Origin of the sequence: Virgibacillus proomii (assembly GCF_900162615.1) — a bacterium.
GTDB lineage: Bacteria > Bacillota > Bacilli > Bacillales > Amphibacillaceae > Virgibacillus > Virgibacillus proomii.
In genome coordinates, this window is record NZ_FUFN01000010.1 from 1845487 (window position 1) to 1890512 (window position 45026).

General features: G+C 37.5%; 37 protein-coding genes and 1 pseudogene (1 of these 38 running past the window's edge). All 38 read left to right on the forward strand.

Annotated features, from left to right (window positions below; genetic code table 11):
- On the forward strand, nucleotides 1–1164 hold the 3' portion of the coding sequence (gene rseP, locus BN1066_RS16025; RefSeq protein WP_077320451.1) for an RIP metalloprotease RseP. It extends 102 nt beyond the left edge of the window; 1164 of the gene's 1266 nt are visible here — the last part of the coding sequence; its start codon lies off the left edge, out of view; it ends in the stop codon at nucleotides 1162–1164.
- 379 nt (nucleotides 1165–1543) lie between these two features.
- Nucleotides 1544–5830 (forward strand): PolC-type DNA polymerase III, encoded by a 4287-nt coding sequence (locus BN1066_RS16030; protein ID WP_077320452.1) that lies wholly within the window; start codon nucleotides 1544–1546, stop codon nucleotides 5828–5830.
- Between the two features lie 777 nt (nucleotides 5831–6607).
- Complete coding sequence (gene rimP, locus BN1066_RS16035; protein WP_077320453.1) at nucleotides 6608–7078, forward strand: ribosome maturation factor RimP; 471 nt, start codon at nucleotides 6608–6610, stop codon at nucleotides 7076–7078.
- A gap of 16 nt (nucleotides 7079–7094) precedes the next feature.
- Nucleotides 7095–8192, forward strand: a complete 1098-nt coding sequence (gene nusA, locus BN1066_RS16040; RefSeq protein ID WP_077320454.1) for a transcription termination factor NusA — start codon at nucleotides 7095–7097, stop codon at nucleotides 8190–8192.
- A 14-nt stretch (nucleotides 8193–8206) separates the two neighbouring features.
- A complete protein-coding gene (gene rnpM, locus BN1066_RS16045; protein ID WP_077320455.1) occupies nucleotides 8207–8488 on the forward strand; it encodes an RNase P modulator RnpM in 282 nt (93 codons plus the stop codon).
- The gene (locus BN1066_RS16050; protein WP_077320456.1) at nucleotides 8478–8780 is read left to right on the forward strand and encodes a L7Ae/L30e/S12e/Gadd45 family ribosomal protein; all 303 of its coding nucleotides are present in this window, start codon (nucleotides 8478–8480) and stop codon (nucleotides 8778–8780) included. The genes rnpM and BN1066_RS16050 overlap by 11 nt, the downstream gene beginning before the upstream one ends.
- Nucleotides 8781–8796: 16 nt before the next feature.
- Nucleotides 8797–10935, forward strand: coding sequence for a translation initiation factor IF-2 (gene infB, locus BN1066_RS16055; protein WP_077320457.1), 2139 nt, complete (start codon nucleotides 8797–8799; stop codon nucleotides 10933–10935).
- Complete coding sequence (locus BN1066_RS16060) at nucleotides 10935–11213, forward strand: DUF503 domain-containing protein (protein ID WP_077320458.1); 279 nt, start codon at nucleotides 10935–10937, stop codon at nucleotides 11211–11213. The genes infB and BN1066_RS16060 overlap by 1 nt, the downstream gene beginning before the upstream one ends.
- Nucleotides 11214–11260: 47 nt before the next feature.
- Complete coding sequence (rbfA, locus tag BN1066_RS16065; protein WP_077321517.1) at nucleotides 11261–11602, forward strand: 30S ribosome-binding factor RbfA; 342 nt, start codon at nucleotides 11261–11263, stop codon at nucleotides 11600–11602.
- 143 nt (nucleotides 11603–11745) lie between these two features.
- On the forward strand, nucleotides 11746–12639 hold the full coding sequence (gene truB, locus BN1066_RS16070) for a tRNA pseudouridine(55) synthase TruB (RefSeq protein WP_077320459.1): 894 nt from the start codon (nucleotides 11746–11748) through the stop codon (nucleotides 12637–12639).
- A gap of 20 nt (nucleotides 12640–12659) precedes the next feature.
- Nucleotides 12660–13598 carry a riboflavin biosynthesis protein RibF gene (gene ribF / locus BN1066_RS16075; protein ID WP_077320460.1) on the forward strand — a complete coding sequence of 313 codons (939 nt, stop codon included), beginning with the start codon at nucleotides 12660–12662 and terminating at the stop codon, nucleotides 13596–13598.
- A gap of 137 nt (nucleotides 13599–13735) precedes the next feature.
- Nucleotides 13736–14005, forward strand: coding sequence for a 30S ribosomal protein S15 (rpsO, locus tag BN1066_RS16080; RefSeq protein WP_077320461.1), 270 nt, complete (start codon nucleotides 13736–13738; stop codon nucleotides 14003–14005).
- Between the two features lie 668 nt (nucleotides 14006–14673).
- Nucleotides 14674–16791: a polyribonucleotide nucleotidyltransferase gene (locus tag BN1066_RS16085; RefSeq protein ID WP_077320462.1), complete on the forward strand. Its 2118-nt coding sequence runs from the start codon at nucleotides 14674–14676 to the stop codon at nucleotides 16789–16791.
- 538 nt (nucleotides 16792–17329) lie between these two features.
- On the forward strand, nucleotides 17330–18274 hold the full coding sequence (locus BN1066_RS16090; protein ID WP_077320463.1) for a polysaccharide deacetylase family protein: 945 nt from the start codon (nucleotides 17330–17332) through the stop codon (nucleotides 18272–18274).
- Between the two features lie 34 nt (nucleotides 18275–18308).
- A complete protein-coding gene (locus tag BN1066_RS16095; RefSeq protein ID WP_077320464.1) occupies nucleotides 18309–19529 on the forward strand; it encodes a M16 family metallopeptidase in 1221 nt (406 codons plus the stop codon).
- Nucleotides 19530–19638: 109 nt separating this feature from the next.
- A complete protein-coding gene (locus BN1066_RS16100) occupies nucleotides 19639–19872 on the forward strand; it encodes a YlmC/YmxH family sporulation protein (RefSeq protein ID WP_077320465.1) in 234 nt (77 codons plus the stop codon).
- A 661-nt stretch (nucleotides 19873–20533) separates the two neighbouring features.
- The gene (gene dpaA / locus BN1066_RS16105) at nucleotides 20534–21406 is read left to right on the forward strand and encodes a dipicolinic acid synthetase subunit A (RefSeq protein WP_077320466.1); all 873 of its coding nucleotides are present in this window, start codon (nucleotides 20534–20536) and stop codon (nucleotides 21404–21406) included.
- Nucleotides 21407–21447: 41 nt separating this feature from the next.
- Nucleotides 21448–22038, forward strand: coding sequence for a dipicolinate synthase subunit B (dpaB, locus tag BN1066_RS16110; protein ID WP_077320467.1), 591 nt, complete (start codon nucleotides 21448–21450; stop codon nucleotides 22036–22038).
- 62 nt (nucleotides 22039–22100) lie between these two features.
- Nucleotides 22101–23153: an aspartate-semialdehyde dehydrogenase gene (gene asd, locus BN1066_RS16115; protein ID WP_077320468.1), complete on the forward strand. Its 1053-nt coding sequence runs from the start codon at nucleotides 22101–22103 to the stop codon at nucleotides 23151–23153.
- Between the two features lie 10 nt (nucleotides 23154–23163).
- Nucleotides 23164–24375 (forward strand): aspartate kinase, encoded by a 1212-nt coding sequence (gene dapG, locus BN1066_RS16120; RefSeq protein ID WP_077320469.1) that lies wholly within the window; start codon nucleotides 23164–23166, stop codon nucleotides 24373–24375.
- A gap of 40 nt (nucleotides 24376–24415) precedes the next feature.
- The gene (gene dapA / locus BN1066_RS16125; protein ID WP_077320470.1) at nucleotides 24416–25291 is read left to right on the forward strand and encodes a 4-hydroxy-tetrahydrodipicolinate synthase; all 876 of its coding nucleotides are present in this window, start codon (nucleotides 24416–24418) and stop codon (nucleotides 25289–25291) included.
- A 346-nt stretch (nucleotides 25292–25637) separates the two neighbouring features.
- Complete coding sequence (locus BN1066_RS16130; protein WP_077320471.1) at nucleotides 25638–26369, forward strand: ClpP family protease; 732 nt, start codon at nucleotides 25638–25640, stop codon at nucleotides 26367–26369.
- Nucleotides 26366–26581, forward strand: a complete 216-nt coding sequence (locus BN1066_RS16135; protein ID WP_342745618.1) for a YlzJ-like family protein — start codon at nucleotides 26366–26368, stop codon at nucleotides 26579–26581. The genes BN1066_RS16130 and BN1066_RS16135 overlap by 4 nt, the downstream gene beginning before the upstream one ends.
- Before the next feature lie 760 nt (nucleotides 26582–27341).
- On the forward strand, nucleotides 27342–29621 hold the full coding sequence (locus BN1066_RS16140; protein ID WP_077320473.1) for an FtsK/SpoIIIE family DNA translocase: 2280 nt from the start codon (nucleotides 27342–27344) through the stop codon (nucleotides 29619–29621).
- Between the two features lie 252 nt (nucleotides 29622–29873).
- Nucleotides 29874–30599 carry a GntR family transcriptional regulator gene (locus BN1066_RS16145; protein WP_077320474.1) on the forward strand — a complete coding sequence of 242 codons (726 nt, stop codon included), beginning with the start codon at nucleotides 29874–29876 and terminating at the stop codon, nucleotides 30597–30599.
- Nucleotides 30600–30727: 128 nt separating this feature from the next.
- The gene (locus tag BN1066_RS16150; RefSeq protein WP_077320475.1) at nucleotides 30728–31834 is read left to right on the forward strand and encodes a BMP family lipoprotein; all 1107 of its coding nucleotides are present in this window, start codon (nucleotides 30728–30730) and stop codon (nucleotides 31832–31834) included.
- 657 nt (nucleotides 31835–32491) lie between these two features.
- Nucleotides 32492–34021 (forward strand): ABC transporter ATP-binding protein, encoded by a 1530-nt coding sequence (locus BN1066_RS16155; RefSeq protein WP_077321518.1) that lies wholly within the window; start codon nucleotides 32492–32494, stop codon nucleotides 34019–34021.
- The gene (locus BN1066_RS16160; RefSeq protein ID WP_077320476.1) at nucleotides 34018–35067 is read left to right on the forward strand and encodes an ABC transporter permease; all 1050 of its coding nucleotides are present in this window, start codon (nucleotides 34018–34020) and stop codon (nucleotides 35065–35067) included. Before BN1066_RS16155 ends, BN1066_RS16160 begins: the two co-directional genes overlap by 4 nt.
- A complete protein-coding gene (locus BN1066_RS16165) occupies nucleotides 35064–36023 on the forward strand; it encodes an ABC transporter permease (RefSeq protein WP_077320477.1) in 960 nt (319 codons plus the stop codon). Before BN1066_RS16160 ends, BN1066_RS16165 begins: the two co-directional genes overlap by 4 nt.
- Nucleotides 36024–36455: 432 nt before the next feature.
- Complete coding sequence (yfmF, locus tag BN1066_RS16170) at nucleotides 36456–37748, forward strand: EF-P 5-aminopentanol modification-associated protein YfmF (RefSeq protein ID WP_077320478.1); 1293 nt, start codon at nucleotides 36456–36458, stop codon at nucleotides 37746–37748.
- Nucleotides 37741–39024 carry an EF-P 5-aminopentanol modification-associated protein YfmH gene (gene yfmH / locus BN1066_RS16175; protein ID WP_077320479.1) on the forward strand — a complete coding sequence of 428 codons (1284 nt, stop codon included), beginning with the start codon at nucleotides 37741–37743 and terminating at the stop codon, nucleotides 39022–39024. The genes yfmF and yfmH overlap by 8 nt, the downstream gene beginning before the upstream one ends.
- A 9-nt stretch (nucleotides 39025–39033) precedes the next feature.
- Nucleotides 39034–39747: an elongation factor P 5-aminopentanone reductase gene (gene ymfI / locus BN1066_RS16180; RefSeq protein ID WP_077320480.1), complete on the forward strand. Its 714-nt coding sequence runs from the start codon at nucleotides 39034–39036 to the stop codon at nucleotides 39745–39747.
- Nucleotides 39748–39825: 78 nt separating this feature from the next.
- Nucleotides 39826–40086: a DUF3243 domain-containing protein gene (locus BN1066_RS16185; RefSeq protein WP_077320481.1), complete on the forward strand. Its 261-nt coding sequence runs from the start codon at nucleotides 39826–39828 to the stop codon at nucleotides 40084–40086.
- Between the two features lie 973 nt (nucleotides 40087–41059).
- Entirely contained in the window at nucleotides 41060–41851 is a 792-nt protein-coding gene (locus BN1066_RS16190) for a DUF3388 domain-containing protein (protein ID WP_077320482.1), read from the forward strand.
- A 17-nt stretch (nucleotides 41852–41868) separates the two neighbouring features.
- Nucleotides 41869–42774 carry a helix-turn-helix domain-containing protein gene (locus BN1066_RS16195; RefSeq protein ID WP_077320483.1) on the forward strand — a complete coding sequence of 302 codons (906 nt, stop codon included), beginning with the start codon at nucleotides 41869–41871 and terminating at the stop codon, nucleotides 42772–42774.
- A gap of 64 nt (nucleotides 42775–42838) precedes the next feature.
- Nucleotides 42839–43417: a CDP-diacylglycerol--glycerol-3-phosphate 3-phosphatidyltransferase gene (gene pgsA / locus BN1066_RS16200; RefSeq protein WP_077320484.1), complete on the forward strand. Its 579-nt coding sequence runs from the start codon at nucleotides 42839–42841 to the stop codon at nucleotides 43415–43417.
- A complete protein-coding gene (locus tag BN1066_RS16205; RefSeq protein ID WP_179104419.1) occupies nucleotides 43414–44658 on the forward strand; it encodes a competence/damage-inducible protein A in 1245 nt (414 codons plus the stop codon). Before pgsA ends, BN1066_RS16205 begins: the two co-directional genes overlap by 4 nt.
- A 176-nt stretch (nucleotides 44659–44834) precedes the next feature.
- Nucleotides 44835–45020: pseudogene (locus BN1066_RS16210) on the forward strand (recombinase RecA); the annotation flags it as partial.
- Nucleotides 45021–45026: the final 6 nt, after the last annotated feature.

Genomic DNA, 45026 nt, shown 5'->3' on the forward strand with positions numbered 1-45026 from the left:
GAGTTTGCGATTGGTTTTGGACCTAAAGTATTTGCATTTACAAGAAACGAAACGGTGTATACAATTCGACTCCTTCCAATTGGCGGATATGTAAGAGTGGCCGGAGAAGACCCAGAAATTATTGATCTAAAGCCTGGTCATCATGTTGGGCTCGAATTTAATGAACAAGATGAGGTCATTAAAATCATCGTTAATCATAAATCAAAGCATCCCAATGCCCGCGTGATTGAAATAGAGGAAGCAGATTTAGATCATAAGCTGCAAATTGTAGGTTATGAAATTGATGAACAGGATGAAGAGTTACGGTTTAAGGTGCATCCAAAAGCCAAGTTTGTTATGGATGAACAAGAGACACAAATTGCACCTTATAATCGGCAATTTGCATCCAAATCCGTCGGTCAACGTGCTATGCAATTGTTTGCAGGTCCAATGATGAACTTTGTCCTGGCAATTGTCATCTTTTTAATACTGGGTGTTATTCAAGGAGTACCTGTGGAAGAAGCTAAAATGGGTGAAGTACAAGCGGATAGCCCAGCAGCTGAAGCGGGGATTAAAAACGGCGATGAGGTTGTAAAAATAGAGGGTCAGTCCATTTCGACATGGCAACAATTTACTACCATTGTTCGAGAAAACCCCGGTGAGGAGCTTGATCTAGTTGTTCTTCGTGAAGGGAAAGAAGTGCCGTTAACCGTTATTCCTGCAGAGGTTCCAGGAATGGAAGGACAAGAGCCATTTGGGCAAATTGGTGTCTATAAGGCCTTTGAGAAATCACTATTAGGAACAGTTTCCTATGGTTTTACGCAAACCTTTGAAACGACAAAGCTTATTTTAACGAACTTAGGAATGCTAATAACAGGTCAATTACCAATTGAAACATTATCCGGACCAGTCGGGATTTATGATGCAACGGATCAAATTGTTCAAACAGGATTTACTAATTTCCTGCTGTGGACAGCAATGTTAAGCATTAACTTAGGAATAGTAAATCTTGTTCCACTTCCTGCACTAGATGGGGGTCGATTATTATTTGTTGGTATTGAGGCCGTTCGTGGAAAGCCGATTGCGCCGGAAAAAGAAGGCTTGTTCCATTTTGTTGGTTTTGCCTTTTTAATGCTTTTAATGATTATCGTTACGTGGAATGATATTCAGCGCTTATTCCTTTAAATTGTATAAAGCTGCTGCATATCCACATGAATGGATCATTAGACTTTGGATGAAAGGCTAAAGACAATGGGCCGATTTTTAAAGCTTGGTTTCGCTTAAGAAAAGTGATTGTTTAAAACAACGAATTTACCTTAGCTTCAGTTAGATAATAGATTCTAATGTACGCCTAAGCAGTTTTAAAAATGGTATCCTTATCAACCCTTTAAGAAACAAGAATTTATTCAAATATATGGTTTTGGAGGTCTCTTCAACTAGTTTAGAGTCAAAAAGATTACCATACGGATAGTTTTATCTGTAAAACCCTTGTCATATGCCAAGAGACAGGGGTTTTATAGCATAAATAAGATCTAAATTTGATTAACGGTACAGGAGGAGAACAATGGATATAACAAAAAAAGAAAAAATGGATGTACTGTTAAAACAACTGCAGATGTCGGAAGATCAGTTAGTCTATTTTAAAGATAGCTACTTAAATAAATTGGAAATAGTAAAACATACAAAAACATGGCATTTTCACATTTGTACGAAAAAAGTGTTACCCTGTGAAGTTTATCAGCTGTTTAAACATCGCTTGCAAACATGCTTTCAAAAGATTGCGAATATTGATGTTTCGATTGAAACGACAGAAAAGACTTGTGATGAAGCTAATACGTTAAAATATTGGCAGGATTTCATTCATTCGGCTGCACAATTATCACCGGCATATAAGGACATGGTGTTAAACCAGACCCCAGAAGTTGACGGTAATAATATTATGTTAACTGCAAGAAATGAAGCAGAAGCATTAGCAGTTAAAAAACGCTTAGAAGAATCATTTAAACATTTCTGTGTAAAAGCGGGTTTGCCTAGATATGTAATTAAAATTGACGTTAGAACAGAGATCGAGGCTTTACAACGGTTTAAGCAACAAACAGCAGTTGAAGATCAGAAAATCGTTCAAAGGACAGTGCAAGAAAAAGAAAAACGCGATCAAACGAAACTCCAATCTGATAACAAGCCGGTCATGTTAGGCTATAAAATACAGGATGAGCCAATTCATATGGAAGAAATCATCGAAGAAGAACGCAGGGTAACCGTGCAAGGGTATATTTTTTCTGTTGACATACGTGAGTTGCGTTCGGGAAGAAGCTTGCTGATTGCTAAAGTAACCGATTATACCGACTCTCTCCAAATCAAGATGTTCTCAAAAGGAGATGAAGACAGAGAAAAATTTAAAGCTGTCAAAGAAGGGATATGGATTAAAGCCCGAGGCAGCATCCAAACAGATATGTATTCCAATGAATTAGTAATGATGGCAAATGACATACAAGAAATCAGAGTCGAGCCACGTAAAGATACAGCACCAGAGGACGAGAAAAGAGTGGAATTACATGCACATACGACGATGAGTCAAATGGATGCAGTTGTTTCACCAACCAATCTAATCGCACAAGCTGCTAAATGGGGACATCAAGCAGTAGCTATAACTGATCACGCTGGTGTTCAAGGCTTTCCGGAAGCACATCATGCAGGGGAAAAACATGGAATTAAAGTGCTGTATGGAGTAGAGGCGAATTTAGTTGATGATGGTGTACCAATTGCCTACAACGAACATGATATTGATTTAGCCACAGGTACATATATTGTCTTTGACGTTGAAACGACAGGTTTATCGGCTGTGTATGACACAATAATTGAGCTGGCGGCCGTAAAAATTCACCAAGGTGAAATTATTGATCGATTTGAGTCTTTTGCCAACCCACACCATCCATTATCCCAAACAACCATTGACCTTACCGGAATTACCGACGAGATGGTACAAGATGCTCCAGAAGTAGATGATGTATTACGAGACTTTCGAAATTGGATGGAAGATGGTATTTTAGTTGCGCACAATGCCAGTTTTGATATGGGATTTTTAAACCAAGGCTTACAAAAAATCGGGTATGATAAATCGGAAAATGCTGTCATTGATACATTAGAACTAGCCAGGTTTCTTTTCCCTCAGTTAAAAAATCACCGTTTAAATACATTGTGTAAACATTTGGACATTGAACTAACGCAGCATCACCGAGCTATTTATGACGCAGAGGCAACGGGATATTTATTGTGGAAGCTTGTGCAAGAATTGTTAAAAAAAGATATTACAAATCACAATCAATTGAACAATCATATGGGTGAAGGAAATGCGTATCAACGCTCCAGACCGTTTCATTGTACATTAATTGCGAAGACAGAAGAAGGGCTTAAAAACATTTATAAACTAGTGTCCTATGCCCATATTGATTATTTCTACCGTGTACCGAGATTACCTAGATCACTATTACAAAAATATCGTCATGGTATATTAGTAGGTTCCGCATGTGACCAAGGTGAAGTCTTTGAAACAATGATGCAAAAATCAGAAGATGAAGCGGAAAACGTGGCACAATTCTATGATTATATTGAAGTGCAACCACCGGCAAATTATGCCCATTTAATTGAAAAAGATTTGGTGCAAAATGAAGCACAAATACTAGATATTATTAAGAAACTAGTAAAATTAGGAGAAAGAATTGGCAAACGTGTAGTAGCAACCGGTAATGTTCATTATTTAGATGAACAAGATCAAATTTATCGGCAAATTCTCATTGCCTCTCAAGCAGGAAATCCGTTAAATCGGGTTACATTACCGCAAACACCTTTTCGTACTACCAATGAGATGCTAAACGAATTTCAATTTTTAGGAGAAAAGAAAGCAAAAGAAATTGTGATCACAAACACGAATTTAATTGCCGATGAAATAGAAGAAATATCTCCAGTAAAGGATGGATTATTCACTCCAACGATTGAAGGAGCGGAAGAAGAAATAAGAGACCTTTGTTATACAAGAGCTAAAAAAATATACGGCGAACCGCTTCCGAAAATTGTTTCCGAACGATTAGAAAAAGAATTAAAGAGTATTATTGGACATGGTTTTAGTGTCATTTATCTTATTTCTCAAAAACTAGTGAAAAAATCATTGGAGGATGGGTATTTGGTTGGCTCTAGGGGCTCTGTTGGTTCATCATTTGTCGCAACGATGACCGAAATAACAGAGGTAAATCCTTTGCCACCGCATTATATTTGTAAAGAATGCCACTATCATGAATTTATTACGGATGGTTCTGTCGGAAGCGGGTTTGATCTTCCAGATAAGGACTGCCCAACATGTCAAACTCCATTAACAAAAGATGGACAAGACATCCCATTTGAAACTTTTTTAGGTTTTAAAGGAGATAAAGTACCAGATATTGATCTAAACTTTTCAGGTTCTTATCAACCGAGAGCCCATAATTATACAAAAGAACTGTTTGGAATTGATAATGTTTATCGTGCAGGAACGATTGGAACGATCGCTGAAAAGACGGCTTACGGCTATGTAAAGGGTTATGCGTCTGATAATCAGCTTGCCTTAAAAAATGCTGAAGTGGATCGATTAGTAAAAGGTTGTACAGGCGTAAAACGGACAACCGGGCAACACCCCGGTGGTATTATTGTTGTACCTGATGATAAGGAGATTTATGATTTTACGCCTATTCAATATCCGGCTGATGATCGAAATAGTGAGTGGCGAACGACTCATTTTGACTTCCACTCTATCCATGATAATTTATTGAAGTTAGATATTCTTGGCCACGATGATCCAACCGTAATACGAATGTTACAAGATCTAAGCGGAATTGATCCAAAGACGATCCCAACGGATGATCCGGATGTAATGACTATTTTTTCAGGAACAGAAGCGCTTGGGGTGACCCCGGAACAAATTAACTGTAAAACAGGGACATTGGGTGTTCCGGAATTTGGAACGAAATTTGTGCGGCAAATGCTTGAAGATACAAAGCCTAAAACATTTGCAGAACTTGTTATTATCTCTGGCTTATCACATGGTACAGATGTGTGGCTTGGTAATGCGCAAGAGTTGATTAATAATGGGATATGTGAATTGCCGGATGTTATCGGTTGTCGAGATGATATCATGGTTTACCTCATGCACAAAGGGCTTGAAGCTTCTTTAGCATTTAAAATTATGGAGTTTGTCCGTAAAGGTAAAGGGCTAAAAGATGAATGGATTACAGAAATGAAGAAACATAATGTGCCAGATTGGTATATTGAATCTTGTAAAAAGATTAAATATATGTTCCCGAAAGCTCACGCAGCTGCATACGTGTTAATGGCTGTGCGAATTGCTTATTTTAAAGTTCATTATCCAATCTATTTTTACGCAGCTTATTTTACAGTTCGAGCAGATGATTTTGAACTGGATACGATGATCCAAGGAGCCAATGCTATACGTAAGCGAATTGAAGCTATTACAGCAAAAGGAAATGACGCTTCACCAAAGGAAAAAAGTTTATTAACGGTGTTAGAGATTTCACTTGAAATGTGCGAAAGAGGTTTTTCATTTAACAAAGTGGATTTATATAAATCTAGTGCGACGGAGTTTATCGTCGATGGGGATTCCTTAATCCCACCATTTAATGCTGTTGATGGACTAGGCACAAATGCTGCGTTAAATATTGTCAAAGCTAGAGAAGAAGGAGAGTTTCTATCCAAGGAAGATCTGCGGGAAAGAAGTAAAATTTCTAAAACCGTATTGGAATATTTGGACAATCACGGCTGCTTAGAGGGAATGGCTGAGCAAAATCAACTATCCTTATTCTAGCCGGTTAGAAAATTGTTCGACTGCAGATATCTTTTTTGTAAAGTAGCTTTGTCCAGCTTATGACACTTTGCGCTTGGTTCTTCGAGGGGGCTTTACTCCTTCCCAAAGGGGTGAAGTCTCCTCGGCGGGTTTTAGCGTAGTTGGCTAATCGAGCGCTTGCGCTTTTGATCCTTGCAATGAAATAAACGATATGCTATACTTATTTTGGTAAGTTAACGATACGAACGTTTTAAAAGAGTGGGTGATCACCCACTCTTTCTTCATACTTTAGCTTGCAACGATGAATCCCTTGCCAAACCTCTAGGCAGGGGTTTTATATTGAAAAAAGGTGACAGCTTGTATGGTGGAATAGGGTTGGTTACCGGAATCATCCTAAAAATAAATTGAAACTTCATTCAGTAGGAGTTTTCTTCCATCTCCTACTGAATGTTAGTACCGCAAGGGCATGATCTAAAGATCCTTGAACAAATCGGGCATTTAGGTGCCGTTAACTACCGCTTAGACCCTTTGTATCAACTCAAGATCTTGAAGTGGGAGTCTTACGGCACCTTACATGCGGGATAAAGATGGATTGATTATTAAAACGATGGTATAACTGACAGTTTTGGTTAGGCGATAGCTCAGTAAAAAGGTAACCGGTTTTAAATCGAATCATTAGGGGAACTTCTTAAAGTTTGCTTTTCATAAAAAGCGATAGGCGGGAATTTTCCTTGCAGAAATGAAATAGGAGAAAATGGTTTATACTAGTAACTAAAACAGTTTAAAGGAGGATAAGCATTGAGCTCGAAAGTAGTTAAAACAACGGAAGAATTGGTTCTCCCTATTTTAGAACAAAAAAACCTTGAATTAGTAGACATTGAATATGTAAAAGAAGGAAAGAACTGGTTTCTCCGCGTTTATATTGATAAAGATGGCGGCGTGGATATCACAGAATGTGGTGAAGTATCAGAGCAATTAAGTGAACGGTTGGATGAAGCCGATCCGATTTCTGAAGCTTATTTCCTAGAGGTTTCTTCACCAGGCGTAGAGCGCCCTTTAAAAACGAAACGAGATATTGCTAATAGTATTAATCAATACATCCATGTTAAATTATACGAACCGATCAATGGTGAAAAAACGTATGAAGGTGAGTTAATCAATTATTCGGACGATGTGTTAACAGTCGAATATAGAGTGAAAACGCGTAAAAAAACAGTAGAAATTCCATTTGATAAGATAGCCAAAGCCAGATTGGCTGTAAAGTTCTGAAAAGGGGGAGAAAAAAGTGAGTACGCAGTTGTTCGATGCCATTGATAATTTAGCAAAAGAAAAAGGAATTGATAAGGAGATTCTATTGGAGGCCTTGGAAGCCGCGTTGATTTCAGCATACAAGAAAAATTTTAAATCAGCAACAAACGTTCGTGTTGAGCTTAATGAAGAAACAGGTAAGATGCGTGTCTTCTCCAGAAAAACAGTCGTAGAAGAAGTAGAAGATACACAACAAGAACTTTCAATAGATGAAGCAAAAGAAATTAACCCAAATTATGAAGTTGATGATATCGTTGAAGTGGAAGTAACTCCTAAGAATTTTGGACGAATCGCTGCTCAGGCTGCTAAACAAGTTGTCACACAGCGTGTAAGGGAAGCGGAGCGGGGGGTTATTTATTCGGAGTTTGCTGACCGTGAAGAAGATGTGATGACAGGAATCATTCAGCGAAAAGATCCGCGTTTTGTGTATGTTAACCTCGGTAAAATAGAAGCAAAGCTGGCTGAATCGGAACAGATGCCGACGGAAGAATACAACATTCACGATCGTATTAAAGTGTTTGTAACAAAAGTTGAAAACACAAGTAAGGGTCCGCAAATCTATATTTCAAGGTCACATCCAGGTTTATTGAAGCGACTATTTGAAATGGAAGTTCCTGAGATATATGATGGTATTGTAGAAATAAAATCCGTTGCCAGAGAAGCTGGAGATCGCTCGAAAATTTCTGTTTATGCAAGAGACCCAGAAATTGACCCGGTTGGCTCTTGCGTTGGGCAAAAAGGGCAACGTGTGCAAGCGATTGTTAATGAACTGAAAGGTGAAAAAATTGATATCGTGGAATGGTCGGATGATCCAACTATTTATGTATCTAACGCATTAAGCCCTTCAAAGGTTATTAAGGTATTGGTGAATGAAGAAGAAAAAGCAACAAAGGTCATTGTACCTGATTATCAATTATCGCTTGCAATTGGAAAACGTGGACAGAACGCACGTCTTGCCGCCAAGCTGACTGGTTGGAAAATAGACATAAAAAGTGAGTCTGAAGCGAAGGAAGAAGGATTGCTCGACGAAACTGACGAAGCCTATTCTGACAATGAAGAAAGTTTGTTTGAATAAGGAGGATAGGACACATGATAAAGAAGCGAAAAATTCCCACTCGTAGATGTGTCGTGACGAACGAAATGAAACCGAAAAAGGAATTAATCCGTATTGTTCGTAATAAAGAGGGAGAAGTGTTTGTGGATCCAACTGGTAAAAAAAATGGGAGAGGGGCTTACCTCTCAAAAGATATAGCAGTAATCGATCAAGCGGAAAAAACGAATGTGTTAAACAAACACTTAAATGCTACCGTTGATGCTGCCATTTTTACAGAACTCAGAGAACTGGTAGCAGGTGCAAATGATGAAAAATAACTATCTGAATATACTTGGTCTTGCTTTTAGAGCTGGCAAATGCACGCTTGGAGAAGAGGCCATTATTAAAGATATTCGTACCAATCGCGCAAAATTAATCTTATTAGCTAGCGACATTGGTCCACAAACGAAAAAAAAACTAACGGATAAATGTAAAACCTATGAAATACCATATGCCATAGTAGACGATAGAGAAACGTTATCGAAAGCTATTGGGAAAACCCAAAGAGTAGCAATTGCGATTTTAGATGCAGGGTTTGCTGTTAAGTTAAGGTCGTTACTCGGGGAATAAATTCGGGGGTGAACGTATGAGTAAAATGCGTGTATATGAATATGCAAAACAAAATAATATTTCAAGTAAAGCAGTAGTTGCATTTTTAAAAGAAAACAATGTTGATGTTACAAATCATATGTCAACTATTGCACAGAATGAGATAGCAAAGCTTGATGAACATTTTAAAAAAACGAAGCAAGAAGCAAAATCTACCGATGATTCAGCTTCAAAAACTGAAATTAAATCAAAATCAAATCTAAACCAGCGAACGAAAGCAAATCAAGCTACATCAAAAAAACGCCAATATAAACAGGACAAATCGAATAACAAACATCAAAAGCAACAAGGAAAGCCAGCGAAAGGTAAGAAAACGAAGGGAAATAATAAGATAGCAGCTAAAGAACCGGTAGAAAAGAAGGAAACTCCAAAGGAAATTAAGTATCACGGTACGCTAACGGTAAGCGAATTAGCTGATAAATTGAATAAGGATACATCAGAAATTATAAAAAAGCTAATGTTCCTTGGCGTAATGGCTACAAAAAATCAAGACTTAGATGATGATGCTATTGAGTTGATTTGTGCAGAATTCGGTGTAGAGGTTGAAAAAGAAATCATTCTTGAAGATACAGACTTAGATAAATATATCGCCGAGGATAAGCCGGAAGATTTGGTTGAAAGGCCTGCCGTTGTTACTATTATGGGGCATGTCGATCATGGAAAAACAACTTTGCTGGACTCTATCCGTCACACAAAAGTAACAGCAGGAGAAGCTGGTGGTATTACACAACATATAGGTGCTTACCAAGTTGAAAATGATGGCAAGAAAATCACTTTTCTAGATACTCCAGGTCACGCTGCGTTTACCAGCATGCGCTCACGTGGTGCGCAAGTTACGGACGTTGCAATACTTGTCGTTGCTGCTGATGATGGAGTGATGCCGCAAACTGTAGAAGCGATCAATCATGCAAAGGCTGCCGAAGTACCAATTATTGTAGCGGTTAACAAAATTGATAAAGAAACTGCTAACCCGAACAGAGTCATGCAGGAACTAACAGAATATGGACTAGTCCCTGAAGATTGGGGTGGGGATACCATTTTTGTAAACATCTCTGCTATCAAAGGAGAAGGTATTGACGAATTATTAGAAATGATTATACTTGTCTCGGAAGTTGAAGAATTAAAAGCAAATCCAAACAAGCCTGCTTTTGGTACGGTAATAGAGGCAGAACTTGATAAAGGAAGAGGTTCAGTAGCCACATTACTTGTGCAAAATGGTACACTTCATGTAAGTGATTCGATCGTTGTTGGAAGTACGTATGGTCGTGTTCGTGCAATGGTTAATGATATTGGTCAACGTGTAACAGAAGCTGGACCGTCAACTCCTGTGGAAATAACAGGGCTTAATGATGTACCGCAGGCTGGCGATCAATTCCTTGTGTTTAGAGATGAGAAAAAAGCTCGGCAAATTGGGGAAGCAAGACAACAAAAGCAAATCCAAGAAAACCGCAGTGAACAAACGAAAGTTAGTTTAGACGATTTGTTTGAACAAATTAAACAAGGCGATATGAAAGAAATTAATATTATTATTAAAGCAGATGTTCAAGGATCAGCCGAAGCACTTGCTTCTTCCTTGCAAAAAATCGAAGTAGAAGGCGTCAATATTAAAATTATCCACTCCGGTGTAGGTGCTATCACCGAATCAGATGTTATTTTAGCTGCTGCCTCCAACGCGGTAGTTATCGGCTTTAATGTGCGACCAGATGTCAATGCAAAAAAAGCAGCAGAACGTGAAAAGGTAGACGTCAGACTGCATCGCGTTATTTATAAAGCAATAGAAGAAGTTGAGTCAGCAATGAAAGGTTTGCTTGATCCGGAGTATGAAGAAAAAACCATCGGTCAAGCAGAAGTAAGAGAAACATTTAAAGTATCAAAAGTTGGTACCATAGCTGGTTGTTATGTAACAGACGGGAAAATTACCAGAAATTCCGGTGTACGTTTAATTCGTAATGGTGTTGTTCAATTTGAAGGCGAGATTGCAGCATTGAAACGCTTTAAGGATGATGTAAAAGAAGTAGCGCAAAATTATGAATGTGGAATTACGGTTAAAAACTTTAATGATATTAAAGAAGGAGATATCATCGAGGCGTTTGTCATGGAGGAAATTAAACGATAATGATCCTTTATGCCGAAGTAGAATGTATATTGTATGAGGGTCAGTCGTTAAAGCAAAAACGCTCCGTATTGAAGCGCCTTATAGCTAAGTTAAAAAAAGACTTCAATATAGCTGTAACGGAATTGGACTATCATGATTTATGGCAACGGACAAAGCTTGGTATCGTTACGATTTCAACGGAGCAAGTACATGCTGAACAAGTGATTCAGGGAGTAATGGATGTGATTGATTCATATACTGAACTTGAACGAACCATTACTAATGTGGAAAGAATCTAAATTACGACTCCCTTTAAATGCAGGAGTTCTATGATGAGGTGAAAGAAATGTCTCAATTAAGAGCTAACCGAGTAAGTGAACAAATGAAGAAAGAATTAGGAGAAATTTTAACTCGGAAAATTAAAGATCCTAGAGTTGGATTTGTAACAGTAACAGATGTAGAAGTTACTGGTGATTTGCAGCAGGCAAAGGTGTATATTTCGGTATTAGGTGACGAAAAACAAAAAAAAGATACGTTACTTGGCTTAGCCAAAGCAAAAGGATTCATTCGTTCAGAAATCGGGCAACGAATCCGTTTGCGCAAAACACCTGAGTTAACATTTGAATTTGATGAAGCATATGAGTATGGCAATCGAATTGAAACGATTCTTCGCGACTTAAAGAAGTAATCCTCTTGAATGTTTTTTGAAGGATCTATACTTGCCAGTCACCATTTCACGTGAATGGTTTGCTACAGTAGATAAAATCTGACCTCATAGTAAGGTCAGATTTTTCCTTCATCTGTTCATTAAAAAATGGAGGTTTTTTACATATGGATGGAATTTTGCCATTATGGAAGCCTAAAGGATTTACATCCCATGATTGTGTATACAAAGTGCGTAAATTATTTGGCACAAAAAAAGTTGGACATACAGGAACGCTGGATCCAGATGCAGAAGGTGTTTTACCGATTTGTATTGGTAAAGCAACGAAAATAGTGCCATTTTTAACAGATACCAAAAAGGTTTATAAAGCTGAGTTGAAATTAGGGATAGCTACAACGACAGAAGATGCATCAGGAGAGATTATTGCACAGAAAGCGGTAAGCAATGTTCCAACCGAAGATGAAATTAATACCGTATTTGCTAAGTTTACCGGAGAAATAGAACAGGTCCCCCCAATGTACTCTGCAGTGAAAGTAAAGGGAAAAAAGTTATACGAGTACGCAAGAAATAATGAAACTGTGGAACGGCCAATACGTCGTGTGAAAATATATGAACTAGTATTGCTGTCTCCGCCTGATCAAACAAATCATGCGTTAACTTTTCGGGTTAGTTGTTCAAAAGGAACGTATATACGTACACTATGCGTTGATATTGGAAAAGAGTTAGGATATCCGTCCCATATGTCTTTACTAATCAGAGAAGCCACAGGTGCATTTTCCCACAAAAATGCAGTAACATTTGCTACAATAGAAGAGGCTGTCAAGCGGAAGCAAGAAACAGAGCTACTATATCCTATTCAAGCTGGATTACCGCATTTGGATCAATACTTTGTTGACCAAGAGACAGCAAAAAAAGTGTTTCACGGGCAAAAACTACCACGTATAATGAACGTGAAGACGGATCCTTTTATAATGATGCATAAAAATGAAGCTGTAGCAATTTATAAAATACATCCCGATCAACCAGAATATATCAAACCAATCCGTGTATTTAGTAGATAAGAAAGTGTAGGTGAAAAAAGATGCGAACATTTCAGTTAACATATCCGCACACTCTCATGCTGGAAGATTTACCAGAAACAGTTACCGCTATTGGGTTTTTTGATGGTATACATAAAGGTCATCAGCACGTGATTAAAACTGCAGTGAAAGAAGCAAAACGAAGAAACATGGAAAGCGCAGTCATTACATTCTACCCACACCCTTCTGTTGTATTAAATAAAGCAGTTAAGCATGTTAAATATATTACCCCAATGCGAGAAAAACAGGAAATTTTAAAACGGCTTGATGTAGATAGACTATATGTTATTACGTTTAATACTGAACTAGCAGCTTTATCAGCCCAAGGGTTTATTGATCATTTTATCAAGGGTCTGCATATAAAGCATCTCGTTGCTGGATTTGATTTTTCCTATGGTCATAAAGGAAAGGGAAATATGAATACGATTGTTACTCATGCAGGAGGGGCATTCACCTATACAAAAGTAGAGAAAGTAGAATGCAATAATGAAAAAATCAGTTCTACTAAAATTCGGCAATTGCTTCGTATAGGAGAAATAGAAGAAGCAAATCAATTGCTTGGAAGACCATTGCTTGTTGATGGAATCGTTATAAAGGGTGCACAGCGTGGAAAGCAATTGGGTTACCCAACAGCTAATATCAATACTAATCCTGAAGCACTGTTACCGAGACCTGGTGTTTACGCGGTGAAAGCGATTTATAAGCAAGAAAAATATGAAGGGATGGCAAGTCTTGGATTTAATCCAACCTTTGAAACAGAAATGGATGAACCGATTCTAGAAGTAAATATTTTTGACTATAATCATGAGCTTTATGGGGAAGAACTATTAATTGAGTTTCATAGATTTATTCGAAATGAAAAGAAATTTCCCGGGAAAAATGAGTTAATTGACCAAATAAAAAAAGATGAAAAAGAAATCCGTGCGTTTTTTTCTCGATAAACTTAATTCCAGCACTTGCATTTTTGGCAAAAGAAGTGTAACATAAAAAAAGTCGAACCACCGCTTGGCAAAACGTAACTCCGGCGTTTGCTAGGGGAGTGGGGATGTCAAATTGTAAAATTAGGAGGTGAGCCAGAATGGCTATTACACAAGAGCGTAAGAAAGAAATCATTAATGATTTTAAAATTCATGACACGGATACTGGTTCTCCAGAGGTGCAAATTGCTGTACTTACGGAAGAAATCAATACTCTAAATGAACATTTACGCGTACACAAAAAAGACCACCATTCGCGTCGTGGACTATTGAAAATGGTAGGTAAGCGTCGTAATTTATTGAACTATCTTCGTAAAAAAGACGTTACTCGTTATCGTGAATTGATTAATAAGCTAGGTCTACGCAGATAAGTAAAAAAGCAGGAGAAATCCTGCTTTTTTATAGTCTAAGAAAGTATATCCGTTTCTACATGGTGGACTTCTTTTTCAAAAGTAGGTTCGTCCAGTTTTTGTGCTCTAGCTGTAAACAAACTTCGACCTTCTTCCTACGACAAGTCAACATTGCTTCGAATCTAGAGGAAGGCCGACTAAAAGCGGACTTGCCGCTCAGGCGTCGGCATACTACTGTTTTAGAGGCATATGTTTTCTTTAACTCGTCAGAAGTTCTTTCGTAAGCCGCTTAAACGAGTGCTTAAGCTTTTGTTCGTTCTACGTTAAGAGAGTAAAGACTATCCTATGAGATAAGAAAAGCAATTAGACAATACATACAATTACAGTGATGGTACAAGCTAAGTTTACTTCACATATGGAAGCATTTGTAACAAATTTTCTAAGTTTTACGTATAAGTGCAACTAGAAGGTTAATTTTAGGCTTTTTGCTTTCTTCGTCTATATAGAACAGGCTATACTTTTCTTACAGATTTTCCACGTATATAATAGAAAACGTAGGATGGTTGTATAAATAGGGTATATGTATATTAAATTTAGTAAACCCTTTTATTATCTACATAAAATTTACAATCATGCTTATTCATTCTAAAATATAAGGTATAATGTTTTTGAAAGGAGTACTTGAACTAATGGCAGAAGACAAACATCAATTCTCTACACAAATCGCCGGAAAGAAATTTATTGTTGAAACCGGAGAATTAGCAAAGCAAGCAAATGGCGCTTGTATGATTCACTATGGAGATACCGTTGTGTTATCTGTAGCAACAGCGTCTAATGAACCTAAAGATCTTCCTTTTTTTCCGCTAACGGTTAACTATGAGGAACGTCTCTATGCAGTCGGAAAAATTCCAGGAGGATTTATCAAGCGAGAAGGAAGACCTAGTGAAAAAGCAATTCTTTCTTCACGCTTAATCGATCGCCCTATTCGTCCTTTATTTCCTGATGGGTATCGAAATGAAGTACAAGTGATCAGTACAGTTATGAGTGTTGATCAGGATTGTTCTTCAGAAATAGCAGCAATGATTGGCTCTTCTATCGCTCTGTGCATCTCAGACATTCCATTTTCGGAACCAATAGCAGGGGTTCATGTTGGACGAGTAAATGGCGAATTTGTCATTAACCCAACAGTGGAACAAGAAGAACAAAGTGATATTGATTTAACTGTAGCCGGAACGAAAGATGCGATCAATATGGTCGAAGCAGGCGCAAATGAAGTTCCAGAGGAAGTAATGTTAGAGGCAATTATGTTTGGGCACAAGGAGATCATTCGTTTAGTTGAGTTTCAAGAAGAAATTATTCGAGCGACTGGTGTTGAGAAGCAACAACCCGTTTTATTTGAAATTGATCAAGACTTAGCAGAAAAAGTAGAAGCACAAGCAAAAGAAAAATTGCTTCAAGCAATTCAAGTTAAAGAAAAGCTGGCACGTGAGGAAGCTATTGAAGCTGTAAAAGAAGAAGTGCTCGCATTGTACGACGAAGAGGAAGAAGAAGTTAAACAAGTAAAAGCAGTACTTGATAATATGGTAAAAGAAGAAGTACGAAGATTAATTACGAAAGAAAAAATTCGTCCAGATGGTCGTAAAATCGATGAGATACGTCCACTTTCTTCACGAATTAATGTATTACCTAGAGCACATGGATCTGGTTTGTTTACACGTGGACAAACGCAAGCCTTAAGCGTATGTACACTCGGAGCATTAGGTGATGTACAAATTCTTGATGGACTTGATTTAGAAGAATCTAAACGCTTTATGCACCATTACAATTTTCCAGCATACAGTGTAGGTGAAACTGGCCCAATGCGTGGACCTGGTCGACGCGAAATTGGACATGGTGCATTAGGAGAACGGGCATTAGAAAAAGTAATTCCTTCTGAAAAAGAGTTTCCATATACCATTCGGCTTGTATCAGAAGTCTTGGAGTCTAATGGTTCCACGTCACAAGCAAGTATTTGCGCAAGCACACTTGCAATGATGGATGCAGGAGTTCCAATTAAGGAACCAGTTGCCGGGATTGCCATGGGTCTTGTAAAATCGGGGGAAGATTATACGATTCTTACCGATATTCAAGGGATGGAAGATGCACTAGGTGATATGGATTTTAAAGTGGCAGGTACCGCAAAAGGTGTAACGGCATTACAAATGGATATAAAAATTGATGGATTGTCTAAACAAATTCTAGAAGAAGCACTGCATCAAGCCAAAAAAGGTCGTATGCAAATTCTTGATTCAATGCTCGCTACAATCTCCAAACCAAAAGAAGAGCTTTCGGAATATGCGCCAAAAATTTTAACCATGCAAATTAACCCAGAAAAGATTCGTGATGTTATTGGGCCTAGCGGAAAGCAAATCAATAAAATCATTGATGAAACTGGTGTAAAAATCGATATTGAACAAGATGGAAATATCTTTATCTCTTCAACAGATGAAAAAATGAATGAAAAAGCGAAACACATTATTGAGGATTTAGTAAGAGAAGTAGAAGTTGGTCAAATGTATCTTGGAAAAGTAAAGCGGATTGAAAAATTCGGTGCTTTTGTTGAATTGTTTAAAGGAAAAGATGGGCTTGTTCATATTTCTGAATTAGCAGAGGAAAGAACAAATAAAGTAGAAGACGTTGTTTCTATTGGTGACGAAATTCTAGTAAAAGTAAAAGAAATTGATCAACATGGAAGGATAAATTTGTCCAGAAAAGCAGTATTAAAAGAAGAACGTGAACGAAAAGAAGCATCAAAGCCAAAATCATAAAAAACAAGAAGCTGGCATCCCAGTTTCTTTTTTATTATCTAAGAAAGTATATTCGTTTCTATATTGTAGATAACTTTTTTGAAAATTAATATCGCCTAGTTTAGCGATCATGCTGCTAGCAAACTTCGCTCTTCTTCCTATGGTGAGTCAACATCGGTTCGAACCTAAGGAAAGCCAACTAAAAGCGGACTGCCGCTCAGGCGTCGGCATACCTCTGTTGCAGGGCATGTTTTCTCCGACAGAACTTCTCTAGTTTGTACATCGCTAAACGGAGCACTTGCTTTTATTCTTTATGAAAAGCAAAAGCACTGGAATAAAGATGAATACGCCCATTTATTCCAATTAATAAAATTAAACATATACGATTATAATTCCATATTGATTATTCTGTAAAAAAGCGGTTTCCAGTAAATAATAGCTTTTCCGTCTGCGCTATTGGTTAACTTACTCCCTTTTTAAGTATAAAAATCGCTATGATGGATAGCATACCTTGTCCTCTTTCATCATATATGTAGTAATGAGGGGGGGGGGGATACGTGTGCACCGTTATCGGCATTTAATACATTTTATCGTTTTTATCACACTTGTAGTATTGACGTTTGATATAAATAGAAATGTAATTACACCAATGGATACGACTAATATTATGGAAACAATAAATAGAGAAGATTCACTATATAAGGAGATTGAAACAAAAGCAAAACAGTATGAAGAGGCACCACAAGATGCATATATTGACCGGGTATGGAAAAAAACGCCGGGTCGTAATGGCCGAATCGTTAATATAGATAAATCCTATGAAAAGATGAAAAAAGCAGGGGTATTTAAAGAGACTTTATTAGTCTATGATGAAGTTCCACCGAAAACAGGCTTAAAGGATTTGCCGCCTTCACCAATATATCGTGGGCATCCGGAAAAAAATATGGTAGCATTTCTTATTAATGTTTCATGGGGAGAAGCATATGTTCCTGAACTATTATCAATTTTAAAAAAGCATCATGTAAAGGCAACTTTTTTCATTGAAGGAAAATGGGCGAAAAATAATGCTGAATTAGTAAAAATGATTCACGAACAAGGCCATTTGATCGGAAATCATGCTTATAATCATCCCGATATGTCTAGGTTATCCAATCAAAATATGATGGAACAGATTGTACAAACAAATGATATCATTAAAGCTATTATCGGAACCACCCCAAAGTGGTTTGCTCCTCCTAGCGGTAGCTACAACGATCATGTTGTCCAAATTGGTCATCAATTAAACATGGAAACAGTCCTTTGGACCGTTGATACGATTGATTGGAAGAATCCTTCTATTTCTGTTATGCTTAACCGGGTAAATGAAAAGCTTCATCCGGGTGCAACTATCTTAATGCACCCAACAGAAGCAACAGCGCGTGGTTTAGATCAATTGATTACATCTATCAAAGATAAAAAATTTAAAATAAATACGATTGAAAAGCTGGTTGATACCCAAAGATAATCATGTTATTTTGATAACATTAGGAGGATTTATAGTGATAGAAAAACATATATGTAAAAATGGTTTACGGATTGTTTTGGAACGAATTCCCGCAGTTCGATCCGTGACAATTGGAATTTGGGTACTAACAGGTTCTCGTAATGAAACAGACGAAGAAAATGGCATTTCTCATTTTCTAGAGCATATGTTTTTTAAAGGAACAAAGACACGCTCTGCTCAGGATATTGCAGAGCAATTTGATGCTATTGGTGGACATGTAAATGCATTTACATCAAAAGAATATACATGCTTTTACGCAAAAGTCGTGGATACACATAAAGAAGCAGCTTTAGAAATATTAGCAGATATGTTTTTTAACTCTACCTTTGATGAAGTCGAAATGGAAAGGGAAAAAAAAGTAGTTTACGAAGAAATTAAAATGTACGAGGATACCCCTGACGACCTTGTCCATGATTTATTAGCAAGAGCTGCTTATGGAAAACATCCGCTTGGATTGCCTATTTTAGGGACAGAAGAGCATTTAGGAGCATTTACTAAAGAAAGATTAAGGAAGTATATGCATACTAGATATCATCCTGAGAATGTTGTCGTATCGGTAGCGGGAAATGTAGACGCTACTTTTATAAAAATGGTGGAAGATTACTTTGGGAGCTATCATTATGCTTCTACTCCTAGAACTATTACGGAACCCACATTTTTAAGTAAACGAATAGAGCGTTATAAGGACACCGAACAAGCTCATTTATGCTTAGGATATAATGGGTTACCCATAAATGATGAATATATTTATAGCTTGATTATTATGAACAATGTGCTTGGTGGGAGTATGAGTTCTCGACTGTTTCAGGATGTTAGGGAAAAACAGGGCTTAGCTTATTCCGTATTTTCCTATCATTCTTCATTTATGGATAGTGGGTTATTAACGATTTATGCAGGAACAGGCAAAGATCAATTAGAGAAATTAATTGATGTGATTCAAACAACAATTGATGATTTTATATTTAATGGTTTAACCGATCGAGAACTTGAAAATAGTAAAGAACAGCTAAAAGGGAGTTTATTATTAAGCTCCGAAAGTACAAATAGTCGGATGAGCAGAAACGGAAAAAATGAATTAATTCTAAAAGAACATCTTAGTTTAGATGAAATGGTAGAACTTATTGATGCAGTTAATCATTCATCCATACAGCATGTAATGGACATAGTATTTAAACAAGCACCTTCGATTGCATTAATTTCATCCGACTCTAAATAAGTGGTTAAAGAGATCAAACAAACCTATAACTTATTTGTAGAACCTATGGAAACATAGGTTTTTTTTAATTGCATATACATAGTAAAAAGAGAATGGGGGGTAGGCTTACTTGCGCTATAAGGAAATTAGTCGAAAAGAGATTGTCAATGTAAATGAAGGTTCAAGATTAGGAGTATTGGGGCAAACAGATTTAGAAATAAATGAAATGACCGGACAAATTGAATCATTTATTATTCCAAATTATAAATGGTTTGGTTTAAAAAAAGAAGCGGAAGAAACAAAAATTCGTTGGAGTGCGATTAAAAAGATTGGCGAGGATATGATAATAATCGATACGAAATAAGACTATCCAATTACGGTATAAAATAGCAGTGCTAGCTAGTACCTCCCTATTGGGTACTAGCTTTTTTCGTGTCTATACAAGTGTATACATAGTGAATATCTTTTACGAAAAGCTAGCTTGGGTTGTAAAGCTTAAGCGCTCGAGCGTCTAGCAAACTTCGATCTCCTTCCTACGATAAGTCAACATCGGCTCGAACCTAAATGAACACAGACTAAAAACGGGTGCCGCTCAGGCGTCGGCATACCCCTGTTGCAGGGCATGTTTCCTTTATCCCGAATGGATGGAGCTGTATTTCTTGCCTTTGAAAAATCCGCTTAAGATTTCATGAACTTTTATGACAGAAGCAGCTCCTAAATGCCCATTCGTTCAGGCAACAGGACAAGAAAAGCTCCTTGTATGAAGTTTCACTTTATCTCGTCAGATGTGCTCCAGTTTGTACGTTGCTAACCGGTCACTTGGCGACAAGCCAAGTTTTTCTAATGTTTAGAGAGCATATAAAATAATTGTTCCTGTCTTACTTCCATAAACAACGATGTCAATCGTCGTAAAATTGATTAATACTAGCTGAGTTTTCTTAAAACATAATCACTATCTTGTAATTAGCACATAAGCTATAAAGAAGTGTGATTCAATTTGGTACGTTTGGAGGGTGTTCACAAGTATGAAGCAAACAATTGCAGTTATTGGCGGAGATGCGCGTTATTTGGAATTAATTAGACAACTTCAAGCATCAGCAGATATAACTATTATACTTGTCGGTTTCGATAAGTTGGAGCAGGGGTTTACAGGTTTAAAACAAGTTACTATTCATGAGATTGATTCAAGGAATTTAGATGCTGTTATTTTACCAATTACAGGAACTGACATGGAAGGGCGTGTCGAACCGGTTTTTTCCGAAAAACCAATTTATCTTCCGATGGATTGGTTTCAAAAGCTTCGCAAATCCACGATTGTTTTTACTGGGATAACAAATGATTATTTAACAAAAGTGACGAAGAAGGCAAATATTAAACTAGTTCCATTATTAGATAGAGATGATGTTGCGATATATAACTCGATACCAACTGCAGAAGGCACGATTATGATGGCAATCGAACATACTGATTTCACGATTCATTCTTCACATGTTATGGTGGTTGGATTTGGTCGAGTAGGAAATACCGTAGCAAATAAATTCGCTGCATTGGGTGCAAAAGTGTCAGTTAGTGCAACTAGAGTGAAGGATTTAGCTCGAATTACTGAAATGGGGTTAACTGCCGTACCGCTCCAGCAGTTAGCACAGCATATGGAAAATTGTGATCTTTTAATTAATACGATTCCTGCACAAGTCATTGGAAAGGAAGAGTTAAAACATCTCCCATCACATGCCGTCATTATTGATCTAGCTTCTCGACCGGGAGGAACAGATTTCCAATATGCGAAGCAGCGTGGAATTAAAGCCATATTGGCTAAAAGTCTGCCGGGGATTGTAGCACCTAAAACAGCTGGAAAAATATTGGCAGATGTTATTAAACAACAATTAACTGTTATTTGATAAAAGATAACTTTTAAATATATCAATAGGAGGGTAATAAAATGAGTTTAGTAGGTAAACGAATCGGTTTTGGTTTGACGGGATCTCATTGTACGTATGATCAGGTTTTTCCACAAATGGAGCGTTTAATGGTGCTTGGAGCAGAAGTGGTTCCAGTAGTAACTTATACTGTACGAACAACTGACACGAAATTCGGAGATGCTCAAGATCATCTGGATAAAATTAAAGCCATAACAGGAAAAGAAATTATCACGACGATGCCTGAAGCAGAGCCATTAGGACCTAAAATGCCATTAGATTGTATGGTTGTTGCACCATTAACTGGAAATTCTTTAAGTAAGCTCGCGAATGCTTTAACTGACTCTCCTGTATTAATGGCGGCAAAAGCAACGATGCGGAATCAACGCCCAGTTGTAGTGGGCATCTCAACAAATGATGCACTTGGCTTAAATGGGGTAAACGTAATGAGGCTGATGGCTAGTAAATTCATTTATTTTATTCCATTTGGTCAAGACGATCCGTATAACAAGCCAAACTCACTTGTAGCTAAAATGGAGTTATTACCAGAAACTGTAGAATCGGCATTAAATTTTAAACAACTTCAGCCTGTTATTGTTCCTCACGAAGGCTAAACTATGGTAAAATTATAAGCTAGAAGTCTAATAAACTTGTTTTTTGAAGGGAGCAATCGGTAATGTCACAAAAATCAGCTTATAATGTAGCTGTCGTTGGAGCAACAGGTGCAGTTGGGCAAAAAATAATCGAGTTATTAGAAGAAAAAGATTTTCCAATAGATCAATTAAAGTTGTTGTCTTCAAAGCGATCAGCAGGTACGAAGAAAAAGTTTAAGCAACAGGAAGTCATTGTTGAGGAAGCAGTTCCAGAGAGTTTTACCGGAGTGGATATTGCTCTATTTTCAGCTGGAGGTTCCGTATCCAAAAAATTAGCTCCAGAGGCTGTAAAGCGTGGAGCAGTAGTTATTGATAATACAAGCGCCTATCGGATGGATGATTCTGTTCCATTGGTCGTTCCTGAAGTAAACAAAGCTGACTTAAAGCAGCATCAAGGAATTATTGCCAATCCGAACTGTTCAACGACCCAAATGGTAGCTGCTTTAAAGCCGCTTAAAGACGCTTTCGGCTTAAAACGCATCATTGTTTCTACCTATCAAGCTGTGTCCGGGGCTGGTAATGAAGCATGTGATGAGTTAACGAAGCAATCTCAGGATCATCTATCAGGGAAAGAGCTTCATGCAGAGCTTCTTCCAGTTAAAGGAGATAAAAAGCATTTTCCAATTGCATTTAATGCGCTGCCGCAAATTGATGTATTTCAAGATAATGGCTATACGTTTGAGGAAATGAAAATGATTAATGAGACCAAAAAAATCATGCACGCTTCTGAGTTGCCTGTAGCAGCAACTTGTGTAAGGCTTCCATTTTTCACTTCTCATGCGGAAAGTGTTTATATTGAAGTAGAAAAGGAAAATGTTACAGTGGAAGATTTATGGAAACAATTGGAGGGAGCTGACGGTCTTGTTTTACAAGATAACCCTTCGGAACAGCTATACCCTACACCATTAACTGCCGCTGGAAAGGAAGAAGTATTTGTCGGTAGGGTTCGAAAAGATTTAGATCATAAAAACGGTTTCCATTTATGGATTGTATCGGATAATTTATTAAAAGGCGCAGCTTGGAATACAGTTCAAATCGCTCAAGAATTAATTCAAAACAATTGGTTGCAACGATAGAGGTGTACGTATGGAAATACTCGTTCAAAAATTCGGCGGTACTTCTGTTCAGTCCGAAAAAAATCGAGAACATGTTATTAAACATATTAAAGATGCATTAGTAAAAGAATATAAATTAGTAGTTGTCGTTTCTGCTTTAGGGCGAAAACCAGACCCCTATGCAACTGATACACTGCTTGGACTTGTTGGCTTTCCGGCGAATAAAAATACGCCACGAGAATTGGATATGCTTATGTCCTGCGGTGAAATTATTTCATCGGTTGTTTTGTCCAATGAATTACAAAAGCATCATATTACTGCGACAGCTTTAACTGGCGCACATGCTGGTTTTATTACGACGGATGATTTCACTCAAGCAAAAATCAAAGAAGTAAAACCAGACCGAATTTTAAAAGAATTAGAAACCCATGATGTGGTAGTTGTTGCGGGATTTCAAGGGGTAACAGAAGCTGGTGATATAACAACGATTGGCAGAGGTGGCAGTGATACAACAGCAGCAGCATTAGGGGTCGCTTTAGCAGCTGAACGTATTGAAATATTTACCGATGTAAATGGGATTATGACCGCCGACCCGCGCGTTGTGGAAACGGCGAGACCTCTAGATGTAGTTACGTATTCGGAAATTTGTAATTTAGCATATCAAGGAGCTAAGGTGATTCATCCGCGCGCCGTAGAAATTGCCATGCAAGGAAAAATTCCGATGCGTGTAAGGTCAACATATTCGAAGGATGCAGGAACACTTGTTACTTCTTCCCGTGTGGAAGGGATGGATATAACAGATCGTTTAATTACAGGAATAGCACATATAGACTCCATTACGCAAATTCGGGTACAAACAAAAGAAGCAGAGTTTGGTATACAATCAGATGTGTTTAAGGCAATGGCAGAGGCAGGAATATCGGTTGATTTTATTACTATCTCACCAACCGAAGTGATCTATACTGTTCCGGATATTTATACAGAAAAGGCCGTACACATATTAGAAACACTAGGTTTTCACCCACAAATCACCGAAAATTGTGCTAAAGTTTCAGCGGTAGGGGCAGGAATGACTGGAGTTCCCGGTGTTGCCGCTAAAATCGTGCAAGCACTAACTGATGCAAATGTACAAATTCTTCAATCCGCAGACAGTCATACGACGATTTGGGTTCTAGTGCATGAAAAAGACTTAAAAATGGCTGTAAATGCATTACACGAAGCATTTGATTTAAGTCATGTGTAGAATTTTTAAAGAACAGAGAATAGAAAAAAGGTGATAAGGAATGAATTTTGGTCGAGTTTTAACCGCAATGGTTACACCATTTGATCATAAGGGCAACATTGATTATGACCAAACTAACGTACTCATTGAGCATTTGTTGAATAACGGAACAGATGGTTTAGTTGTTGCAGGTACAACAGGAGAGTCACCAACCTTAACAGCTGAGGAAAAGATTAGTCTCTTTCGTCATGTCGTAAAAACAGTGGATAAACGAGTTCCTGTGATAGCGGGAACAGGAGGCAATAATACAAAAACTTCTATTGCTTTAACGAAAGAAGCAGAACGTTGTGATGTTGATGCAATTATGCTCGTTACACCTTATTATAATAAGCCGAATCAACGCAGTTTATATGAACATTTTAAGGTGATTGCAGAGGAAACGACTCGTCCAGTAATGCTTTACAATATCCCCGGCAGATCCGTCGTAAATATAACTGCTGAAACAACGATCGCATTAAGCAAAATCGGTAATATTGTTTCCATTAAAGAGGCGAGTGGAGACCTTGATCAAATTGCAGAGATTGTTGAACGTACAGATGATGATTTTTCCGTTTATAGTGGCGATGACAGTATGACATTGCCTATTTTATCAATTGGCGGTACCGGTGTTGTGTCTGTTGCCTCACATATAGTAGGAAATGAAATGAAGCAAATGGTAAACCTGTTTTATGATGGGAAGACACAACAAGCAGCTCAATTCCATCGTAAGCTCTTACCTGTAATGAAAGGATTGTTCAAAGCTCCATCACCATCTCCTGTAAAAGCAGCCTTACGCATAAAAGGAATGGATGTCGGAGGATTACGTTTACCACTTTTAGATTTAACACCGGAGGAGCGAGATGAATTAACTGTAATCATTGAAAATATCGGTAAGTAAAGCCGGTATTTTCTTTTTTTGCGCTCTAATAAAGATTGAAGCTTAGCGAGTTAAATAATTTTAAGCGTACATATATGAATGAGGTAACTTTTTTTATTACAAGCTTGTCGTTAGCCAAGTTTTCTTCTATTTATCCCGCATGTAAGGTGCCGTAAGATTCCCACATCAAGATCTTGAGTTGATACAAAGGGTCTAAGGTAGTTAACGGCACCTAAATGCCCGATTCGTTCAGCTAACATTTCTTGGGAAAGGCATTCCAAGAAATGAAGTTTCACTTTATTTGCATGGCTATATTTATTTACGTCCATACTAAGAAAAGAATATCTTATGAGGAGAGTGTACGTAAATGAATAATAATGAGCCAGAGAAGCAAGAGGAACAAGGTCAAGAGAATAATCCTTCTGCGTTAGTGCAAAAAATCCAACAGCTGGGGCAAACAAACGTACCACAGGTACCAGATTCAAATATTCATGTACTATCCATTATTGGGCAAGTAGAAGGTCATATTCAGTTACCTCCACAAAATAAAACGACCAAATATGAGCATTTATTGCCCCAATTAATTGCCATTGAACAAAATCCCAAAATAGAGGGACTGGTTATTTTACTAAATACAGTTGGTGGTGATGTAGAAGCAGGTTTAGCGTTATCAGAAATGATCGCATCTATTTCTAAGCCAACGGTCTCTATCGTACTTGGAGGAGGGCATTCTATTGGTGTACCAATTGCTGTAGCTGCCGATTATTCCTTTATTGCGCCAACAGCAACGATGACCATACATCCTATTCGCTTAACAGGGTTAGTAATTGGTGTTCCACAAACATTTGAATATTTGGATGAAATGCAAAACCGGGTAGTTGATTTTGTAGTTAAACATTCCCATATTTCGGAGAAAAAATTTAAAGACCTCATGTTTGCCAAAGGAAACTTAACACGTGATATTGGGACAAATGTGGTCGGAAAAGCTGCAGTAGAATATGGTTTGATCGATGGAGTAGGCGGTGTGAAAGAGGCGATGAAAAAAGTCAATGAAATGATTAAGGATAATGGAATGCAACAAGAGCAGGTGATTCAATGATGATTTTATATACTCCACTTGCGAATGAAGATATATTTCCGGCTGATCAAGGTTTCGGAAATCGTCAAGTTGTATCCTACAATGGAAAATCGATGTATTGTGAAAAAAAAACAGATGGAACCTATGAAATCCTTCAGTTGTTATCTACAGATCCACAGGATTTTTTAAATCAGCAATTTTCACCAGGGACGATTATCTCTAAAGACAGATAACCATTAATACTATCCCCTTAACTAATAGAGTGGAGGAGAGTTGCATCTTATGAAGCGGCTTCCACTCTATTTTAACGTTCAGCTGATAAAAAGATGTTCAAAGGCCGGTACTCGCTACTCGAACTACACCGCAATCAAACTTCGGCGTACAGGACATGCTAGTATCTACACCTTAGTTGACCTTGATCCTTTTATTCTCTATTTAAACAATCTAGTAGTTATTCTAGCTGTAGCTACGAGCAACTTTACTTATGTAAAGCAAGTCAATTACCATGTCTATGTGATATACTAGAATTATGCTGTAGGCTGTTTTTAACAGGGGCAATTCATTGTGCGCGATACATAAAATGTTTGGTAAAAAACTATTGATTTGCTGTTTCTTGTAGTATCATACAGTGAAATTTTCAGTCAAGGAGTGTTTTTCTGCTTAAAACAGTAGAACAAGGTTAAGTTCGTAAGCGTCCTTAAAAAAATACTTTTTCTGTGTGCGTTGCCTATTTAAGTAGTCTCTCTATTCCTTAAAAAGGCGATTTGTCGCTGACGAAGCTTTCCTTGTCCTTGAAAAACCGCGAAGTATCGCTGTCGTAGTCCTTCTTGTCCTTGAAAAATTTGATGTTTATTCAAGCAGCTTGTCTGTTCTGTCGAAACCGAATGGGGAATTGAGGAGCTGTTATCTCCCACTTAGACTACACTCTTGAAGTGGGAGACTTAAGGCACCTTAGATACGGGATAAAGTTGCCAAGATGATTGAGGTGAAAGTATGGCAAGAAAGAAAAAGAAGCGCAATACAAAACTAAAAAAACAGTTAAAGCTAGAGTTACTCGGGCTGTTGCTTATTTTTTTGGGGATATTCGGAAGCGGCGCGAGTGCTATAAGTGATGGTGTTATACCAGGAGGTTTAGAACATTTATTTCGCTTCTTTTTAGGAATTTGGTATTTTATAGCATCTGTTCTCTTACTTATCACAGGGATAATTCTGGTTGTTAAGCGAAAAGTACCTTATTTTATGACGAAACGACTTATCGGTTTTTATATTATTGTTTGTGGTGTATTGCTCTTAACGCATATCCAAATGTTTGATCAAGTAATAGCTGGCGAGAATAAAATATCCATTATTGGATCCACATGGGAGAATTATTCCTTATATTTGGATAAACAGCTTCCATCAGAATATTTAGGTGGTGGGATGGTCGGAGCATTATTATTAACCTTAGCCTACTATTTGTTTTCATTAATTGGAGCTAAAATTGTTGCTGTTTTCTCGATAATGATTGGCCTCGTTTTTGTCACGGATTTATCGGTGGGTGATATTTTTTCTAAACTGCTGCAACGGATTTCAAGCTCTTTAAAGATTATGAAGACCTCACTGAAAAAGAAGCAAACGAAACAGCGAGAAGTCCAAATAAATCAAGGTAATGTTAAGGAAAACGAGGAAGTTATAGAGGAACATCCAGTTGCTGAGCCGGTAATTCAGGACTTTACAGATCATACAATGAATCATGAACGACTAGCGGAACACGAGCATGAAATATCCAACATAGAACCGCAAACGAAGCGGTCTGATGATGAAGAATTAGAAAATATGCCGATGACCGAGGTGGAAAACTATGAATATGTGCTTCCATCCATGCAGTTACTGGCAGAACCTGCACATAATTCACAGTTACAGGAGAAATCAAAGATTCAGGAGACAGTCCGAAAATTAGAAAAAACATTTACAAGTTTTGGTGTAAAAGCACGGGTGACAAAAGTTCATGTTGGACCAGCTGTAACGAAGTATGAAGTATATCCCGGTACCGGTGTGAAAGTTAGCAAAATAGTAAGCTTGCATGACGATCTTGCTTTAGCCTTAGCAGCTAGAGATTTACGGATCGAAGCACCGATTCCAGGAAAATCTGCTGTAGGTATTGAGGTACCAAATCAAGAGATCGCAATGGTGTCATTACGAGAAGTATTAGATAGTATTGTTAATAAACAGGGCTCGAAGTTATTGTTTGCTCTTGGCAGAGATATTTCTGGAGAAGCGATCGTTGCTGAATTAAATAAGATGCCGCATTTGCTGATTGCCGGAGCAACCGGAAGCGGGAAAAGTGTTTGTGTAAACAGTATTATTACGACAATATTAATGCGGGCAAAACCACATGAAGTAAAGATGATGATGATCGATCCGAAAAAAGTAGAGCTAAATGTCTATAACGGTATTCCACATCTGTTAGCACCTGTCGTAACAGATCCGAAAAAAGCTTCTCGCGCATTACAAAAGGTTGTAGCAGAAATGGAGAGACGATACGATTTATTTTCCGACACAGGTACAAGAAATATTGAAGGGTATAATGAATATATTCGTAAATATAATAAGCGTACAGATGATAAACAGCCTAATCTTCCGTATATTGTTGTGTTAGTAGATGAACTTGCCGACTTGATGATGGTTGCTTCTGCAGATGTTGAAGATGCGATTACAAGATTAGCACAAATGGCACGGGCAGCAGGAATTCATTTAATTATTGCTACCCAGCGGCCGTCAGTTGATGTTATTACTGGGGTCATCAAAGCCAATATTCCTTCACGCATCGCCTTTAGTGTATCGTCTACTACCGATTCACGGACCATTCTTGATAGTGGGGGTGCTGAGAAACTTCTGGGACGAGGAGATATGCTGTTTTTACCAGTAGGAGCATCGAAACCTGTTCGTGTGCAAGGAGCTTTTCTATCTGATGAAGAGGTAGAACGTGTAGTAAATCATTGTATTGAACAGCAAAAGGCCTCCTATCAGGAAGAAATGATACCTGAAGAGCCTAGTGAAATGTTAGATGAAGTGGATGATGAACTATATGATGATGCGGTACAATTAATTACGGAGATGCAAACTGCCAGCGTATCCATGCTGCAACGTCGGTTCCGAATTGGTTATACACGCGCAGCTAGATTAATAGACGCAATGGAATTACGAGGAATTGTTGGACCTTATGAAGGAAGTAAACCTCGTAAAGTGTTAGTTAGTCAGCAGACAGACGAACAATCTCATTCCATCAATTAGAAGATACAATCATTAAAATGAGCAGCAAAAAGCTAGCAAATTAAAACTGGCTTTTTGCTGTTTTTAAATGGTTGTAAAATAGTACTTTTGTTAAAGTTATGTCGATTATTATCAAAATAAAGGAACGTGTTTCGAAATTTGTGGGCTAGCTATTTATTTATGTATCTATCCATGCTATGATAAGGGTACTAAGCTGTTATACGTCAGAGGTCAGATTACTGTTTGTAACAATAGGGAGTTGGAGGGATAATTTTGTCGATTAAAAGTGATTCGAGACATTTATACTTACAAGTAATTGATCAGATAAAAAAAGATATTGAAAATGGAGTATATAAAGAGAACGAGAAGCTTCCCTCTGAATTCCAGCTTGCAAAGCTGCTAGGAGTATCTCGAGCAACATTACGTGAAGCACTCCGCATTTTAGAGGAAGATAATATTGTTACTAGAAGACATGGTGTTGGTACATTTGTGAATCCCAAACCTGTTTTTTCATCAGGAATTGAACAGCTTACAAGTGTTACATACATGATCGAACAATCAGGAAAAAAAGCTGGTACAAAATACTTGTTTACAGATATTCAAGAAGCTTCTGATAAAGATAAAAGCAAGTTTGCGCCAAGAGCGGTAGATAAATTAGTGAAGATTGAACGCGTTCGGACCGCCGATGGGGAACCTGTTGTTTTTTGTATTGATAAAATTCCGGAAGATGTCATTCCTATTGATCGTGTACGTCAGGCAGACTCTTTTTTTAAGCTAATGGAGGATTATGCGAATAAACGTGTAGCATATGCAGTGACTTACATTGAGCCACTTGGGTATCATGAACGTATTTATACTATTTTAAATTGTCGCCCTGATCAACCGCTTTTATTATTAAAGCAAATGCACTATACAGGTGAGGATGAAGCGGTTTTATACTCAGCTAACTATTTTCGTTCCGACATGTTTCGTTTCCATGTTTTACGAAAGCGTACGTAAAACATGGTTAGCAATAAAATGAAATCGCTTACCTTAGCTGTTGTTTTAGGAGGTGATGAAGCGGAAATTGGATTTTGATGTTCGGATTTGCATGAAAGTAGTCAAATTATTTAAAGGGGGTTATTCGTTTGCAAAAGTCAAAGCATGTTTTATTGTTAGCTTTCGTTCTTAGCTTGGGTTTCATATTAGTAGCCTGCGGTAGCTCAGGGACTAATAAATCAAATAATGATAAAAGCGGAGAAACAGGTGGCGACGACAAATCAAAAGATTATTCTGTTGCCTTAGTTACAGATGAGGGCGGAGTAGATGACAAATCGTTTAACCAATCCGCTTGGGAAGGATTGCAAGCGTGGGGTAAAGAACAAGGCCTATCTAAGGGAAAAGGTTTTGATTACGCACAGTCAGATAATGAGTCCGATTATTTACCTAACCTTACACGTTTAACAAAAGATGGTTATGATTTAATTTTTGGTGTTGGATATTTACTTCAAGACGCCATAACAAAAGTTGCTAAACAAAATCCAGATACTAATTATGCGATTGTTGATACTGTTGTTGAAGCACCGAATGTGGCGAGCCTCACTTTTTCTGAACATGAAGGATCTTTTTTAGCAGGAATTGCAGCAGCGATGAAAACGAAAACCGACAAGCTTGGCTTTGTTGGTGGAGTTGATTCTGATCTAATTACCAAGTTTGAAACCGGGTTTGTAGCAGGTGCAAAATCTGTCAAACCTGATATTAAAGTAGATATTCAATATGTAGGTGATTTTAGTTCAGCAGCGGATGCTAAGCTAATTGCTACACGGATGTACAAGGATGGTACAGACATTATTTATCATGCAGCAGGAGCAGCAGGTAATGGCGTGTTTGCTCAAGCAAAAGATTTGAAAAAAAATGCACCTGAAAAAGAAATTTGGGTCATTGGTGTCGACCGCGATCAGCATGATGAAGGAAAAATTGGCGAACATAATGTGACGTTTACATCTATGGTAAAACGCGTTGATTTATCTGTTGAAAAAGTAAGTAATCTGGGCATTGAAGGTAAATTCCCAGGTGGTGAAATTTTGGAATTCGGCTTAGAAGATGACGGGGTTTTCCTTGCCCCAACAAACGAAGATGCTTATACCGAAGAAATTAAGGCAAAAGTAGAGGAATGGAAAGAGAAAATTGCCAATGGTGATATAGAAGTTCCCAAAACACGTGATGAATTAAAGAAATTTGAAGAATCATTATAAAAAATTTTACAAGAAATGATAATGTGACTATCGTTTATGTACTATCCATTACTTCATCACAAAATAGAAACTCGTTGTATAACTGTTACTACAACATGATTGAAATAAGCTAAAAGTTTTAACTTCAGTAACTATAAAGAAATAAACCCAATCTTTTTTCTATCTTTTCTATAAAAGAGGCTGGATAGCCAGCCTCTTTTTCCAAGATAAGAAAGTATAAAATGATGTGCTTATAGATAGCGAAATAACCGACTAGTCACGTCCGGCTCCATCGCCCAGCAACGATGTGACTTCACGAAATCGCCCTACGATAAGTCATCATCGGTTCATCACTAAGAGGAAGGCCGACTAAAAACAGGGCTTGCCGCCCAGACGTCGGCATACCCTTGTTTTAGTGGCATGATTCCTTTATCCCGCATCATGTAACTTGCAGTAAGACCTCCACTTCCATGCTATGAGAAAAAAACTAGGAAGTTAGGTGGAGGATCTAACTGCAAGTAAATGGCCGATTCGTTCCATTCACTACGTTGCTAAACGAGCGCTTGCGCTTGTTCATAAGTGCTACGGATCAGCGAAAGCAAGGCTAACTTACTTAAAAAACTGTAATTGATGTAACCTAAAATTTGCTTTCGGCAGCAAAGGAGTTGATGATAATTGGTGGATTATGTAATAGAGATGCTGCATATTCGTAAAGAATTCCCTGGGATAGTTGCAAATGATGATATCACTATTCAGTTGAAAAAAGGTGAAATCCATGCCTTATTAGGTGAAAATGGTGCTGGAAAATCGACCTTAATGAACGTATTGTTCGGACTCTATCAGCCAGAGCAAGGAGAGATTCGTGTAAAAGGGAAAAAAGTTAATATCACCAACCCAAATGTAGCTAATGATTTAGGCATTGGGATGGTACACCAGCATTTTATGTTAGTGGAGACGTTTACGGTTACGCAAAATATTATTCTTGGGAATGAACCGACGAAACATGGTCAAGTTAATATTAAGGAAGCTGAAGAAGAAGTTCAAAAATTATCGGACAAATATGGATTACGAGTAGATGCAACCGCGAAAATCAGCGATATTTCCGTTGGCATGCAACAGCGTGCTGAAATATTGAAAACACTCTATCGTGGGGCAGAAGTACTCATCTTTGATGAGCCGACTGCTGTATTAACTCCTCAAGAAATTACTGAACTTATGGAAATTTTTAAAACTTTAATTACAGAAGGAAAATCGATTATTCTGATAACACATAAATTAAAAGAAATTATGCAAATATGCGATCGCTGTACTGTAATTCGTAAAGGTAAAGGCATTGGTACAGTTAATGTGGCAGATACAAATGTGAAGGAACTAGCATCCTTAATGGTAGGTAGAGATATCTCGTTTCAAGTTGATAAACAACCTGCTAAACCAAAGCAAACGGTACTGGAAATAAATGATCTCGTTGTCAAGGATAGTAGAAAGATAGATAGGCTAAAGGGATTGGAATTATCTGTTCGCGCTGGAGAAATCGTCGGAATTGCCGGAGTTGATGGAAATGGTCAATCTGAATTAATTGAAACAATTACTGGGTTAAGAAAAGCAAATGCAGGAAAAATTCTCTTGAATAATAAAGATATAACCAATCTATCTCCTCGAAAAGTAACAGAAAGTGGAATAGGACATATTCCTCAAGATCGACATAAATATGGTCTTGTTCTCGACTATTCGATCGGTGAGAACATCGTATTACAAACGTATTATAAACGACCATTTTCTAAATATAAAATTTTAAATTATAAGCAAATTTTTAGTAAAGCTGAACAATTAATTGCTGAATATGATGTGAGAACACCAACTGTATATACGAAAGCACGTGCACTGTCCGGAGGAAATCAACAAAAAGCAATTATCGCCAGGGAAATTGATCGCTCTCCTGATTTATTAATTGCTGCCCAGCCGACTAGAGGTCTTGATGTTGGCGCCATTGAATTTATCCATCGAAAACTCATTGAAGAACGCGATAAAGGGAAAGCAATTTTATTAATATCATTTGAATTAGATGAAATTTTAGATGTAAGCGATCGAATTGCGGTTATTTATGATGGGAAAATTGTTGCTGATATAAAGCCTGAGGAGACAAATGAACAGCATTTAGGTCTCTTGATGGCTGGAAGTGGACATGAAAGGGTAGGCGAGAGCTCATGATGACAAATAAATGGTTTAATATTCTTGTTCCGATTTTCTCTGTCTTTACCGGACTTTTATCAGGAGCAATTATTATGCTGTTATTTGGTTATAATCCGATACAAGGCTATATCGCATTATTCCAAGGCGCATTTGGTGACCCCTACTTTTTTGGTGAAACAATTCGCCAGACTACCCCATATATTTTCACCGGTTTAGCCATCGCTTTTGCTTTTCGGGCAGGACTATTTAATATTGGAGCAGAAGGTCAAGTTATTGTTGGTTGGCTTGCTGCAGTATGGGTTGGTACAACCGTGGACGCACCCATGTATATTCACCTTCCTTTAGCTTTATTAGTAGCTGCACTAGCTGGAGCATTATGGGGACTGATTCCAGGTTTGTTGAAAGCTAGTTTAGGAGTACATGAAGTAATTGTGACCATCATGCTGAATTATGTTGCTTTATATAGTACCAATGCTATTATTCGTAATGTGTTAACAGAGAGTGCAGACAAAACAGACATGATTGCACCTACAGCTTCACTGGCATCCGCTTGGCTAGAAAATTTAACCTATTTTTCCCGTATGCATTATGGGATTTTTCTTGCAGTGATTGCAGCAGTTGTCATGTGGTTTATCATCGATCGAACCAATCTTGGCTTTGAGTTAAAGGCGGTTGGTTATAACCGCCATGCTTCTAAATATGCAGGAATGAGTGTGAAGCGGAATATTATTTTAGCTATGATCATCTCCGGAGCCTTTGCCGGCTTAGCTGGTTCTATGGAAGGTTTAGGAACGTATGGAAATATGACTGTCAGCTCAGGCTTTTCCAATCTTGGCTTTGACGGAATTGCAGTGGCGTTATTAGGAGCAAATAATGCAATAGGAGTAATATTAGCGGCACTTTTATTTGGTGCTCTTAAGGTTGGGGCTTTAAATATGCCAACTCAAGCCGGAGTTCCCAATGAACTAGTGGATATCATTATCGCGCTGATCATTTTCTTTGTTGCATCAAGCTATCTCATTCGTTGGATTATACTTCGCTTTAAAGGGAGGGAAAATAAATGAGTTTTATTGAATTATTACAATCCATTATCCCAACCGCACTTTTTTATTCAGCACCACTCATTTTTACAGCTCTTGGCGGTGTATTTAGCGAGCGATCTGGAGTGGTTAATATTGGTCTTGAAGGATTAATGGTCATGGGTGCTTTTGTTGGTATTGTGTTTAACCTTACTTTTGCTGAAGTATTTGGTGCATGGACCCCTTGGGTATCGATTATCGTCGCAATGTTTTTTTCTGCGCTTTTTTCTGTTATCCATGCAGTAGCATCCGTATCCCTTTATGCAGACCAGGTCGTAAGCGGAGTAGCAATTAACTTTTTAGCATTAGGACTTGGTGTGTTTTTAACAAAGCAATGGTATGATAAAGGTCAAACCGATATGGTCACACAACCATTTTTTACAACGGATATTCCAATATTAGCAGATATTCCAATTATTGGAGAGATATTCTTTAAAGGAATTTATACCATCTCATATATTGCGATTATCTTCGCATTTATTGCATGGTATATTTTATATAAAACGCCATTCGGGTTACGACTGCGTGCAGTAGGGGAGCACCCAATGGCAGCAGATACGAACGGAATCAATGTATATCGTCTGCGTTATATTGCAGTAATTATTTCTGGAGCAATGGGAGGTTTAGGCGGGTCTGTATTTGCCTTAACGATTGCTTTAAATTTTTCCCATGCAACCATTGTTGGTCAAGGATTTATGGCGTTAGCAGCTGTTATCTTTGGGAAATGGCATCCTTTAGGTGCAATGGGAGCCGCTTTATTCTTTGGTTTTGCCCAAAGTTTAAGTGTGATCGGTGCAGGGATTCCGTTATTAGCTGACGTACCGCAAGTATTTTTACTTATTGCTCCATACGTATTAACAATATTAGCGTTAGCTGGATTTATCGGTCGTGCAGAAGCACCAAAAGCGAATGGTGTACCTTATGTGAAAGGTAGTCGATAATCAGGAACAATGTGCAAGCGCCTTGGTCAGCTTAACAAGTGTTGAAAACTTCAAGGAGGAGACTGCCTGTAATCGTAGAGGAGTGAAGCGATCTCGAGGGGTTAAGCAATGAATATAGATATTTTGAAAAAATTTATCCCGCATGTAAGGTGCCCACTTTAAGAGTGTAGGCAATACAAAGAAGGCAAAGTGTTGAGAAAACGGCACCTAAATGCCCGATTCGTTCAAGGGCCTTGGCATACCCTTGTGGTACTAACATTCCGTGTGAAAAGCGTTCCACGGAATGAAGTTTCACTTTATACTTTCCTAAGCAGTAAAAAACTGGTTTGCGTGTAAAAGTCGCAAGTCAGTTTTTTTTGCTTTATAATGGATGACGAATGGAAAAATAGTGCAGAATAGACAAAAGCATTGAATTGATAAAGGAGGATTCGAATGGAGAAAATAACTGAAACAATAAAACAAACAAATGGAACCTATTTTCATTATATCCCTACTAAAAAGTATAAAACGGTTACGGTAGTGGTGAAGTTAAAGGCACCGTTGCAAAAAAAAACGATAACGAAACGAGCGCTTCTTCCATATGTTTTAAGGCAAGGAACAAAGCGGTATCCGACAAAGCAGGAATTTCAACTGAAATTAGATGAACTGTATGGGGCATCCATATCTTTAGATGGTGCGAAAAAAGGAGAGAACCATATTATTAGTTTGCGTTTGGAAATTGCAAATCAGAAGTTTTTGCAGGACAACCCGCCGATATTAACTCAAGGATTAAACTTACTACATGATGTACTATTTGACCCAAATAGTGATGGCAATCAATTTGCATCAAGCGTTTTTAATCGGGAAAAGGAAACATTGAAACAAAAAATCCTGGCTTTAAAAGATGACAAAATGAGTTATGCAAACATGCGCTTAATTGATGAAATGTGCAAAGGGGAAGCTTATCAGCTACATGTACATGGATATATGGATGAGTTGGAAACGATCACTTCGAAAAGCTTATACGCTTATTACCAACAGATGATTCGTGAAGATCGAATGGATATCTATATACAAGGTGATTTACCTTTAAATAGAATGGAAGAAATAGCATCCATTTTCGAACTCACGCCAAATGCAGACCGCAATCAAATTCATCGAGAAACCAGTCGTTTCATAGTAGAGAAGTCGCCAAAGCAAGTGATTGAAACAGACCAGATTCAACAAGCAAAGCTACATATTGGTTATCGAACAAATGTAACATTCGGTCAGCCGGAATATTATGCACTGCATGTATTCAATGGCATCTTTGGCGGATTTCCAAGCTCAAAGTTGTTTAAGAATGTTAGAGAAAAAAATAGTCTTGCTTATTATGCTGCTTCTCGGCTTGAAAGTCATAAAGGGTTATTACTTGTCTTTAGCGGTATTGCTCCAAAAGATTTCGAAAAAGCAAGAGATATTATAAAAAATCAAATGACTGCAATGAAACAGGGTGATTTTACTAATCATCAGATAGAAGAAGCTAAAGCACAAATTACGAACCAATTACTGGAAACATTAGACCATCCACAAGGAACGATAGAGTTTTTATACCAACAGGTATTAGCTGATAAACAAATAAACCCGATCGACTTTATTGAACGGATAAAACAAGTAACAAAGGAAGAAGTTGTTGCTGTTAGTAAAAAACTGCAAGAAGATACGACATATTTATTAACGTCAGAGAAAGGGGATTCCCATGAATAAACGTACGTATCAAGATATCGGGGAGACATTATATACAGAAAAACTGGATAATGGACTTACAGTTTGTCTCTTACCAAAGCAAGAGATGGCCAAGACACATGCACTGTTTACAACCAACTATGGCTCGATTGATTTGCATTTCACACCAATTGGAAAAGATGAAGCAGTGACTGTACCTGAAGGTGTTGCTCACTTTTTGGAGCATAAACTATTTGAAAGTGAGCAAGGAGATGTTTTTTATGACTTCTCGAAACAAGGCGCTTCAGCCAATGCGTATACATCATTTACCAAAACAGCTTATTTATTTACAGCTACAGATCATATTGAAAAAAATGTGGAAACACTGATTGACTTTGTACAGGATCCTTATTTTACCGAAGAATCTGTAGAAAAGGAAAAAGGGATTATTGCGCAAGAAATCAAAATGTATGATGATCAGCCAGAGTGGCAAGCGTTTATGGGAACGATCAAAGCGATGTTCCAAAACCACCCGATAAATGTTGATATTGCTGGTACCGTTGAGTCCATTTATCAAATTACAAAGGATGATTTATATACGTGCTATCATACATTTTATCATCCGGAAAATATGATTTTATTTATTACCGGGAATTTTAATCCCAAACAAATGATGGAATTAATTAAAGCAAATCAGGCCAAAAAGAAGTTTGACCGAATGGAGCAATTACGCAGGAAGTTTCCTGAAGAACCTAAAAAAGTGGCTATGAAAGAAAAACAAATAACGATGCCTGTATCCATTCCGAAATGTACGGTTGGTATTAAAGGTGCTTTCAACGAAAATTCACCTGACTTGGTTTTGAAAAATGATCTATTACAAGATATGTTAATGGATTATTATTTTTCAAAAGGCGGCCTATATTATCAAGAATTGTACAATAAACAACTCATTGATGACAGCTTCTTCTATGAGACCAATATCGATCGTGATTTTGGCTATGTTTTAATTGGCAGCAATACAAGAAGCCCACAGGAATTTGCCAAAAGACTCAAGGAAATGCTGCTTCAGATTCAAGAGGGAGAATTAAGTGAAGCAACATTCCAACGCATTAAAAAGAAAAAGATCGGACAACTATTACGTATGATGAATCGCTTGGAAACAATAGCTAATTCCTATACCCATTATTACTTACTGGGCATTGATTTCTTCCAGCTGTTGCCTACTGTTAGAACCCTTACGTTACAAGATGCCAAACAATTTATGGAAAATTGGATAGCTGACGAGCGCTTAGCAGTATGCACCATAGCAGCGGAGTAATGAAAGATAATGGGGAAAAATATCTTAATTGTTGGTGCAAGCGGTGATATTGGGACAGCAATAGCTCGCCAATTACTAGAAGCAGGCCATCAGCTATTGCTTCATTATCACACGAATAAACAAATAATCAACGAACTTTGTAAAGAGCATGGGGAAGCTATTTTGGCTATTTATCAAGCGGATTTAAGCAACGAGCAAGACTGTAAACGATTTTTGAAAATGCTCGAAATATCAATAGATGGGATTGTTTTTGCTAGCGGCAAAGCTTATTATGGGCTATTTCAGGAAACTTCAGAAACTACAATGGATGAAATGATCCAGTTATATGTAAAATCTCCCTGGTTAATTACAAAGCAACTTCTGCCAAAAATGATTTCCAAACAAACAGGAACGATTCTATTTATTACGTCAATATGGGGAGAGCAAGGAGCAAGTAATGAAGTTGTATATTCGGCTGTAAAAGGTGCACAAAACAGCTTTGTAAAAGCGCTGGCAAAAGAAGTAGCTCCATCCGGGATTTCCGTAAATGCGATAAGTCCGGGATTTATTGACACAAAAATGAACGGTCATTTATGCGAGAAAGAAAGAGCAGCCATTTTTAAAGAGATTCCCCAAAATAGAGCGGGAACTCCAGATGATATTGCTTATATGGCAAGGTTTTTATTTTCTGATGAGAGCAGCTATATTCAAGGAGCAATTATCGATATTACAGGTGGATGGTAATTTTACTCCTTCTGATATGCATAAACTAGAAAATAACTCAAATACTAGGTGTGTATAAACTAGAAGGAGGAGAAGTAAATGTCTGTTTTAGATAATTTTGATTCATGGAAAAGCTTTTTAGCAAATAAGTTAAACCAAGCTCAGCAACAAGGTATGAGTAATCAAACCATTCAAAATGTAGCTCATGAAGTTGGTGATTACCTATCTAAAAATGTTGATGCAAAAAATAAAGAAGAAGCAGTATTGCGTGATTTATGGAATTCTGCATCTGAACAAGAACAACAAGCTATTGCTAATGCAATGGTTAAATTCGTCCAAAGTCAAGGTAATCAGCAGTAAGGTAGAAGCAAGTTCTGTGGATATATACTTATTACGTAAAGCCCACTAAATTATATCCCATATTCTTCTGACAACTCATATTTGGGTAGACTTTCCATTTTTCCTGTCTTGTTCAACGTTTAAGCGGTAGGAATCATACCCTAATTGTCAGTTGTGTAATGCATTACTTCTGGTTATTTCTCTTTGGAATTATTATTCTTCACAAATATCGATAAATAATTGTGAATTAAGAAAAGGAAGCTGTTTCGTTATTGGAACGGCTTCTTTTTGTTCTATTATAGGAAAGTCTAATTAGGCTTTATCCCGCATGTAAGGTGCCGTAAGTTTCCCACTTCAAGTCCTAAATTGATACAAAAGAGTCTAAGTGGGAGAAAACGGCACCTAAATGCCCGATTGGTTCAAGGGCCTTTAGGTCATACCCTTGTGGTACTAACATTCCGTGTAAAAAGCATTCCACGGAATGAAGTTTCACTTTACCGTATGAGAAAAACTAAGCTTTTGTATAAAGACTTGACGACAAGCCAAGTTTTTCTAATGATCCAGGAAATCATATTTCCAACATGATGGAATATCGAAAATAGATTGTTCTATTTTATATTGCTTTTAAGTCTGTGAACATGTATAGGGATTTTTACCGAATTTTGTAACATACTATTTCCACATAAAAAGCCGTAATTTTAATATAGAAGTCGCTTGACGTTTGTAAAATGATTAGGTGTTTAACTTTATAAGTAGAAGCAATCACTTATAAATTATTTTTTATACATGATTTTCTTTTTATATTTGCTTTATTTCGTTAAAATAGGGTATATATATGATATAGAAGTTAACTATTTTCATTTAATTATTCCCTAATCTCTTTTAACTTATGGAAAAATCCTTTATTATATAATTAGATAGTATGAAGAATTGTCCTAAGGCTCATATGGAATATGTAGTAATCTTTGGTTAATTTTTGACAAAGGGGTATCATATGGAAAAAACAGAGTGGTATCTGGAATATGAAATTAAAATTAATCGCCCTGGTTTGCTTGGCGATATATCTTCCTTGCTTGGTATGCTATCCATCAATATTATCATGATAAATGGGGTGGAAAATTACCGGCGAGGAATGCTGCTCCTTTCTAAATATGATGAAAATATCTTACGTTTAAAATCTATTTTAAAAACAATGGATACCATTAGGGTTATTAAGCTGCGCCAACCTAAACTTCGTGATAAATTAGCTGTTCGTCACGGCAGGTATATACATCGGGATGTAGATGACCATAAAACCGTTCGTTTCAATCGCGATGATCTTGGCTTGCTTGTAGACTTTATGGCAGAGTTATTTAAAACAGATGGACATAAATTGATTGGAATTCGCGGCATGCCTAGAGTAGGGAAAACAGAATCGGTAGTTGCTGCAAGTGTATGTGCTAATAAACGATGGCTATTTGTATCCAGCACACTTTTAAAACAAACTGTACGCAATAAGCTAATTGAAGGAGAGTACAATCCAGATAATGTTTATATTATCGATGGTATTGTATCGACACGTCGTGCAAATGAACAGCATTGGCAACTTATTCGAGAAGTTATGCGACTCCCCTCAATTAAAGTTGTGGAGCATCCAGATATATTTGTCCAAATGACGGAATATGAAATAACTGATTTTGATTATATTATTGAATTACGTAATCATGAGGATGAAGAAATTACATATGAACCTGTTGAGCCACAGCAGTTTAAACAAGAAAACGGAACATCAATGTTTGATTTTTAAAATGGATGGTGTTGGATATGCAGATTGGAGAAAGATTAAAAGAAGCAAGAGAGGCGAGGAACCTCTCTTTAGAAGAATTACAAGAAATGACAAAAATTCAAAAAAGATATTTACAGGCAATTGAAGAAGGGAATTTGCAAATCCTTCCAGGCAAGTTTTATGCCCGTGCATTTATGAAGGAATATGCGAATGCCGTTGGTTTAGATCCTGATGAATTATTAGAGGAACATAAAGAGGAAGTACCAAAGACGGAAGAACCTAGCGAAGAGCAATACTCTCGTATTCAGCGTTCCCGTAAAAGCCAAGCTGAAAAAAGCTCCTCCAACTTTTCTTTATTTCCAACGATTATTGTTGTTTTACTTATTATCGGGATCATTGCTGTAGCTATTTTCTTTATTTCCCAAAATATGTCGGGTACAGGCAGTGAAGAGCCAGTAAAAAATGGAAATAGTAGTAATGATATAATCATTAAAGATGATAATGAAGACAATGAGGCTGCAGCCAATGAGAATGCAGATGATAGTGAAAAGTCGGATGAGCAAGATAAGGCTGATGACAAAGATAAAGACAAAGATAAAGAAGCTGAATTTAATGTTGTTGAAAAAGGTACCGGCAGTACCCCAGAGTCGACTGTAGAATTCACATACACGGGAGAAGAAGTAACAGCTAAATTAGAAGCAACTGGGGATACATGGTTGGGCGTTAGAGCAGATAATGGAGAAGAACTATTTGCCGAGAATATGTTTAATCAAGATCAATCTCCATTAGAAATTGATTTAAGTGGTAAAGAGCGCGTCTTTTTCAAAATCGGTAATGCTTCCGTCTTAACTATCACTATTAATGGTGTAGAAATGGAATACCCAGTAGATGCAAGCAATGTAAGACAAAATATATGGATTGAATTGAAACAAGAAACCGAATAAATTTTTATAAACCCTTCCTTTCAACTTTTGGGGAAGGGTTTATCACTTTACTAGGAGGATCTATATGAACTTACCAAATAAATTAACCTTATCACGAATTTGTTTAATTCCAATTTTTATCATTTTAATGAGTGTACCGTTTTCCTGGGGAACTTGGCAAATTGGTGAAGCTGAGTTACCGATTGTACATTTCATTTCCGCCTTACTGTTTATTTTTGCTGCAGGCACAGACTGGGTAGATGGTCATTATGCCCGTAAGTACAACCTTGTTACCAATTTAGGGAAATTCTTGGATCCACTCGCTGATAAGCTTCTCGTCTCAGCAGCGCTTATTATATTAGTTGAAATGGGAGTCGCACCTGCATGGGTTGTCATCATTATTATTAGTAGGGAATTTGCAGTGACAGGTCTTCGACTAGTTGCAGCAGGGGAAGGCATTGTTTTAGCTGCAGGCAAAATGGGGAAATTAAAAACAGCAACGCAAATGGTAGCTATTGCTGTTTTATTGCTCCATAATTTTCCGTTTTCTTATATAGGATTTCCGTTTGGAGAAGTTATGTTATATATAAGTTTATTGTTTACAGTATGGTCTGGTGTCGATTATTTTGTTAAAAACTGGCATGTAATGAGGGATTCTAAATGAGTAAGACAATAAATGCTGAAATTGTAGCTGTAGGTACAGAGTTGTTACTTGGTCAAATTGCGAATACAAATGCACAATGGTTATCCCAGCAGCTAGCTAATTATGGTGTTAATGTATTTTACCATGTGGTTGTGGGGGATAATTTAAATCGAGTTGTACAGACCTTTAAACAGGCACATGATCGATCCGATGTTATTATTGTAACTGGAGGACTCGGACCAACAGACGATGATTTAACAAGAGAAGCATTTCAACAGTTAAGCCAATTTTCTTTAGTCGAACATAAACCCTCCATGGATAAAATTCAAGCCTATTTTAAAAAGCAGCAGACAACCATGACTCCAAACAATCGGAAGCAGGCAAGAGTATTTGCTGAGGCTGTGGTTTGGCCAAATCATGTGGGGATGGCTCCGGGAATGATGGTTTCTTTTGAAAGTCGAACATGGATCTTTTTACCCGGTGTACCGCGTGAGATGAAAGCCTTAGCAGAGCAGTATATGTTTCCTGCTTTACAGCAATTAATGGGAAAAGAAGAATTGATTAAATCGGTGGCTTTAAAATTTGTCGGCATTGGTGAATCAAAACTGGAGCATGAACTGTATGATCTTATTCATGGACAAAGTAATCCGACGATAGCACCATTAGCACAGGAAGATGGTATTATCATTAGACTTACAGCAAAGAGTGATTCCCTAAAGCAAGCAGACGAACTATTAACGGCGACGAAAGCGAAAATAATAGAGCGTGTTGGACATTATATCTACGGTGTCAATCATGAAACGTTAGAAGGAAAGGTCGTAGCGTTATTAGCAAAACAACAGAAGACAATTGCTGCTGCGGAAAGCTTAACAGGTGGACTGTTTGCTGAAAAGCTAACTGCCGTCTCCGGCGCTTCAAATGTATTTCATGGCGGTATTGTAAGCTATACAAATCATGTGAAAGAACACACGCTAGGTGTTTCTAAGAAAACCTTGCAAACAAAAGGTGCTATTAGCGAAGAATGTGCAAAAGAAATGGCAGAGCAAGTAGCACATAAATTAGGTGCATCGATTGGTATTTCTTTTACCGGAGTAGCAGGACCAACGGAAATGGAAGGTCATCCAGTCGGTTTAGTTTATATTGGTATTTATGATGAAATTGGAACACATGTGGAAAAATGTTTATTTCAGGGAGATCGCAGTGCAATTAGACGTAGATCTGTAGTGAAAGGCTTAGAGCTTTTGTATAAAAAACTAAAATGATAAAATAAAACAACGTATGTTACGTATTTTCGCTTTTTTAGTAAATTATTTTACTACAAATCTAATTTTTTGGTAAATATTCAAGTGAAAAAAGGGGAACATTTATTCGTTTTTTGCTTGGCAAATAAACGAAAAGCATGTATGATGGAAATAGATTAATAAAGGAGGGCGACGTTTTGAGTGATAAAAAACAAGCTTTAGATATGGCATTAAAACAAATAGAAAAGCAATTCGGCAAAGGTTCTATCATGAAATTGGGGGAACAGGCTGAACAAAAAGTAGCAACCATACCTAGCGGCTCCTTAGCGTTAGATGTTGCACTTGGAATTGGCGGGTACCCAAAAAGGCGGGTTGTTGGAATATAAGGG

Bases quoted from the DNA above. Each gene is read 5' to 3' on its own strand.
- BN1066_RS16085 (WP_077320462.1), top strand. From the start codon at position 14,674: ATGGCAGAAGACAAACATCAATTCTCTACACAAATCGCCGGAAAGAAA.
- truB (WP_077320459.1), top strand. From the start codon at position 11,746: ATGGATGGAATTTTGCCATTATGGAAGCCTAAAGGATTTACATCCCAT.
- BN1066_RS16185 (WP_077320481.1), top strand. From the start codon at position 39,826: ATGTCTGTTTTAGATAATTTTGATTCATGGAAAAGCTTTTTAGCAAAT.
- BN1066_RS16140 (WP_077320473.1), top strand. From the start codon at position 27,342: ATGGCAAGAAAGAAAAAGAAGCGCAATACAAAACTAAAAAAACAGTTA.
- BN1066_RS16030 (WP_077320452.1), top strand. From the start codon at position 1,544: ATGGATATAACAAAAAAAGAAAAAATGGATGTACTGTTAAAACAACTG.
- BN1066_RS16165 (WP_077320477.1), top strand. From the start codon at position 35,064: ATGAGTTTTATTGAATTATTACAATCCATTATCCCAACCGCACTTTTT.
- ymfI (WP_077320480.1), top strand. From the start codon at position 39,034: ATGGGGAAAAATATCTTAATTGTTGGTGCAAGCGGTGATATTGGGACA.
- BN1066_RS16060 (WP_077320458.1), top strand. From the start codon at position 10,935: ATGATCCTTTATGCCGAAGTAGAATGTATATTGTATGAGGGTCAGTCG.
- dpaB (WP_077320467.1), top strand. From the start codon at position 21,448: ATGAGTTTAGTAGGTAAACGAATCGGTTTTGGTTTGACGGGATCTCAT.
- BN1066_RS16205 (WP_179104419.1), top strand. From the start codon at position 43,414: ATGAGTAAGACAATAAATGCTGAAATTGTAGCTGTAGGTACAGAGTTG.
- BN1066_RS16190 (WP_077320482.1), top strand. From the start codon at position 41,060: ATGGAAAAAACAGAGTGGTATCTGGAATATGAAATTAAAATTAATCGC.
- rbfA (WP_077321517.1), top strand. From the start codon at position 11,261: ATGTCTCAATTAAGAGCTAACCGAGTAAGTGAACAAATGAAGAAAGAA.
- asd (WP_077320468.1), top strand. From the start codon at position 22,101: ATGTCACAAAAATCAGCTTATAATGTAGCTGTCGTTGGAGCAACAGGT.
- pgsA (WP_077320484.1), top strand. From the start codon at position 42,839: ATGAACTTACCAAATAAATTAACCTTATCACGAATTTGTTTAATTCCA.
- rpsO (WP_077320461.1), top strand. From the start codon at position 13,736: ATGGCTATTACACAAGAGCGTAAGAAAGAAATCATTAATGATTTTAAA.
- BN1066_RS16135 (WP_342745618.1), top strand. From the start codon at position 26,366: ATGATGATTTTATATACTCCACTTGCGAATGAAGATATATTTCCGGCT.
- BN1066_RS16195 (WP_077320483.1), top strand. From the start codon at position 41,869: ATGCAGATTGGAGAAAGATTAAAAGAAGCAAGAGAGGCGAGGAACCTC.
- infB (WP_077320457.1), top strand. From the start codon at position 8,797: ATGAGTAAAATGCGTGTATATGAATATGCAAAACAAAATAATATTTCA.
- yfmF (WP_077320478.1), top strand. From the start codon at position 36,456: ATGGAGAAAATAACTGAAACAATAAAACAAACAAATGGAACCTATTTT.
- BN1066_RS16160 (WP_077320476.1), top strand. From the start codon at position 34,018: ATGATGACAAATAAATGGTTTAATATTCTTGTTCCGATTTTCTCTGTC.
- rnpM (WP_077320455.1), top strand. From the start codon at position 8,207: ATGATAAAGAAGCGAAAAATTCCCACTCGTAGATGTGTCGTGACGAAC.
- dapG (WP_077320469.1), top strand. From the start codon at position 23,164: ATGGAAATACTCGTTCAAAAATTCGGCGGTACTTCTGTTCAGTCCGAA.
- dpaA (WP_077320466.1), top strand. From the start codon at position 20,534: ATGAAGCAAACAATTGCAGTTATTGGCGGAGATGCGCGTTATTTGGAA.
- yfmH (WP_077320479.1), top strand. From the start codon at position 37,741: ATGAATAAACGTACGTATCAAGATATCGGGGAGACATTATATACAGAA.
- BN1066_RS16130 (WP_077320471.1), top strand. From the start codon at position 25,638: ATGAATAATAATGAGCCAGAGAAGCAAGAGGAACAAGGTCAAGAGAAT.
- BN1066_RS16050 (WP_077320456.1), top strand. From the start codon at position 8,478: ATGAAAAATAACTATCTGAATATACTTGGTCTTGCTTTTAGAGCTGGC.
- ribF (WP_077320460.1), top strand. From the start codon at position 12,660: ATGCGAACATTTCAGTTAACATATCCGCACACTCTCATGCTGGAAGAT.
- dapA (WP_077320470.1), top strand. From the start codon at position 24,416: ATGAATTTTGGTCGAGTTTTAACCGCAATGGTTACACCATTTGATCAT.